This window comes from Rummeliibacillus sp. POC4 (genome assembly GCF_003576525.1).
In the GTDB taxonomy this organism is placed as follows: domain Bacteria; phylum Bacillota; class Bacilli; order Bacillales_A; family Planococcaceae; genus Rummeliibacillus.
Genome location: NZ_QWUA01000011.1, coordinates 1 through 57,671, shown reverse-complemented (window position 1 = coordinate 57,671; position 57,671 = coordinate 1). Strand labels below are relative to the sequence as shown.

Sequence of the window (57,671 nt, the reverse complement as noted above, 5' to 3'; positions counted from 1 at the left end):
TTGTTTGGAAGCTTTCGAAGCATCTTTTAAGACAATAAATGCTTTTACGATATTTCCTCGAACTTCATGTGGACTAGCAACAACTGCGCATTCTTGAACTTCTGGATGCTTAACTAATGCATCCTCTACTTCAAATGGTCCGATAGTATAACCTGAACTTATGATAATATCATCATTTCTCCCCTCGAAGAAGAAATAACCATCTTCATCTTTTTTTGCACGATCTCCAGTTATATAATAATCCCCTCTGAATTGTCTTGCTGTACGTTCAGGATCATTCAAATATTCTTTAAATAGTGCAGGGGTTGATCGATGTACTGCTATATCCCCAACTACTCCTGGAGGGCAAGGTTGTCCATCTTCGTCTACTACATCCACAACATTTCCTGGTGTTGGTTTCCCCATTGCTCCAAGTTTTGTTGGGGCTCCTTTTAAATTTCCAATTAATAACGTATTTTCCGTTTGACCATATCCATCACGAACATCTAGATTGAAATACTTTTTGAAAGTTTTTATTACCTCTTCATTTAATGGTTCACCTGCTGAAACCGCACTTTGTAAAGAAGATAAATTATAATCTGATAGATTATCAACTTTTGCCATTATACGATACTCAGTAGGTGTACAGCATAATACTTGAATTTGATATTCTTGAAGTAATGATAAATATTTGTCTGCATGGAATCTTCCATTGTAAACAAATCCAGTTGCTCCACTTCCCAATACCGATAAAAATGGACTCCAAATCCATTTTTGCCATCCCGGACTAGCAGTTGCCCATACTAAATCACCTTCATGGATATCTAGCCAATGAGCCGCAGCGGTTTTTAGATGAGCGTATGCCCATCCATGAGTATGGACAACTCCTTTTGGATTTCCTGTTGTTCCACTTGTATATGATAAAAAAGCCATATCTTCACTTTTGGTTTTAGCGTTTACAAACTGTTCTGACTCTTTTTCTGCTTCTTGAATCATTTCAATCCATGAGGCATGTCCCTGTCCAATAACGTACTGTTGAACATTTTGTAAATTTTTCACTTGATCAAATTGTTCTAAAAATGGTTCATAAGCAATTACTGCCTTTGCATTACTATGCACTAAACGATAATCTATTTCCTTTGCTCTTAACATTTCAGAACTTGGAATTACTACCAACCCCGCTTTTAATGCAGCCACATATGTAATATAGGCATCAATTAAGCGCGGCACCATAATTAGTACTACATCCCCTTTTTGCAAACCATGTTTTACAAAAACATTCGCCACTTGATTGGCTCTTCTTATTAAAGCGTCATAAGTAATGTAGTCTTTACTGCCAAGCTCATTTTCAAACTTAATAGCAATTTTCTCTGGATTTACTGCAAATTTTTCAATCTCTTCTACTAAATTGTACTCTTCAGGTGCAATTAAATCTTCTCGTTTCATAAAAAATCCCCCCTGAATAACGTTTGGCATTTCACATTAATTATATCCAAAGTGTTGAATCATTACAACCAATTACCAGTACTAAATATTAGTAGTTGGTCTTAACTAATAAATTGAACAATAGTAATTTTTTTATTTTCAAGATAAAAGGATTTCACTCAAATTTAATATATTCAGGGAACAGACAAAACATTAAAAGCCAAGGGAGAATTTTTTAATTTCTCCCTTGGCTTTCTATTTATAGGTGTTAGTTATTTAATTTTTAATTATTTTCCGCTCATTTGTTGTTGAGCCATTGCAACTAGACGCTTCGTAATTTCTCCGCCAACGGATCCGTTAGCACGCGCCGATGCATCTGCTCCAAGACTCACTCCAAATTCTTGTGCGATTTCGTACTTCATTTGATCAACAGCTTGTTGTGCACCACGAACTACTAATTGATTTGAGCTTCTTGAATTGTTTGACATGTGAATCACCTCCTTTGTAAATATAGAATGTGCGATTTAAAAAATATCATACACTGATGTTTTAAAAATTTGAGATATGGATATAAATGAAAGTTAAAAAGCATTTTTTGTTAGTTATAAGAAATAATAAGTGCGTACAATTAAAAAACCCTAATTCAGATTTAAAATAAAATTATCCTCTGCTAAAGTGAAAAGCCGAGGAAAAATTCTTTTGAATTCTTCCTCGGCTCTTTTTTTACTTTAGTTATTTAGAATAACCGTTCAGCTGTTGTTCAGCCATTGCAACTAAGCGCTTTGTGATTTCTCCGCCAACGGATCCGTTAGCACGCGCTGATGCATCTGCGCCTAGCTGTACACCAAATTCTTGTGCGATTTCGTACTTCATTTGGTCAATGGCTTGTTTTGCGCCACGAACTTCTAATTGATTTGAACTTGAGTTGTTTGACATGTGAATCACCTCCTTGTGCATATAGAATGTGCTGGAGGTAAAAAAACATACAACAAATATTTAGGAAATATATTCTTATTTAGAGTAGGTCTAGAAATTCATCTGTTTTCTTTTTAGGGAATGTATGAATTTCACGATTTTTAACTGCCTTTTCAATCATTTCATCGAAATTTGTGAAGCTCTCATAATAATTCATCTTTTCTACTCTAGGCTTTGTTTTTGGATTTGCTGGTGTAAATACTGTACAACAATCTTCAAATGGACGAATTGAAGTTTCATACGTACCAATTTTTTGGGCTACTTCAATTATTTCTAATTTATCAAATGTGATTAATGGACGTAAAATAGGTGTAGTAGTCACATCATTAATCGCAGCTAAGCTTTCTAATGTTTGGCTAGCCACTTGTCCAAGATTTTCTCCTGTAACAATTGCTTTCGCATCTATTTCTTTTCGAACGATATCCGCAACTTTCATCATCATTCTTCGAGTAGATGTCATTGTAACATTTTCAGGTACACTACTTTGAATGGTTTGTTGAATTTCAGTAAAAGGTATAACATGTAAGCGGATATTACCACCAAATCGACTGATTTTTTCACATAATTCTTTAACCTTGCCTAAAGATTGATCGCTTGTAAAAGGTGGGCTAAAGAAATGGATTGCTTCTACTCTTACTCCGCGTTTCATCATATAATAAGCTGCAACAGGACTATCAATGCCTCCGGAAAGTAATAATAATGCTTTACCATTTGAACCGATTGGCAAGCCACCTGCACCATGTATGACATCTACCATCATATATACAGCTTTTTCACGAACTTCTACACGAAGTTCAATATCAGGTTTTTTCATTTGAACTGTCATGCCAGGGAGCGTTCCTAATACGTGGCTACCAATAGCTTGTTGAAGTTCATATGTGTCCATAGGGAATTTTTTAAAAGATCTTTTTGCATTTACTTTAAATGTTTTTCCTTTATAATCCATTCCTTTTACAATTTCGACTGCTAATTCTTTCATTGCTTCAATTGTAGGTTCACATTGTGCAACTGGACTAAACGAGTGAATACCGAAAATATGGGGTAATCGTTCAATTAGTTCTTCCATTTCAGTATCTACATTACTGCTCAAATACATGCGGTCACGTTCTGAACGGATTCGCAAATTTGGAATATCAGCGAACGTATAGCGTAAATTTTCTTTTAATCGATTGATGAATAATTTACGGTTACGACCTTTTGTTGTTATTTCTCCGTAACGAATTAAAATTTCATGCCATTTCATTTGGTTAAAACTCCTTTACTTGGTGCATTACTTTAGAAAAAGCTGTTTTAAATGATGCAATATCTTCATCAGAAATTCCTTCACCTAGACTCATACGAATAACACCTTTTTCATAAGATGGTTCAACTTGAATTGCTTTTACTACATGACTAATAGTATGGTCTTTTGATGAACATGCACTTGATGTTGAGATAATAATCCCTTCATGTTGCATCGCATTAACTAGTATTTCCCCTTTTAATCCTTGTACTGCACAACTAATAATATGTGGAGCACCCTGACTACTAGAAAGGACTCTTACATATGGGAACTGTTTAAAGAATTCGTGCAACTCATCTCTCCATTTACTATATTGAGCTGCTTTTTGGGGTTGTTTTTCAGTTGCTAAGCGCACGGCTTTGGCTAATGCAACATCTTGTGGTACTGCTACAGTGCCACTACGAAATCCCATCTCTTGTCCACCACCATGAATAATAGGTTGGATTTTCACCTGTTTACGTAATGCTAAAAAGCCAGTTCCTTTTAAACAATTTATTTTATGACCTGATACAGTAATTGCATCTGGACCATCTTCTCCATTAAATTGTACAGGAATTTTGCCAAAACTTTGGACAGCATCCATATGATAAAATGCACGGCTATTTTGATGCACAATTTTGGCTATTTCTGATACTGGTTGAACAGCACCCATCTCATTATTTACATGCATAATACTAACAACAACCGTATCCTTTGTTAGCTTTTTCTTTAAATCATCTATTAAAATAACACCATTTTCATCTACATTAACATATTCAACGATAAATCCTTCATTTTCTAATGCTTTTGCACTTTCTAAAACAGAAGCATGCTCAATAGCTGACACAAGTATCTTTTTACCACGATGTTTGTTCGCTCTTGCTAATCCTTTAATCGCGAAATTATTGGACTCAGATCCTCCAGATGTGAAAATAATTTGTAGTGGTGATGTTTTTATAATATCTGCAATTTGTTCTCTTGAACGAGATAATAATGTATTTGCTTCAACCCCCATTTGATGAAGAGATGCTGGATTTGCATAAAAACGTTCATTTGCTTGGATAAATGTTTGCAAAACAGCTGGGTCTGGTTTGGTTGTAGCGCTATGATCTAGATAAATCATTGTATTCCCTTCCTTCCAAAAGAAAACCACCAGCACAGAACCGTGCGGTGGCTTAATGCTTTTCTTATTATGAACATCATACCTCGCTTTTGGCAAGTACCTGAATTTTTTTCATAGAACCTGGTTCAACAGCTTCTACTGCAGTTGCAGCATACTCTAAAGCTTTTGTATAACGCATTTCTCTAAATGCATCTTCTGCCTCTAAAAGTTGTTGGTGCATAGCAGGATTCGAATTTCTATAACGATTGCCATATTGTATAATTCGTTCAATCAATTGTACATTTTCAAGCATTTCAATTGCTGAACTATGTACATCAACAATGCATTTCTCTGCAATTTCAAGATTTTTGTTTACTGTTTCCATATTAAGTGGAATCTCTTGAAGATTATTGACAACAACAAAAATTCTTTCAGCTGCTTCTTCTAATCTTGCATCCATTTCTTCTGGTATTCCAGGTAAATTTGCTTTATGTAGCATACGTTCTGTTTCGTGCAGCAATTTTTTTTGATTATTTAATGTTGCTCTTGCTTTATTCTCATCTATTCGCAAGCTCTTCATACGGTCAGCAAATTGCTCTTGCTCTTCAAATAATTGCTCAATAGATGTTTTTAATTCTTTTAAAACTTCTTCCATGCTTGAATAAGCTGATTGTTCTTCTTGTACTTCTATAGACAATAATTCATAATTTTGTCGTAAAGATAGTAACTGTTGTTTACAATTGACAGGAACATCTGCTTCTTTTTGAGATATTCGATAACTTTTTTGAACAGTATCAGCTTCTTTTGCTGTTTTTTCTGTAGCTTCAATAGCTGATTCTAGCAACTCTCCAATTTCTGCAAAATTGTTTTCAACGAATCTTTTACCGATAACTTCTTTTTCAAGTGCATCATAAAAAGATTCAATTTCGTCTTTAATCTCAACAACTCTATGTTGAACAGATGCAATATCAAGTTCTGCAATTTTTTGTTTAAACTCAACTAGATTCTCTTCGATGCGATCTAATTTCTCCAAAATTTCTAGGTGCGCTAGGAAATAAGATTGTTCTTCCATCTCCCGGTGACCATTACGGATTTCATGAATATCAGATGGAATTTTATGTTGAATCTCCGTCAATAATGCAGGGATTTCGTTGATTAGTTTAAAGAGTACCTGTCCTTCCTCATTAAGTTTCACAACGATTTCACGTGCGTTTAAATAATTTCCAGAAGCTGTTAACTGATCATATTCTTCGAATTGAGGATTGAACTTCTCTAATCTTTTTTCAATTGGATTTGCTGCTGGTCCATAAGAATATTGATGCGCTAGTAATGTCTTACGTGCAGCTCGATATTGTTCTTTTATTTGCTCAATTTCGATTCTATTTCTTTCTTCACTACCGATTAACTCATCTAATTCTTTTAAAATTTTCACCATTTCTTGGTCATACTCTGTGATGCGAGATTCAATTTCTTTTTCAATCTCTGTAGCTTTACCAAAATGAAATTTATCTACTTGTTCTTCAGCATCAAATAAAAGGACATCAATTTTTGGCATTTCTACATCCATAAGCTCTGTCCATTTATTGCGCCAACGCTCGAACATTTCTTCAGTTTGCCCATTCATGTTCAACGCTTTAACTTTTGTTAGCTCTTCTAGCACTGGCTTATTTTGTATCTGTAGTTTCTTTTGGTCAAGTCTTTCAATTTCATTTCTATGTTTCCGACGAAAAATAAAGACAATTGCTAAAATTACACATAGTACGATGATGGTAGGAATGATATACTTCATCGTAAGCCCCCTTGTCCCAAAATCAATTTTTCAGCTTCTAATTATGCTTAATAGTACCATGTTTTTGGGTATTTTGTTTACCCTTTAAAGAGATTTCTTACAAATTTCTCAGTAATTCGACTATTTTTTTTTAATGGAGGGATTTTTTTTGAAAAGAGATGCACATATTCACACCCAATATTGTCCACACGGAACTAATGATACTATAGAAAATTATATCAAAAAAGCTATAAAATTGGGATTCAAAGATATAACTTTTACAGAACATGCACCGTTACCTACTAATTTTGTTGATCCTACACCTGAAAAAGATAGCGGTATGGACCCTCATAAACTAATTTCATATTTAGATGAACTTAATACATTAAAAGAACAATACAAAGAAAACATACATATCCGCATTGGTTTCGAGGTTGACTATATCGTAGGATATGAAACAGAGACGACTAGTTTTTTAAACATAGTAGGCCCTCAAATTGATGATGCAATATTATCAGTACATTTCCTAAAATATAATGATGAATATACATGTATTGATTATTCAGAAGATACTTTTTTAGAATTTGCAAACAAATTAGGTTCTGTTCAAGCAGTATATGATTTATACTATGAAACATTAAAACAATCAATCTCTGCGGATCTTGGAAAATATAAGCCAAAACGAATCGGACATCCTACTTTAATCCACAAATTCCAACTTGCGCACGGAGAATCTATTAATGATGATGAACATATTAAACAAGTTCTACAGCTTATGGCTGACAATCACTGTGAACTAGATGTAAATAGTGCTGGACTTGCAAAGGAATTTTGCAAAGAATCCTACCCTCCACTACCGTATATTCAATATGCAAAATCATTAAATATACCATTGGTTTTTGGTTCAGATGCTCACCAAGTTGCTGATTTGCATCAATTTTATGATGAAATATTTCCATTAAACAACTAATTTTAAAAGACTAATTCGGAGGAAAGATATTATGAACTATAGTAACGATTTAAAAGCAAAATACAATTTATTAGCCAAACAATTAGATGCCTTACTAGAAGGTGAATTTGATAACGTTGCTAATTTAAGTAATGCCTCTGCTCTTCTTAACCAATTCCTAGACAATATTAATTGGTGCGGATTTTATTTATCAAAAAATGATGAGTTACTTTTAGGGCCATTCCAAGGGCTTCCTGCTTGCGTTCACATTCCATTTGGAAAAGGGGTTTGTGGTACTGCTGCCGAATCACAAAAAACAATTGTTGTAGAGGATGTTCATGCATTTCCTGGACATATCGCCTGCGATAGTGCCTCTCAATCTGAAATTGTCGTTCCTATTGTTAAAGAGCAAACACTTTTCGGCGTACTTGATATTGATAGTCCTATTAAGAATCGATTTTCAACAGAAGATCAGGATGGTCTGGAACAATTTGTTACTATCTTGACAAAGCATCTCTATTTGTAAAAGAATTTTTTCTCAGTTGTGCACCATACTAAAAAGTAAAAACCATAGAATCCACATTATTTTGGGTTTCTATGGTTTTTTACTATATAACGCAAATCATCTATATTTGAATTTTGAGAAAATTAATCTTTATAATAATTTTAATAAGTCACGTAAATGATATTATTTTTCTTTTGAATATTCACTACTAAATAAGCAATATCTGTTTTTGCCTGAATTTTTTGCCTTATACAATGCGACATCTGCATTCTGAAATAACCTTTTATATGAAAGTTTGAAATCATTATGCCATTCTGAAATACCTGAGGATAACGTAACCGATGGTTCTGTTACACTTGGAATTAGATTAATAATGTGATTGACAATTTCAACCGTTTCATTTGCTTTCTTACTCGGTAGATAAATGGCCATTTCCTCTCCACCCCAACGAGCACAAATTCCTTCATCTTGTATACAAAGTTGTAATTGTTCTCCAATTGACTGTAAGATTAAATCACCCATTTGATGTCCAAATGTATCATTAACCATTTTAAAATTATCAATATCTAACAATACGAACGTCCCACAATTATCTTCGCTCATTGAACTTTCAATATAGCGTTCTAAATATTCTCGTGCATACAACTTCGTCAAATGATCGCGGTCTACCATTTCTTGTAATTGTTCACGTAAAAGAATATTTGAAATGGCTAAAGATGAGTGTCTGATGAGCGATTGCATTAATTTAAAACTATCAAATGAAAAATAGTAGGAATCTTGGTGTAAAATTGCACAATATCCCTGTACTTTTTCTCTAACAATAATTGGAACTACCATCATGGAATTATACGGTATTTTTTCTTCGACTAGACTATCAAATTCTGCGACAAACAAAGGATCTACTGAATTACTAAAATGATTTGAAATATAATCGCAGTAAATTTTTGACTCTTTTCGATAAAAGAACGCTGTAGTTCCATTAGCATTTTGAAATTCATCTTCATTTAGTAAAGCAAAACAAATTTCAGAAGGTTCAAATGACCTTTTCAATTGTTTAGTCAGAAAAGATAATATTTCTTCCTTGTTTAACTTCATATTCAATCGTTGGGATGTTTCATTAATCATTTGCAAATCAGAAACTAAACGATGAGATTGATGGTAAAGTTTGGCGTTTTCGAGTGCGTTTCCTGAAGTTTTAGTTAAATGTTGTATAAATCTTTTTTCTCTCGAACTATAACGATATTCAGTTGGAGCAAAAATTTGCAGAACACCATATATTCCCTGCTTTCCTTTAATAGGTGCATTTAAAAGACGATTATTAATATCGGTAGCATGTTCAATCGTCATTTCTCCTGATACAAACGCTTCTATTGTTGATGGACGTTCCAATAAATAATCAAAGACATATACATCTTCTATTTTAATGCGGTCTTGATCATTTGATAATATCAATTTCGAAGGGAATTTCGGGAAAATTCTTTTTACACCATGAATCATTGCTTCTAAAATATGATCAACATCCATTGTTGAATGGAATACTTCAGTCATTTCAAATAGTTCTTGACTTAACTTTTTCTCATAAATAATATTTTGTGTAATTTTTATCATTTTAACTGTATCGCGTAATAGGTTCTCTAGTTCATCAACGAAAGGAGTTTGTGCAAAAGAATTCCATAATGATGATTCTTCTAAAATAATCATCCCTATCTTGTCACAGTTTTCCTTATCACAGTTATCTTTTAATATAAGAACATCACCAGCATAATCAAAATAATGCTTTAATGTGTTAACTAGTCGATTAGGAAAATGATGTCTCTGATTTAAATAAGGTTCAACCAATAGAAATGGAATGCCATTGGAAATATAATAGCCATCACTAGAAGTGGATAGCGGATATAATACGTCATTTTCAATGCTTAAATATTCAACTTTATTAATATTAAACTCTTTACTCATGATTCCTTTAAACAATTCTAAATACTCAACTGCAGTAAGTGGTTTCTTAGCATTTTCTATCCACAAATCAAGCATCTGACTTTTAATACTTTGCATTATTTGTAGACTTCGCAACTTTCCATCACCTTTTTTCTTTGATACAGTATGTAAATATTTTTTACTATTCCAGTATACATCAAATGAGTCTTTCAAACTATAAACAATCTGTATTTTTTTACATAATAGCATAAATGCCATTATAAATGACTATTAGTTTTATATCTGTGATGTTTATCAACATCTATACCACGTGAAAATTTACTAGATATTTTATAGATTTATCCAAACTACCCGTTAAACATTTTGAATTCAACTTATGATTAGAAAAAATCAATCTATATTCCTGCTTTCAAAAAGTAGGAACTCTAGTTATTAATGAAAAAAGTAATTTTCCTTGACACTTGCATTCATAGAAGATAGAATGTAATTTGTGTAAAATAAACGCAGCGGTTGTATGGTTTTATTGCTTCATTTTATTCCTCTACTTATGTAGACGGTGTATTGCGTAACTCTTCGGCTGCAAGAGCGAAGATACATGAAAATAAAATGACAGTGGAGCTAAATACATCTGGTTTTTATTTTATGCCAAATAAAAAACCAATAGGAGGGACTCTAAATGTCTCGTTATACAGGTCCATCTTGGAAACTATCTCGTCGTTTAGGCATTTCTTTAAGCGGTACTGGTAAAGAAATCGAAAAACGTCCATACGCTCCAGGACAACACGGCCCAACTCAACGTAAAAAATTGTCTGAGTACGGCTTACAATTACAAGAAAAACAAAAACTTCGTCATATGTATGGTATGAACGAACGTCAATTCCACAACTTATTCGTTAAAGCTGGTAAAATGAATGGTGTTCATGGTGAAAACTTCATGATCCTTCTTGAAACTCGCTTAGACAACCTTGTTTACCGTCTTGGTTTAGCTCGCACTCGTCGTGCTGCTCGCCAATTAGTAAACCATGGTCACATCTTAGTTGATGGCAAACGCGTTGACATCCCTTCATACAGCGTAAAACCAGGTCAAGTTATTTCTCTTCGTGAAAAATCTCAAAACCTTGATGTTGTAACTGAAGCTATCGAAGTTAACAACTTTGTACCAGAATATCTTTCATTAGACGCTGACAAAAAAGAAGGTACTTTTGTACGTCTTCCAGAACGCAGCGAATTATCTGCTGAAATCAACGAATCATTCATCGTCGAATACTACTCTCGTTAGTCTTCGAGTATTTCAAAAGATATATTTCAAAACCTTGTTTCCGTTTTATACGGTTACAAGGTTTTTTTATGTTCTTAAAACGTATCAATCTAAAATTTTGTTTATTTATAATACAAGTAGGCATACAACTACTTCTATTATCAGGGCTTTCATATGTTATAAATGACAAATACCTTAAAACAAAGGAGGTCATAAAATGCACAACAGAAATTGCGGTCAATTTGGTGAAAGTTGTCATCAAGGAATGATGCCTAATTACTCTCCAAATCAAATGTTTCCAGCTCATATGGGACCAACGCAAACTTTACCAACACAGTATGATCCAGCACGAGTTTCGCCAACAAGAGAAATGGTAAGAACAAACGTTATGAACACAGTAGTTCCACATATTCATCCAAGTCATACTACAACAGTCAATAAGCACGTTATTCACAACCAACATTATTTCCCTCACACAGAGTCCGTAGTAAATGAATGTTATGAAACAAATACTATTTGTGGTATGCCTCAAAAAGGTTGCTGTCATCCACGTCATTGGGGAAGAAGATAATAACTCGGTGCTGATTTCTTTGTAATATTATATTCTTCAACAATGCATCGGCCAGGTTATTTATTGCCTGGCCTGTTAAGTGTATACTACATAAAATCTATATTACTACCTATACAAAAAAGAGCTGCAGACCAGTATTTAATCTGCAACTCACACTATTTTTAGGTATTTACCAATTATTCAATTGGTCCTTCCCAAGCTAACATTCCACCTTCCATGTTAGTAGCATTATATCCGTTTTCCTCTAAAAACGATGTTGCTTGTGCACTTCTGCGTCCAGAGCGGCAAACAATAATATATTCAAGATTCTTATCTAATTCTTCTAAATGGAATTCAAGTGTTCCCAATGGAATTGTTTGCGCAATATTAATTTTTCCTGTAGCTGTTTCTTCAGGTTCACGAACATCGATAATGTTAATTTCTTGTCCTTCGTCTATTTTTTTTAATACTTCATCTGGTGTAATAGTTTTCATTTTATCTTTTCCCCTTTTAAAAGTTTCTTATTTACTTTATCCAATTATAAAAGTACAATCACACGGTTATTGTAACTCCTGAATTGAAATTATATATATCATTTCGATTCTTCCTACTAATGATGTTTGGCTTACCCTTATGTTATCATCGACTTTTTACTAGTAAATCGACAGCTTCCTTAATCAGTACTTCTTTATCCTTTTCATGTAATCGTTCTTCATCTGACATGCAATGTACTAAATTGGTACTTACGATTAAGCCAATCGTACGATCAATTGCAGAACGTGAAGCAGATAATTGAGTAACTACATCTTTACAATCCTTTCCCTCATCAATCATTCGGATAACGCCTTTTAATTGACCTTCTAATCGTTTTAAACGATTTCGAATTTGATTGTTGTATTCCATATGTTCACCCCTTACAAACTTTATGTATAACTCGTACCGATATTATCCCCCTTATAGTATTATGTCAAGAATTGAGATAGGAAATAAATACTTTGCATTTCAATACCCCTAATAGTATATTGTTCTTAAAATGAAATGTATATGCATTATTTATTTCAAGGAAAGGGGAATATTTTTATGGAATTAAATGTAACAGTATATTCAACAACGAACTGTGGCTATTGCGAATTAATGAAAAATTTCTTAAAAGAACAAAATATAGACTTTAAAGTGGTCAATATTCACAACGATCCTAATATAGCTCAATTTTTGATGGAAAAGACAGGGCGCCTGGGTGCCCCACAAACATGCATTAATGATGCATGGGTACTTGGATATGACCCTAATAATGCAATGAAGATCATTGAAAGACTAAAAAGCTTATAATATCCGTTAACCTAGACAATATGCATACTTTCTTTATCTAATACTCCTCCACTGACATCCCACATTTTGTTTTGCTTGAATTTTGATCCTTCGTTTTAATTTTTAAATATAAAAAGTGACTTAAAGGTAATAAAAACTCCCTTTAAGCCACCTTAAAAAAAACGGACAACTATCTATAAGGCATAAATTCTATAACGACTTAGTTGAATTTAACCATATGATATTTCTTTTTACCGCGTCGGATAATCGCAAATGAATCTTCCATACGATCTTCCGCATCGATTACATAATCTAAATCTTTAACTTTTTCACCATTTACAGAAATAGCACCGTTTGTGACATCTTCACGAGCTTGGCGTTTAGAAGATGAAATTTTAGCTTCTACTAATAGTTCAACAATATTTTTATCTTCTTTCACAAGATCAACTGAAGGAACGCCAGAAAATGCAACTTTCATTTCTTCTACTGAAAGTGATTTTAAGTTTCCAGAGAATAATGCTGCTGTAATACGAAGAGCTTGTTCAAGTCCTTCTTCTCCGTGAATGAGTTTTGTCATTTCAGATGCAAGTGTTTTTTGAGCTTCACGTAAATGCGGTTCAGTTTCCACTTTTTGTGCTAGCCCTTCTATTTCTTCGCGAGTTAAGAAGGTGAAAATTTTCAAGTATTTCACGACATCAGCATCCGCTGTATTTAACCAGAATTGGTAGAATTCATATGGAGATGTTTTTTCAGGATCTAACCAGATGGCGCCACCAGCTGTTTTCCCGAATTTTGTACCATCAGATTTTGTTACTAACGGAATTGTAATTCCATATGCTTTTGCATCTTCATCATGTGTTTTTCGGATGACTTCAAGACCTGTTGTGATATTCCCCCATTGATCGGAGCCTCCAACTTGAATACGCACGCCATAATGATCGTATAAATGATTGAAATCAATACCTTGGATGATTGTGTAAGTAAATTCAGTAAAAGATAATCCTGTTTCTAAACGTGAAGAAATTGTATCTTTGTTTAACATGTAGTTAATATTAATCAATTTACCGTAGTCACGTAAAAATTCAATTGCACTTAACTTTCCTACCCAACCATAGTTATTCACTAATTGTGCACCATTTTTATCACCAGAAAAATCAAAAATGCGTTCAAGTTGTTTTTTAATACCTGCTACATTATGGTCAATTTGTTCTGTTGTAAGGAGATTACGTTCAGTTGAGCGACCAGATGGATCCCCAATCATACCTGTTGCACCACCTACTAGAAGAATAGGACGATGACCAGCTTTTTGGAAACGACGTAAAGTCAACATAGGGACAATATGACCAATATGCATAGAGTCTGCAGTCGGATCAACTCCCACATAAAGAGAAACCTTTTCCTCGTTTAATAATTTTTCCATTCCTTCAGCATCTGTTTGTTGGTACAACAAACCACGCCATTTTAAATCTTCAATTAGTGCGTTTGTCATTTAAATTTCCTCCTCAAATTTTTTTGATTTCTGCAGCTAGGTCTCCTAGAACTTATAAATGAAAATAAAAACGCCCCTACACAACTATGTGCAGGGACGTTAATGTCAAATTTAACGCGGTACCACCCAGCTTGAAGAAAATACTTTTCTTCCGCTTCAATCGCTTTATCGCAGCGGCTACGTTCTCGCTCCAGATGTGTAATTCGCGTCCATACTTTGACTAGCTTTCACCAACCGCTAGCTCTCTATACAGGGAATAGGATCACTACTGCGCATCGTTCAACGCAAGAAAACTATATTAATGACTATTGTACTTCATTTTAAGTAGTTGTCAATAAGTATTATTATTGTCATTTCGTATTATGGTATAATAGACAATATTTTAGAAGGTTATTCAAAAAAATTTTGAAAGTATAGTTATCTTCAGAAAAAAGTGCTTAAATAACGCTGTTGTAGAAAGGAATAATTGCAACAGAATATGTAAAATCTGAACATATAACAAATATATCAATATTGCTATATTTCTATTTTACATTCAATTAGCTTCATGATGATTAATGGCTTAGCTATTAATCATATGACAAAACATCATAGAATTAGCATTCTTCTAAAACAATAATAACTGTATAGAAAAATCATTGATGGATGCAACAATGGTTATTTCATTGAAAACATTTAAAGGAGGTAGGCTTCTGTCAAAAATGCATCATCAATCTTTATATATTTATATAGAGATTTAGAGTTTTGACATTGGTCGAGTGATCAAAAAGATGAAAGAATGGATAGCCAATATAAATCAAAAAATTGATGAATTATCAAAAACCACATGGATGAAATATTTCCGCATTACTTCGAGTGTCGCTTGGAATTTAGTTTTAATCTTTATACTATTTGTTTCAATGGGATTTGTTTTTGTTGGTTCAATCGGTGCTGGTTACTTCGCTTCGCTTGTAAAAGACGAACCATTACGTCCCAAGACTGAAATGCGTAACACAATTTTTAACTACGAAGAAACGAGTACCCTCTATTTCGCTAGTAATAAGTATCTAGGGAAAATGAGGACAGACTTAGAAAGACAGGAGACAACATTAAAAAAAGTATCACCTAATGTCATCAATGCAGTATTAGCCACTGAAGACGAGTACTTTTATCAACATAACGGAATTGTACCTAAAGCAGTCGTACGTGGGATTTTGCAAGATGTGAGTAACTCCAATACTCAAACTGGTGGTTCCACATTGACACAACAATTAATAAAAAACCAAGTTTTGACCAATGAAGTTTCTTATGAACGAAAAGCAAAAGAATTACTCTTAGCTATGCGTTTAGAACACTTTATGACCAAAGACGAGATTTTGGAAGCTTATTTAAACGTTATTCCTTATGGTAGAAATGCAAGTGGGCGTAATATTGCTGGTGTTGAGACAGCTGCTGAAGGACTTTTTAATAAAAGTGCGAAAGACCTAAATCTTGCACAATCTGCTTATATCGCGGGGATTCCACAATCTCCTTATGCCTATACACCTTTTACACAAAGCGGAAAACTGAAAGACGCAGATAATTTAAAACTTGGCATTAACAGAATGAAGACGGTTTTATATCGTATGCATGAAACAGGTTAAAAAAAAAAAAAACAATATAAGAAAGCTTTAAAATACAACATTAAAAAGGATTTCCGTAAACCAGAAGTTCGTCCTGAAGAAAAATATCCATATGTAACATATGAAATTGAAAATCGTGCAAAAGAGATTATGGCTAAGATTCTAGCTAAAAAAGATGGCATTGATGTTGATCGTTTATCCCATGAAGCTAAACTGAAAGAAAAATATAAAATCCTTGCAGATCGTGAATTACGTTCAAAAGGATATAAGATATACTCAACTATTGATAAAAAAATGTATGATACGATGCAAAAGGTAAAAGATAATTTCCCATATTATGGTGCAACTTTCACTAAACAAGTGACAGATTCTGAAACGGGTAAAGTAACGAATGTTCCTGATCCAGTTCAAGTCGGTAGTATCGTCATCGAAAATAAGACAGGTAAAATTTTAAGTTTTGTCGGTGGTAGAGACCATAAATTAGAGGCTACGAATCACGCTACACAAGCAAAACGCTCAAACGGCTCTACTATGAAACCTTTACTTGTCTATGCACCTGCCATTCAATATGGTGTCATCGGTGCGGGTAGCCCTGTAGCAGACGTTAAATTCAGCATAAATGGATGGTCACCTTCTAACTATACTGAAACAGATGAACGTGGCTTAATATCAGCTCGCGAGGCTTTAAAAGATTCTCAAAACTTACCAGCTATTCGGTTGTATGCACAAATCATTAACCACAGACCCGCTGGATTATTAAGAAGAAATGGCTTTACAAGTTTAGATGATAGTGATTACACAAACTATGCAACTTCTATCGGTGCTTTAAGAAATGGTGTCACAATTGAAGAAAACACAAATGCATATGCAACATTTGCAAATGGAGGCAAATTTGTTGATGCTTATATGATTTCTAAAATTGTAGATAGCAACGGTAAGACAGTCTATAAACATAAAGTGAAATCTAAAACTGTTTATAGTAAACAAACATCTTATATCACAACAGATATGCTACGTGATGTATTAAAACAAGGTACAGGTACAACCGCGAATAGCAATTTAAAATTCCGAGCAGATTTCGCCGCAAAAACCGGTACATCTCAAGAATATAAAGACGTATGGTTAGTCGGTTACAACCCAGATATTTCTTTAGGTGTTTGGATGGGGTATGACCAACCTAAAACGTTATACCAAGCTAATGGTGTTTACGGTCAACCAAGTACACGGATAAACCTTCTATGGGCAAGATTGATGAATGCAGTTTACGATACAAATCCAAAATTAGCTACTGCTAATGGTAAAACATTCACACAACCTGCTGGCGTTGTTAGCCAAACGTTCTGTGGCATAACAGGTAATGCTCTTACAAATGCATGCTCAGGAAATGCAAGAACAGATTTATTCAACGCGAATGTAATGCTACCTGGTGCTGAAACAGCATTTTCTGGAGGCGGTTTATCGAATGCCTTTAAACAAAAAATGTTAAGTCCATTTGGTGGAGACTATTCAAAACTATTTGGTGCAAAAGAAAAAGAGAAAAAAGAGAAAGAAAAAGAAAAAGAAAAAGAGAAGGAAAAACAAAATAATTCTAGATCTAATAACACTAACGCTAACAATAGTAGTAATTCTAACAGACCTGGAAATTCGAATAGCTCAAACAACTCGAATAACTCAAACCAATCCAATAACAATGCCGGTAATTCTAATAATAATTCCGGTAATAATAACTCAAACGGGTCAAATAATTCAAATGGATCCGGAAATTCAAACGGATCGGGCAATTCAGATGGAAATTCAAATGGATCCGGAAATTCAAATAACTCAGGTGGCACAGGAGCCAACGGTGGTAACAATAATGTAAATCCTAAACCTGAAGAAGACGGTCAATAATTGTTAAAAGAAAGCAATTAAATAAGCACAATCCGAAGGACATTACATATTTTAAACGACTAATATGTAATGTCCTTCTTTTCTTATGAATTGGCAGTGTGGATGAAAAGTCAAATAGGCATTCTACTCATTTACAACGATTAGCGAAGCAACACAAGTACACAAAATATTCTCATTTGTGAAGTTTTTTTCTACTTTACTCATGTATAATGAATTAAAACAGTAAAATAAGGATGTGGATATATGGAGCATCTGCGAAAATATAATTCAAAAAAAATTGAAATCCCCAACGGAACGATTTTAGTGGAAGGCCCAGTACCAACCAATGTGCTTCAAAGACTCAAATTCCATGAAGGTTTGACCGCTTTTAGAATACCTCAGCAACAATTTGCTGCCATTATAGAAATTTCGAAGCTTCCAGAGGGACGAATGATTATTGCAAGATTAAATGACACAATCATTGCATATGCAACTTTTCTTTATCCTGATCCTCTCGAGCGTTGGTCAGAAGGCAATATGGAGAATCTATTAGAATTAGGTGCTATAGAGGTTGCCCCCGAATTTCGTGGAACAGGTGTAGGAAAAAGCATTTTACAAGTAGCAATGATGGATGATGCTATGGAGGATTATATTGTCATTACAACAGAATATTATTGGCATTGGGACTTAAAAAGAACTGGATTGAATGTCTGGCAATACCGAAAAGTTATGGAAAAAATGATGCAGGCAGGAGGATTGGAAGTCGCGGCAACAGATGATCCTGAGATTTCCTCCCATCCCGCTAATTGCTTAATGGTTAGGATTGGGAAACGTGTTGATCAAAAGTCTATCAAAAAATTCGACCAATTACGTATTATGAATCGTTATATGAATTGATTGATCTTCAATGAAGGGGTGGATCTAATGTTAATCGAGGAAATAATGAAAACAAAGATTTTTACATTGAAATCAGATAATACGATTAAAGATGCACTAAGAATTATGAGAGCAAATAAAATTCGCCATTTACCAATTGTTAATGACGAAAATAATTTAGTTGGGTTATTAACTGAAAGAGATTTAAAAAATGCACTTCCCTCTCCCCTAGTAAAAAAAACTGTAGAAAATATATACGAACAAAATTTAGAAAAATTGATGATTACAAATCCTATAGTTTGTCATCCACTTGATTTTGTAGAAGAAACAGCATTAATTTTTTATGAAAATCGAATAGGATGCCTACCCGTTGTAAGCGGAGGAAAATTAGTAGGTATTGTAACTACTAATGACTTATTGTACACATATATCGAAATAACCGGCGCCACTAGGCCCAGCTCTCAAATTGAAATTCGCGTTAATGATCAAGCCGGTACACTACATGATGTTACAAAAGTTTTTACAAAACATCATGCAAGCATTTTGAGTGTACTCGTCTATCCTGACTCTCAACATGAAGAAAAAAGGATTCTCTCAATTCGAGTAAAAGTCATGAATCCACTTCCAATAATCGATGATTTACGCAAGGAAGGATTTGATGTGTTATGGCCAAATATGCCGGGTATCAATCGTCTATAAATAAAGCTGTTTTTATATATTCACCAGAACAACTAGACTATAAATTTTCAGATACACACCCATTTAATCAAAAACGTTTGGAACTAACGATTGACCTTCTGACTAGTATAAATGCGCTTAATCCATCAAATATTGTTAAACCGCGTAATACTACAGAAGAAGAGCTTCTTCTAGGACATGATATTCGGTATATAAATGCTGTTAAAATGGCTGGTCATGGAAAACTTACCGAAAAACAAGGAGAACCTTTTGGAATTGGAACAGAAGATACGCCCATTTTTCCGAATATGCATGAAGCAAGTGCAAAAATTGTAGGAGCCACACTTACTGCATGCGATTATGTCATGCAAGGACTATCAGAACATGCATTAAATCTTGGAGGTGGGCTCCATCACGGTTTTAAAGGACGAGCTTCAGGATTTTGTATATATAATGATAGTACGGTTGCTATCAAATACATGCAAAAAAAATACAATGCACGTGTCTTATATATTGATACAGATGCACATCACGGTGATGGGGTTCAATGGAGTTTTTACGATGAACCAAATGTTTGTACTGTATCTATTCATGAAACTGGTCGCTATCTATTTCCAGGGACCGGGACAATCACTGAAAGAGGCAGTGGAAAAGGATATGGGACATCCTTTAACTTCCCTATAGATGCCTTCACGGAAGATGAATCCTTCTTAGAAGTATATACAACAGCACTTCGGGAAATCACAGATCATTTTAAGCCTGATGTTATTCTTTCTCAAAATGGGGCAGATGCGCACTACTTAGATCCTTTAACACACTTATATGGGACTATGAATATCTATAAGGAGATTCCAAAACTTGCACATGAACTTGCTCACAAATATTGTGACGGTAAGTGGGTTGCTGTTGGCGGTGGTGGATATGATATATGGAGAGTGGTTCCACGCGCATGGTCATTCATCTGGATGGAAATGACCGATCAGGCTTTACCCACCGGAAATCTCCCAAAAGCTTGGCTTGATAAATGGCAAAAAGAATCACCAGTAACGTTAATACCAACTTGGACGGATCCTGAGAACCTATATGATCCCATTCCACGTAAAACAGAAATAACTGAAAAGAACCAACAAATATTAGAAAAAGCATTACTTCCTATTCGTTCAAAGAATAGTGAACTTATATAGATATCGCCCAAATAATACATTGATTATATTATAAAACTATAATGAGAATACTAGCGTTCACATAAAAAAAAACTGTTTCTTTCCCATTCTAAGATGGAAAACGAAACAGTTTTTCAGTTATTTTGTAGAACTTCGATCCTCAATACGATGCGGTAATATAAAGTTTTCTTCTTCTACTTGTTCTTTATTCATATATTTTGTTAGTAAACGCATTGATACTGCACCTATATCATAAAGCGGTAGAACAACACTTGTAAGTTGTGGACGAACCATCCGCGCAAGTTTTGAGTTTTCAAAACTGATCACTTCATAATCATCCGGAACTTTTTTCCCTGAATCTAATGCACCATGGATAATTCCAATTGCTAATTCATCACTTCCTGCAAAAAATGCAGTTGGTGGGTTTTGTAAACTATTTAATGTTTTGAAGTCCTCCAGACCACTATCATAGGAATCCTCAGCAGCTACTACTAGATTTTCATCAAGTTCAATACCAGCTTCATCTAAGGCCTTTTTATAACCTTCAAATTTGTATTTTTTGTTAATAGTAGATGTAAATGGACCAGAAACATATGCGATTCGTTTATGTCCATTATCGATAAAATGTTTAACTGCTTCATAAGCAGCTTGCAAATAATCAATATTAACAGATGGTGTTTGATGAGTTTCATCGATAGAACCTGCTAATACAATCGGAACTGGCGAATGACTCATTTTCTTTAATAATTCATCATTCACTTGATCGCTCATCATGACAATACCATCAACTTGTTTGCCGTACATATTATCTAATAATTGTAATTCTTTCTCTTCACGTTGGTCAGAGTTGGAAAGAATAATATTGTAGCGATACATTGTAGCGATATCTTCAATTCCGCGTGCTAATTCAGCATAAAAAATATTAGAAATATCTGGAATGATAACGCCTACTGTAGTAGTCTTCTTACTTGCCAAGCCACGAGCAACCGCATTTGGTCTATATTCTAATTTTGCAATAACATCGAGTACTTTTTTTCTTGTGGTCGGTTTAACATTTGGATTACCATTTACAACACGAGACACAGTTGCCATTGAAACATTTGCCTCTCTAGCAACATCATAAATTGTTACGGTCACTTGATGACACCTCTCTTTTCATATCTTATTTCAATGATACGATAAATTGGAAGCGATTTTCAACAAAATAAAAGTGACGAATCTAGTAACGATTCGCCACTTACTTTACATAGTAATTATTGAACTTGATAATTTTTCATAAAACTTTGGATTTTTTCATAGAAATCGTCAAATTGTGGAATACTCATTTGTTGTTGAGAATCAGACAATGCAACAGCTGGATCTGGGTGAACTTCCGCCATAACGCCATCTGCCCCAATTGCGATTGCAGCTTTTGCACATGGTAGGAGTAAATCACGACGACCAGTTGAGTGTGTTACATCGACAAAGACTGGTAAATGTGTTTCTTGTTTTAAAATTGGAACAGCTGAAATATCTAATGTATTTCGAGTTGCTCTTTCATAAGTACGGATACCACGTTCGCAAAGGATAATTTGATCATTACCTTTTGAAATAATGTATTCTGCTGCATTTATAAATTCGTCGATTGTTGCAGCTATACCACGTTTTAATAATACTGGCTTATTAACAGAGCCCGCAGCTTTTAATAATTCGAAGTTTTGCATATTTCTTGCACCGATTTGAATGACATCGATGTAGTCTAATGCTTCTTCTAAATGAGATGGTGTAACAATTTCAGTAACAATGCCTAAACCGAATTTTTGACCAACTTCTTTTAAAATCTTTAATCCTTCTACTCCTAAACCTTGGAAGTCATATGGTGAAGTACGAGGCTTATATGCTCCACCACGCATTAATTTTAGACCTTTAGATTGAATAGATTCAGCTACTGCTGCTGTTTGTTCATATGATTCAACAGCACATGGTCCAAATACAAATGTAGGTTTACCCTTTCCTATAGGTTCACCATTAACATTGACAATTGTATCTTCTGGTTTACGTTTTCGTGATACTAATAATTCTTTTTTCTGATTTGTTTCTTGTAATTTTAATGCTGATTTGAAAATCTCTTTAAAAATGTGTTCAACTGTACCCTGACTTAATGGACCTTGATGATGCTCTTTCAATAGATTCAACATATGTCTCTCACGAAGAGGATCATAACGGTTAACACCTTGTTTCTCTTTTACTTTACCGATTTCTTCTACCACTTCTGCACGTTCATTAATCAAACGTAAAATTTCAAGGTTTAATGCATCAACTCGATCGCGAAGTTGATCTAAATTTTGATGACTCATTGCCGTTTCTCCTCTCTTCCTTCGTATCAGGTACTTTCAGAAGTCTGAAAACTATGATACATTTTATGATATTAGGAACATTATAATCAATTCAAACAAGAATGTCACGCTTTTTCTTTAGCGCTTCAACGCGATAAAGCTAAAAGTTTTCTAATTTCTTAGAAAGGTTGGGTAAATGTGGCTTCAAAACTCTTTGCATTAGATATAGGAACTCGTTCTGTAGTCGGTATCATTTTAGAAGAACAAGATGAAAAATTTCACGTAGTTGATTTAATAGCAGAAGAACACAAAGAACGCGCAATGGTCGATGGTCAAATACATAATGTTATACATGTTGCGTCTGTAATTCAACATGTAAAAGAACAATTAGAAGAAAAACACGGTCCACTTCGTTCAGTAAGCGTTGCTGCAGCTGGACGTGCTTTAAAAACAGAACAAGGCTCTGCTTCATTGGATATAAAAAATCGTCCAGCAATAACAGAGGATGATATTAATCGATTGGAATTGGCGGCTGTTCAGAAGGCACAACAACAATTACTAGCGCATAATGAAAAGGGACATAGTAATCATTATTATTGTGTTGGCTATTCCGTTTTATACTATCGATTAGACAATCAAGAAATCGGTAGCTTAATGGATCAACAAGGTGAAGAAGCAGAAGTTGAAGTAATTGCTACATTTCTTCCGAGAGTCGTCGTAGAATCCCTGCTAGCTGCCTTAAAACGTGCAGGTTTAGAAATGGAAGGTTTGACATTAGAACCTATTGCAGCCATTAATGCTTTAATCCCAACAACTATGCGTCGTTTAAATGTTGCACTCGTTGATATTGGTGCTGGTACCTCTGATATTGCGATTACAAATAAAGGGACAGTTGTAGCATATGGGATGGTACCAACAGCTGGAGATGAAATTACAGAAGCTTTAAGTGATCATTACCTATTAGACTTCCCAGTTGCTGAAAAAGTAAAACGTGACATGTCAAAACATGATGAAATTTCCATCTCAGATATTTTAGGATTTGAACAAATCTATCAAAAAGAAGAAATAATGGATGTTCTAAGACCAGCCGTAGCATCCCTTGCATCATCAATAGGAAATGAGATTCTTCGACTTAATAGTCAAGTAGCACCGAAAGCCGTCTTGCTTGTCGGTGGTGGAAGTTTAACACCTGAAATTACTGATGAATTGTGTAAGTTTCTCGAAATCCCTAAAAATCGTGCAGCAGTACGAGGAATAGATGCTATTCAAAAACTTACTCATGAAGATCATGTACCAGTATCACCAGAACTTGTTACACCTATTGGAATTGCTATTGCGGCAAAAAACTCTCCAATTAAATACATGTCAGTAATAGTGAATCAGCAAGTTGTTCGATTATTCGAAGTTAAAGAGATGACAGTGGCTGATGCCCTTTTAGCTGCAAATGTTAGCATCAACCGTTTATATGGGAAACCTGGGCTAGCAATAGGCGTAACAGTGAATGGACAAGATATTTTTGTACCTGGTGGTCATGGTAGCCCTACAGAAATACTTGTAAATGGCGAAAAAGCATCTACAAAACATCCTATCCAAAATGGGGATGTCATTGAACTTATTGAAGGTGCTGATGGGGAACCAGCAAAAGCAACCATACAAGACATGATTGAATGTGAAGATGATTGGACAGTTTATATTAATGAGGAGCCGTTTGTAATTCAACCTAAAATTAGGTTAAACGATCAACCAGCAGAAATTACTACTCTTCTAAAAGATGGAGACATATTAACTATCGACAAAGCCCAAAATGTTCAACAAATATTATCATGGACAGGTAAAGAACATCTATTGAATGAGACTCAACCATTCTTTATTATAAAAGATCGTACAACTGTACAGTTTCCAGAATTTAATAACCAAATTTTTGTTAATAATCAACCCGCAAAACCATACTTTCAAGTAAAGAATGGCGACCATATTAATATACAGGCAGCAAAACGTCCAACTATTTATGATATTGCTAACCACTTCAATATAAATTTAGAAAATCGTATTTTAGTTTCTTTTCAAGATGAAAAGTTAGAGTTAAAAAAACCATCCTTTAGCATATTGGTCAATGGAGAAATAGCGAATAGCACAACTGAAATTAAAAGTGGGGATCAACTTCAATTTTCCGAATTAGAATCTTCTCGTTTTACATACCAAGATGTATTCCGATACTCTGATTGGCAATTACCTACTAATTTCAAAGGAACCTTTGAAATCTTAAGAAATGGCGAGCCATCACAGTTTGATGCTGAAATTTTCGGGGGCGATCAACTTTTGATTAATCTTATACCTACAACTGCTACTCATACTAATGAGGTTCTCACATCACAAGAGAATAACTAATTGACCTATTTTACATTGAAAGTGTCCGTTGTAAAAATATTTGACCACGAACTAAACCAAAACAAAGCCACGAAAAATTTACAGATTGTAAAATTTTCGTGGCTTTTTGTAAAAAGTTGTTTTTCGTTAACTTTTTTATCTTATTTAGTTTCTTTTTTTGCTGGTTCTGATATAGCTTCTTCAATTGCTTCAGTAACAGCTGTATGTTCATTGTTTTCAGCTTCAAATTCAGCAATAGTCTTTTCCATCGTTTCCATAATATCTAATGGTTCTTCTCCTTCATAGGAAACTGTTCCATCATCAAATGGAGGTGTAGAAGTAGATTTTAAATTTTTCACTTTTCCAACCAACTGACCAGACTGTTCTTGTACTTTTTTGGATAATTCTACTGTTTTTTCTTTTGCAGTAGATGTAAATCCAGCGCTTTTTTCTTTCAATTGGCTAGCTTGAATTGCCACATCACTGCGTAATTCTTTTCCAGCTTTAGGCGCTAAAAATAATGCTGTAGCTGCTCCAACTATACCTCCAACAAATGCACCTATGATAAAGTCTTTGAGATTGACTACTCCATCTTCGTTTGTATAAAGAGAATCAGGACGTCTTTCATAAGTTTGGGGTAAATACGTTTGTCCACTTTCTTCTAAACCAACGTTTCTTACTTCACTGTAATTAGGTTTCTTTTCCACCAATTAAATCCCCCCTATTATTTACGTTTGTGTTTCTTTGGAACTTCTTCATAAATTGTTTCTGTTTCTGTTGCCTTTTGCTTTTTCAGCTTATCACGGATTCCGATAAAGGCATTGCTCCATTGAATTACTTGAGCGATTTGATCACTATTTTTTGATACATTTGTATTAATGGATGTAGTTATATGCTTTACAGAATCACTTAAGCCACTAACAGACTCACCGAAGCCCTTAACCGCAGTTACTACTGAATTCAATTGTTGAGACTTTCCTTGAATGTCTTCAGCAAGCATATTCGTCTTTTCTAATAGACTTGTAGTTTCTCTCGTAATACCTTCCATTTGCCCTTCAATGCCTGCCATTATATTGGCAACATTATCCATTGTCTTTTTCAATGAACTCAATGTCATAGCTAAACCAATACATAATACTAAAAAGCCAATTGCGGCTACCAATGCAGCAATGTATAGAATAACAATCATTTTTGTACCTCCATTCTCTCTATATGGATATTTCCACAAAATAAGTGTATTTAAACATCACTTATCTAATTTATATTCTACAAATATTTTCTATATCCTGCCAGTGAAATGTTAGTCTATTGGCGACTATTTCAAATTTGTTTTTTATAAGATTTTTTGAATTGTAATATGTATGTTTTATTATCGAAAATATGCATATATTTAACATAAAACTTTTAGCGAGTTTCATTCTTCATCTTTTTCATTATGCAAAAAGCTGAAGTAAACAATAATGTTCCTTCAGCCTTCTACTTTACGTTGTTATTTAAATATTTTCTTTAATAGTATTTTCAAATGCATTTTGGAATTTATGGATATCTCCAGCACCCATGAATAAGAATACAGAATCTTCATGTGTTAGTAAATCTGGAATAACATCCATTGTTAGCACTTTGCTACCTTCAATTAAATTAGCTAAATCTTGAATTGATAAAGCACCAGATTTTTCACGTGCTGAACCAAAAATATCACATAAGTAAACACTATCAGCTTTACTTAAGCTATCTGCAAAGTTTTGTAGAAATGCTTTTGTACGTGTAAAAGTATGTGGTTGGAAAATCGCCACAAGTTCACGATTTGGATATTTTTGACGAGCAGATTGAATCGTTGCACTTATTTCAGTTGGATGATGTGCGTAATCATCGATTAATGTACGTTTACCGATGTTTGTTTCAGTAAAACGACGTTTAACACCTTGATACGTATGAAGGCGTTCTTGAATCAAATCTGCTGGAAGTTCTTCATAATGACAAAGTGATATAACAGCCAAAGTATTTAATACATTATGATCACCGAACATAGGGATAAAGAATTTATTATAAAACTCATTGCGTACATATACTTCAAAAGAAGTCCCTGTAGTTGTTTTTTCTACATTACGAGCTTCAAAATCATTTTCTGAACCAAAACCGTAATAAACAACTGGTACATTTGCTTTAATCTTTTGTAAGTGCTCGTCATCGCCGCAAGCTACAATTGCCTTTTTCACTTGAAGGGCCATAGTTTGAAATGCATCAAATACATCCTCAATATCTTTATAATAATCTGGATGGTCAAAATCGATGTTCGTCATAACCGCATAGTCTGGATGATATGCAAGGAAATGACGTCGATATTCACAAGCTTCCATTACTAGATTTTGAGCGTTTTTAGCCCCGCCTCCAGTACCATCACCGATTAAATAAGATGTTGGATTAGCACCTTCTAATACATGAGCCATTAACCCTGTAGTAGAAGTTTTACCATGTGCACCTGTTATAGCAACCGAAGTGAACTTTTCTAAGTAATTACCTAAGAACTTATGATAACGAATAACTTCAACACCTAATTCTTTGGCACGTACAATTTCTGGATGGCTGTCTGGAAAAGCATTACCTGCAATAACAGTCATCCCTTCTGTAATATTATTTGCATCAAATGGCAAAATTGTTATGTTACGTTTTCTAAGTGGTTCTTCAGTGAAAAAGTATGTTTCAATATCTGATCCTTGTACTTGTTCTCCTGAATCAAACAAAATTTGAGCAAGTGAACTCATTCCTGAACCCTTAATACCTGTAAAATGATAAACTGTCATGTTGAAACCTCCTGGGAAAGTTTCCTTACCCTTGAATAATCAAATCTATGAACTGCTCGCCGTAAAAAACGGTGGCTTCTTGATGGTAAAGTTATTTGCACAACCATTCAAGCAAACCCTCTTGTTCTTCAAGTTTTTGAGTTGTCGTTCGACTTTATCTTTGGACAATACGTCCATTAATAGGCTGAAACTCTAACCTTTTAAACTTCCATAGTAAGTTATTTTTTATCTGCTTAAATTAAAACATCTATCATTATAGCACGATTTAACGAAGTTCTAAACTAATCACTAATTCCTTATTATTTTCAGCTTAAAGTAGAAAAAATATGCTGAAACAGGTGTATTTTATACATCATAAGAACCGAATATTTCTTCTAAATCACTTTCGGTTAAAAAAACATCTCTTGGTTTTGTTCCTTTTGATTCTGAGATAAATCCTTGTGCCTCCATCATATCCACTAATCTTGCTGCTCGATTATAGCCAATACGATATTTACGTTGCAAGGAAGACGCTGATACAGAACCTTCGCTACAAATATAGCGACATGCTTCTTCGAACAGTTCGTCTTGTTCTTCAATTGAATCGACTTTCTTTAATAATTCTTCTTGTTCAAATAAGTAATCTGGTTCCCCAAGAGTGCGAACATAGTTTGTCACTGCTTCAATCTCTTCATCTGTGACATATGTACCTTGTACACGCACTGGTGCAGACATGCCATTGCCTAAGTAAAGCATATCTCCTCTACCTAATAGTCTTTCAGCACCTTGGCTATCTAAGATAGTACGAGAGTCCACATGTGATGAAACAGAAAACGCAATTCGCGTTGGAATATTGGATTTGATCAACCCCGTAATAACATCGACTGATGGTCTTTGTGTTGCCAAAACTAGATGAATCCCGCATGCACGTGCTTTTTGTGCAATGCGGCAAATAGACTCTTCTACTTCTTGTGGAGACATCATCATTAAATCCGCTAATTCATCAATCACTATTACAAGATAAGGCATCTTCAACGAGAATTTCCGTTCTTTTTCAACCATCTTGTTATATCTTGTAATGTCACGCGCCCCTAAATGAGCAAATAGTTGATAACGTCGGTCCATCTCTTCAACTGCCCATTTAAGAGCCGCAGTTGCTGCCTTAACATCTGTAATAACAGGACTTACAAGATGTGGAATATGATTGAATGGTGCAAGCTCTACCATCTTAGGGTCGATTAACATCAATTTTACATCTTGCGGACTAGCTTTCAATAGCAAACTGATTAAAAGTGAGTTTATACACACAGATTTCCCTGAACCAGTAGCTCCTGCAATCATTCCATGTGGCATTTTTCGTAAATCGATAGTAACAGGCTCCCCTGTTAAATCCAATCCTAATGCAGCTTCCAGTGGAGATTTTGAATCTACAAAAGATTCATGGGTAACAACTTCTGAAAGTCTGACAGGGCGAGATGTGCGATTTGGGATTTCAATACCAATTGAACTTTTCCCAGGAATAGGCGCTTGAATTCTTATGTCTTTTGCTGCTAATGCAAGTTTTAAATCGTCCGCTAAATTACGTATTTTACTTACTTTTACCCCATGACCAACAGTAATTTCAAACTGTGTTACAGCAGGTCCCTGAACAATTTGTACGATTTCCCCTTCAATTTGGAAATATGACAAAGCCTCGATTAATTTTGCACCTTGAGCATCCATCCATTCAAAGTCCTCAGTTTGTTCTTCTGGTGGTTCAAGATACGAAATTGCTTTTTCAAGATGATCATTCACTTGTGGAGGCTCTTGTTCTACTATAGTATTACTTTGTTGTTCGAAAGTAACTGGAATCGTTGCTGATTTTTCTTCTTGTTGGGCATCATCTAAGGTAATTGAATGATCAACTGTAGCTATAACTGGTTCATCTTCTATAACTTTCTCAGCTTCAATTACTTTTTCATTTTCAATTACTTCTTCATCTTCAATTACTTTTTCGTCTTCGATTACTACTTCATCTTCGATTACTTTTTCTTCTTCAATTACTTTTTCATCTTCGATTACTACTTCATCTTCAATTACTTTTTCTTCTTCAATTACTTTTTCATCTTCGATTACTACTTCATCTTCAATTACTTTTTCTTCTTCAATTACTTTTTCATCTTCGATTACTACTTCATCTTCAATTACTTTTTCTTCTTCAATTACTTTTTCTTCTTCAATTACTTTTTCTTCTAGAATTGCTGAAATTTCTTCTTGTAAATTTTTTTCTATAGAGATTTCTTCTTTTCTTTGAATAGGATTTGTTTTGAAATCGCCCCAAGACTTTTTACTTGGTAATGGTATGATCTGTTTATTTAATTTTTCTATTTTTTTCTTATCAGATTTAAGCATCACTACATTAAATGGTATGCGACTTCCAGTTTGAATCGGCTCTTGAACATTTTGCACATCATTGGATTCGTTATGCTTTAATTCTTCAGAAATATTGTCTATAGTATCCATTTGATCTGCGTCAACAGAGATAGTGGAATCTGTTCCTGGTATTTCTGTATCTACTTCTTTCTCAGCTTCTTGTTCTTGAGCTGAGCTTGTTTCTGTTTGTTCAACTAAACCTTGCGTATCTAACTCATCCATCATCATTTCTATTTCATCAGATTTTATATTAGTAGTTACTGATTCATCGCAACTAATTTCATTTTTGGTTTCCAATGAATTTGTTTCTACTACTGATTTATCTTGTACACTTATAGGACTTTGCATTGGTTCTTGAGATAAAACCTTTTCTACAACTATATGTTCATTTACAGTATTTTGAACCTGTCCTTCCTGTACTTTAAGTTCTATATCATCTTGTTTCTTTTCGAATACATTGCTGTTAGTTTTTTTTACAGGAGTTTCACTTAGATTCGCTTTTACGACAGAATTATCGGATGAATGCTCTGCAGCATCTTTTGAAATTGAAGAAACTGTCGATTCTGTTACTATTGTAGCTGCTACTTCATTTTGTGCTGCTAGATTTGAAGAGTTCTGTTCTTTTTTCTCTTTTTTATCTAACAAATCGTAAATGTCTCGACCTTGTTGTGGGCGTTTTTGGAACCCATATATTGGAGATGGGACATCCGTCGGTACAAATTTTTTCTTTTTTGGTACGTATGAAGGCGTTACAGACTCACTTTTAATCGTTTTTGTTTTTAAATCATTTGATTGTTTTTCAATTGGATTCTTTTGATTTAAGCTTTTAGTCCAATTTGGATTAAATGGATTATAATTTTCCCTATTTGTCTTTTCCACAACACCTCTTAATCCTCGTGGTTCACGTGCAAATGGTGTATATGCTTCTGGCCGTTGATTATTACCTTGTTTAGCTAGAAATGGGTTTTGGGTGTTAACTTGCTTATTTGTTCTTTTAGAAACAGGTCTTACCAATTCTTTCGATTGAAGCCAATCGGGCACATCTACATTTTGTGATTGTTGATGCTGAGTATGTAAAGTAGATGTGCTTGTCCTACTATTTTTATCATTTTCATCCGGAATTAAAGGGAATTTAAACGATTCTCTTTTACGGATGAAGTTAGGTTCACCATTTTGATTTTGTTGTTGTGTGTATGTGTCATCTAAATATTCTTCATCTATATTGTTTACTTCATAATCATTTTCAAATTGTTCAAAAGTTTTATATTGATCTTCATCATTGTAGTTTTTATTCGCATGATTCTCAGTTGATGTATCTTCCACTTCGTCACCTAGAATGCGAGAGACGATTTTTTTAAACCAGCTCATTTTTTGCACCACTCTTTTCTAAATCATTGCCTTCATTTTATCAATAAAAAACGCATTATTGCAACGTTTGAAATGATTCTATTATATATACTTATATTTCTTATAGATTTCTTTTTAAGAAATAATAAAAAGTACCTTGCCCAATATTTTGAGTAAGGTACTTTTCTGTAAGTATTTATTTTTAATCGATTCAATTTCAACGATGAACAAAACTAGTTCATTTGATTAAAACTTAAATGCTGAACCTACTTCTGTATCATCGTCTAATATCATTATGCCTCTTACTTGTGGTGCATTTGGAATACCTAATTCACGAGCAGAGCACATCATACCGTATGAATCAACACCTCGTAATGCAGATTCTTTAATGACCATTCCAGATGGCATTACAGCACCTACTTTGGCAACGACTACATGTTGTCCTTCTGCAACATTTGGAGCGCCACATACAATTTGTAATAGTTCATCTTCACCAACATCCACTTTACAGATATGTAGTTTGTCAGCGTTAGGATGTTCTGCTACTTCTTGCACAAAACCAACTACAAATTTTGGTGTTAAGTCTACATCAAGACTTACGTTCGCACCACTTTTGGCAATAATGTCTTCTAATTGAGCAACAAGTTCTTTTGTCACTTCCACATTTCCTACTTCTTCTATTGTGAGATAATGACTAGCATTAAAAAGGTTAAAACCTTTTACTTCACCTGTTGCTCCTTCTTTTAGTAAGACTAGGTCTCCATGTCTTTCTAATTCAGTTTTGACAATTGCTTCTGTAGCTAGTTGGACTAGTAATACGTCACCTACATGCACTTTGTTGTACGATACGATCATTTTTTTTCTTGCTCCTTTTTCACTCTGTTTTTCGCTAGGATGAAGATTGGCTCTAAGTGACCTTCTTCATAGACAAAGGACAATGATGTAATAGGCACTGTTCCAATTGTGAAGAAATGCATGGTCATTTGAGCTAAAACATCATACCCTGTATTATTGCGAATATCACCGATAATCAGTACATCTTGATGAGGTACTGAAATGGTCATATCTCCTTCAATTTTACCACGCATTTCTTTTAAGAACGCATCATTTAAAATACGACTTGCATCATATCCATCATTTTCGTTTAAAAAGTAAAAGATATTACCTGCAACTTCGTCCTTTTTAACTTTAGTTGGTAATTTACGTACTTGAAAGCGCGCAGATTCCTTTATTCGTTCTACAGGGACATCAAGCTTTTTCACCATATCTTCATCGATTAAGCGATACGTATTACCAAGGTCAAGTGCATAGTAAATTCTTGTTTCAGCAGTATGCTCTGTTGTGATAAATGCGTGACCTTCTTTTGTTTTTTTAGGAAAAGATCCAGAACGAATCACTGGGTAAATATTAGTTAAATCGTGAAAGCCTCGCTCCTTTTCCTTTTTCATCGCTGCAAAAGTTTGTTCAATCGTATAAACGACCTCATCAATTGCTTTTTCTTTTCGTTCGTCATATTTTGTTAGAATATCGCCTAAAAAAAGGTCCATCCCTTTTCCTAATTCAAGATCTTCTAATCGTAACTTATTTGTTTTTGAATCTAACTTCCATTCAAAGTGAGCTTCACCTAGACGCTCTTTTAAAAGATTCATTAACTCCTGTGCTGACATCTGGTTACTCACCTCATTAACAATAACTTATTGTTCTTGTATAAATTTTTCGATTTCTTCTTGAGTTTTACGGTCTTTAGAAACAAATCTACCTGTTTCTTTACCATTGTTATAAGCGATAAAACTTGGAATACCAAATACATTTTCTTCTCCACATAAATCGATAAATTCATCTCGGTCAACAGAGATGAAAGAAAAATCGCTGAATTTTTCTTCAACTGCAGGCATAAATGGCTCGATAAAACGACAGTCTTTACACCATCCAGCTTCAAATACGAAAACGTGTTTTCCTTGTTCTTTTAAAGAATTATATTGTTCGACTGATTGTAATTTTTCCATCTTTAAGACCTCACTTTTTTTTTAGTTGTACGGAGTTTGCAATAGTCATTAATTCAGGAATTATATTATTCATATCCTCTGTCTCTACATTTCCTGTAACTTTAACTCCACCTGTGCTTGCAATGACTTCGTAAGATTCTTTATCTTTTTTCAAAACAGTCGCAAAGCCAAAACGGCCATTTTTTTCATAAGTCTTTTCTTTAACAATTTCTTCTTTTTCGCTCGATTGCAATGCTTTATAGAAGTGTTGGCTTTTCTTTGATTCATCTGGATTATAAAAAATAGAATAAGTTCTTTTACCTTTCGATAAAATTACATTCGTTTCATCGGAAGAATTTTTAACTTTATAACCTTGTGGTAGATAAAATTGTAAATGTTCAGTTGATGCCGTACTACTTTTGGGTTTCGCATTGAAAATTGTGTCTGCATCTGAAAGTCCTTGCGATATTTGGGAATCCACTGAATTACCACATCCTGCAATATTCAATATAAAAAGCGTTGATACAAATAGTTTGGTACATTGACGGAACATATGTAATTCCTCCATTCGTACTTATACTATCTTTATTGTAAAATGGGAGATTTTCCTATGCAACTATCGCGCATTTCTTGCTATTTCGAGTATTTTTGATAAAAGAAATATTGGCCAACCAATTGTTGTAATATATGTTCAAACATTTCTTTTCTATCGATCATTCCATCAGTCAGAATACCAATAGCGCCACTATTTTGACGTGTATCTAGTTGATGAATAAAATCATCCATTACAGGACCTAACTCTCGACCTGCTAATATTTGATCTGCTATTTCTTTAGGTAATGGGATTTGAGCACCTGCAGCGGTAAAGACTTTTCCATTTTCTAAAGCTAAAGATCCCCAATTACATAAATACATGATATCGTCAATCATTGTGACACCGCCCTCTAAACCGAAAGCAAGGTTGGCATTTGTTTGTACCAATGCATTTCTCGAACGATTTATAGACCCTTTTCTAGTCTCTTCAGCTGACATAGGTTGCGCAGAAACGCCAGAATCTACCGAAATATGTTCAAATGTCAATATATCATGAAAATATTTTGTCATTACGGAAAGTACCGCACCAACTTTGGCTTTGTTTGTTGTACCAATTCCAACTTTCATCATGACACTTCCTAACTTCAAAAAATTAAAGGAGACTCCCAATCGGAAATCTCCTTTACTATAACAAATTATAGTTAGTTATATCCAGCTACTAAGCTTTTTTAGTGTAATCACCAATATCTAGCTATTGCGTATAGTTTCTAATGTTGAGTTGTCTGCATTTTTTACAAGTTTTACGATTAATTCTTTTGCTGCATCAATATCATCTGTATGAATAACAGAAGCATGTGAATGGATATAGCGAGAACAAATTCCGATTACTGTACTTGGAACACCTTCATTTGAAACGTGGACACTACCTGCATCTGTACCACCAGGTGAAACGAAGAATTGATATGGGATATTATTAGATTCAGCAGTATCTAATACATATTCACGCATTCCTTTATGAGTAACCATCGTACGGTCATAAATTCGAAGTAATGGCCCTTTACCTAGTTGACCAAATTGGTTCTTATCCCCTGACACATCATTTGCAGGACTTGCATCTAATGCAAAGAATAAGTCTGGTTTGATCAGATTAGCAGAAACCTTTGCTCCCCTTAAACCAACTTCTTCCATCACATTTGCACCTGAGTACAATGTATTTGGTAATTTTTCGTCTTTTAGTTCTTTTAATAATTCGATGGCTAAACCACAGCCATATCGGTTATCCCATGCTTTTGCCATAATCTTCTTAGGATTTGCCATTGGCGTAAACGGACATACAGGGATGATTGATTGACCTGGACGTACACCTAATTTAATTGCATCTTCCTTATCATCAGCACCAATATCAATCAACATATTACTAATTTCCATTGGTTTTGACTGCATTTCTGGTGTTAGCAAATGTTTGGGAACAGAAGAGATTACACCTGGAATTGGACCATTTGATGTATATACTTCCACTCTTTGTGCTAGCATTACTTGGTTCCACCAACCACCAAGAGTTTGGAAACGAATCATACCCTTATCTGTAATTTGAGTGACCATAAATGCTACTTCATCCATATGACCTGCAACTAAAATACGCGGACCATTTTCATCGCCTTTTTTAAGTCCAAAGATTCCCCCTAAATTGTCTTGGACAATTTCATCAGCATACTTTGATAATTCTTGGCGCATATAAGCTCGAACTGCATGCTCATTTCCTGGAGCACCTGGTAATTCTGTAAGTGTTTTAAACATTTCAAGCATATCTTGTTTCACTATAAAAGCCTCCCTTAGAGCATTCATTTCTATTGTAGACAAAATAAAAAGAAAATTCTACTCATTCTATTTCGAAATTCGAAGTTTTTTACAAAAATAAGGACTTTTCATTCATCTAATTTTCACACATTGAACAGTTATGTTAAACTAATGGCATATACAAAAGGAGGCGTATCAAATGAAATTACAGGATTTCTTGCTAGGAATTGCGACAGGAATTGCTACTGCATATGTTATTAAAGAAGCCAGTGAAAAAGTAAGTCCATACAAAAATGCTAATTCAGTTTTAGATGATATTAAAGATGCGTTTAAAACTCAGGGGCCAATAGATGGATCATGGATTTTCATGGAGCCTCAGTTATTCCACAAGGAAAGTATTGAAATTCCAGTATATAAAGGCGGAATCTCTCGAGTTGAAGATGGAGAAGCTGTCAATTTTGAATTTGCTGCAGATGCAAGAACAGGTTCTGTTGTTGATTTGGTAAGAGTATAAAAAAGTAATTATTATAAATAATGTAATGGGACTTTCCCAAAAGTAAAAAAGTACAATTCAAAACAAATTTGAATTGTACTTTTTGTTTTCATATAAAACTTACTTTTAGTATAGCTATTTCGCTGTATGCGATTCTCTTATTCGTGGTAGTTCATCAATTATATTCTTTCCAGCAGCATCCCATTTGATCAAGCGTTTGTAAGCATCATGATAGAAACTAACCCAATAACCGTTTTCTAAGATTTCTTTTACTAATTTTTCTTTTGCAAAGACAGAATTCATAGGATAGTCATCATAGGCCATTACCCATAAAGGATTTTGATGTGCGTGAGTTGGCATAATGTCCGCCATGTGTATGATTGTTTCACCTTTTTGCGCTAAACGGATAATACAATGCCCATCACTATGTCCACCTGTATGAACCATCAAAATACCTGGTAAAACTTCTAATTGCCCCTCGAATGGTACAACTTGATCAACGATTGGCTTCCAATTTTCAGCCCAATATGTGTTGGCTGAACGAATATTCGGTTCACGCATCTCATCCCACTCTATTTGAGAAACGAATATAGAAGCATTTGCAAATGTAGGGATTAACTTATTATCTTGCCATTTTGTTAATCCACATGCATGGTCGAAATGTAGATGTGTCATTAATACATAATCAATATCATCCGTTGATAACCCTAGTTCTTGTAAACTTATATCAATCTTTGATTGTTCTTTTACACCATAATTACGCAGTTGCTTTTCTGTAAATTTCCCATTTCCTACCCCAGAATCGATTAACAAATTTTTTCCCTGGTATTCTATTAATATTGGGTCTGTTCGCAATTCGATTTGGTTATTTTCATTTCCTGGATATTTCCGTGACCATAACGGCTTTGGCACAACTCCAAACATAGCCCCTCCATCTAAATAAGTAACTCCTCCATTTAACCAAGTTAACTTCATATCATGGAATTGAAATGTATCCATACTATGAATCCCCCTTTGTGTATTTTCACTCATCGCTAGTAATGCGAGATGCTTCATATAATTGTAACATGTTATAAAATACTTGTACTATTTACTTTAAAATTAGACAAAATTTTCTATAATATAATAAAATAGATAATTATATCTATTATTTCTGTAAAATATAGTTATAAAGGTTCAATACCAAAAGCTTTTTCATGAAAAAAGGGGGATGCTTTATGGAAATTCACACTGATTTTGAAATGATATGTGAGCACTACCTAGAATTATTGACAAAAATCGAAAAAATCAATACGGAAGACTTTTCATCAAAAGCCTTGCAAAAAGAACTGTGTATACAATTACACCAATTAGAAAAAGAAATAATACTTCAATCTCAAATACATATGAAGTAAAAAAGAGGTGTCTTAAATGTTTGTACAATTTAAGACACCTCTTAATGGTATTTACGCTATCAATCATAGTCGTTATTCAGAAACTTATTTTGTTTGAAATTGAGCTTCTAAACGATAGATTGGTTGCCCTTTAGAAGAAAATTTTTCTTCATATTCTGTCATCACGTTATCTTCTGGCATTTCTTGATGCAAATCAAGAGATACATAGTTAAGTTTCATACCATAGTGTGACATGCTCACTAGAGAGAATTCAAATAATCCGCGGTTATCTGTTTTGAAATGTACTTCTCCATTGTCTATTAACACTGATTCATATAATTTTAAAAAGTTCTTATGTGTTAATCGTCTTTTAGCATGTCGAGTTTTTGGCCAAGGATCAGAAAAGTTTAAATATAAACGATCTACATCATTTTTGGCAAAATACTTTAGTAAATCTGCACCATTCACCATAAGTAATCGAACATTTTTTGGTGTCCCAGCTGCTATCACTTTTTCTGCAGCTTTCACAATTACACTATCAAATAATTCTATGCCTAGATAATTGATCTCTGGATTTTGCAATGCCATACCAGTTATAAATTGTCCTTTTCCTGAACCTACCTCAATATGCAAAGGATTATCATTTCCAAATAGCTTCTGCCAATTTCCTTTATATTGCTCTGGATCAGGAATGATAATTTCAGAATGTTCTTTTATAAAATCTGCTGCCCATGGTTTGTGTCGAACTCTCAATGTATTTCCTCATTTCTATATTTTTCATACAACTCAACATTTAATTATTCAAGAAAATAATATCTTAGTCAAGGAGACTTTCTAGCTAGTTTCCAGGAATCTGATAATTTTACTTTGAATAATTTCATTAAATGTAAATTCTGCTTCAAGCATATTCACTATCAGTATGTGCAATGACATTGTCATCCATAATTTTTAAGATATAATTGGTTATCTGCAAATAATCTATAGAGGCTGTTATGAATGATTTTCAACAGTATGGTCAGGTGAAAGCAATGGTTCATCATCTGAATCTAATCTGTGGTAAGAAGTTGTTTGCACCTTATCTAGTAAGAATTGAACAGCTTTAAACTGCATAAGTTTCATCGGTGATGGATTTTTACTCAAATGACTAAACCAATCTGTGTATTTTCTTTTATCAACAAATTCGACACCAAAACTAGATCCAGGATAGTCAATGTAACCATTTCTAGAAAGTACAACTTTACGGATAGGTAAGTCAATTTCGTTCTTACGGAAAATCTGTTTTATAACGGATTCCATGCGATTTAGTCCAATAAGCGGACTGAGAACTTTTTTATCGATTTTCCCTACTTTTTTCTTCCAAAATCTATTACTGTCTCCAACAAACACCGCTTGCACTTCTTCTTCAAGTACTTGGATACAATAACAATCAGTTGGTGTTAGTAAAATGATTCCTAATTCAACAGGTGCCTTTTTCACTTGAAGAATTGGATAGTAAAATAGAAAATAACTATCTGGCAGACGTTGTGTAAATGCTCTTAGTAATGAATCACGATAATATTTTGGTTCTACATACGACTTTTCTCGAAGTGTTGAACTTGCCCATTTAAGCTGAAACTGAAATAGTTGATCTATATACATTTTTTTCAGTTCTTCAATTGTTTGTGGATAATAGATGATTGTAGGTTGAAACATAAAAGCAGTTTCCTCTTCAGGTATAACATCTTCATCTGGTTGTGTATGTAACTCTTCAGATAAGTCATTAAGAAAATCTCCCTTATCACCGATATCGTTACTTTCTTCCCAAGGATCTAATTTCTTTTTTCTTTTAAAAGATAATATTCGTTGAATAAAACGATTGTGTGGTTTTTCTTCAATTTCTTCATGCTCCCACTGTGGGATTTCCTCACCAGATTGCCACTCGCTTTTCATACGTTCCCATTGCATTCTTTTTAATCTAACAAATTGGGTTGGGTATCTTTTTAAATCACTTTGATAGCGTGAAACATAATCTTGTAGTTTAACTAATTGTGCCATATCATTTTCTCCCCAAAGTTTGAAATAAACAGAAAGTTATATAAATCTATTTTACCACGATAGCAGTAGAAAAAAAGGGATATATGAACCACTTGAGTCAATTCCATAAATTAGTTTCTAATTATAAAATCATAAAAATAATTAAACATCGAACATTCAAATATGATATGTTCGATGTTCAAAGGACCGAATTCACATAACTTGTTGTACTTTTTCTTCAAATGCTTGTTGTATTTTCCGTGTAAAATCACCAGGTTTACCTGAATTTATAATAGAATCATCTATTTTTATGATTGGTGTTATTTCAGAAGTGGTAGATGATAAGAAGACCTCATCCATTTGTAATAGTTCTTCTTTTGTCATAGGCTCCTCTACAACTTGTATGCCTAATTCTTGGCAACATTTCATCACAACCTGGCGTGTAATCCCATTTAAAATATATTGGTTTGTTGGATGTGTATATAATACACCGTTCTTAATACCGTAAATATTAGAAGAAGATCCCTCTGTAACTATCTCTCCGCGATGTTGAATGGCTTCATAACAGTTAGCCTCGTGCGCCTTTTGCTTAGCAAGAACATTGCCAAGTAAATTTAAACTTTTTATATCACATCGTAGCCAACGTATATCTTCAACAAGAATGGCACTAACGCCATTACGGTGATTATTGACAGGTCTTTCTGCCGTTTGCGTATAAGCGATCAAAACAGGTTCAGTAGGCTCAATAGGAAAAGCATGATTTCTTGGCGAAACTCCCCTTGTTATTTGTAGATAAATATGTCCATCGGTTAACTCATTTTCTTCTACAAGATCGTAAAGCATTTTATGTAAAACATCTTTTGTATATGGGATTACTAGACGAATTTCTTCTGCACTTCGGTATAACCTATCGATATGCTCTGTTGGGGTAAATAAATTCCCATTATAGACTTTAATGACTTCATATATCCCGTCACCAAATTGATATCCCCTATCATTAATAGACAGTTTCATCTGGTCATTGTCAATTAAATCATTATTTAATAACATTTTTTCCATTCATTTTGCACTCCTTATTTTTTTATTTCTTTTCATTATACACAAAGAAAAGATGTGGTGAGATACAAATTCACCACATCTTTTTATCTATTTTGAAGTCAAGCTTATCTTTTCTGGCTTGCTGTATTCTAGATAAACCGAAGAAATACGGATAAAGCTTTCTGTTGTATTGAAGATTTGATTTGTTTTCAATAAATCCTTTTCCTCATCTGATAATACATCCTTAATCTCATCATATTGTTCTCCTGGGCCTGTATTTTTCCAAGCAATAAATTGAATTGCTCGTCCAACGTTGGTAAAAGTGTTATCACGTATTTTAGGATTAATCGCCCCACTTGATAAAATCCCTCTTTTTTTAGGATTACCAACTGCGACGTTTCGAATATCATTCTTTTCAATAGTTGGGGTTTTCCAATTCATCACTCTTATTGCATCATTTCTCATCGTATCAATCGTATTTCCTCTAATAACTACATTCGTGTGAAGATGTCCTCCTGAATATTTGTGAGTTCCTATTGAGCGATCCAAATTTTTAAATACGTTATTAATGATGTTCACACGATTATTCGCTGTACAATCAAAATTACTCCATTTCGAACTCCAACCTAGTGTTGTTTTATCAGGAGTATCAATATTAATCGCTTCTTTAATATTTCGGTCTGATGGTTTAGAATCGATAAATTGGTTATTTTCAATTGTGACATCTTCAGAGGCATCCATTTCGATAAAATGACCAGCATTCATATTACGAAATTCAATATTAGAAATATGAACATTTTTGTTATGGCCCATAATAATTGCAAAGCTACTTAGCTTATAATTCAGATTAAAAACAACTTTTCCTTTTCCGATAAAGCTTATGTTTTTTTCACCATTATGTCCGCTTACAACTCGTTCTTTTTTAGATAAAGATGGACGAATCAGTTGGAAAATAGAGCTAGAAGGATTCATAACTGTTGTACCAGTTTCATCACCTTTTCTAATTTCCGTGCCATCTTCAAATTCTAATGTTACATTTGACGGAACATATAGCACATTTGAAATTGTATATAAGCCCTTTGAGAAAATAATTTTCCCTCCACCTTGTTTTTCAAGTTGCTCCATATAAGAACGTAGTGCATAGTATTGTTTCGTTTCTGGAGTGTAGGAAGCGCGCAAAAGAAATTCTTTGTTAAGAGTTGGTGATTCAGGGGTTACTCTATATTCTCTTTTTCCAATATCATTCATATTCGTTATTTCAATTTTTTCTACTGGCTCCGTCGAATTATTCTCAATCTGCATATTATATTCTTCTAAATCTCTTCCTTGATTTGATGCAAGAGCTTTTTTCGTTCCTAATGTGACCGTATTATTATTTGATGGTTCATTTAAATCATTTTGTGCAGCTAAAAATACGGCAATTTGCATATTTGTAAATTGATTGAGCTGTATGATTGGTTTATAAGTACCTTTCACAAAAATCCCATAATCCCCATTTACAGAATCAATCTTATTATTTTCAATAGTAGGCAACTTCCAATTTTTCATAACGATTGCGCTAGCAGTTGTATTTTTAATTGTATTATTTAAAATTTTCACTTTAGAGTGAAAAATATCTACAGTAAATTGGTTGGAACTTATTGCTTCATAAACTCCATCAAATTTATTTTTTTCGATTAATACTTGTGAATTTGGAGTTTCATCATACATACTCCATCCAACTTTATACGTTCCATAAGAAAAGTCAGCTGCTTCAATACTAATTGACGGCTTGGATTTAGATTTTCCCTTTGTGAAAGTATTATTAATGATTTTCGAATTCTTCGTTGCCACTAACTGAATAAAATATCCTTCGTTTGCATTTTGAAATTTGATATTGCTTATTGTAAGGTTTTGGTTATGCCCTGTAATAATACCATTCACCTTTTCTTCATCTTTCAAATCGATAGTTGCCTTACCATTACTTGTTATCGTAATATTTTTGGAACCCGTATACCCATCATGAAGATCTCCATTCTTTTGGATACTAGGGGCTACTAGCTGAAACATGGATTTTGAAGGTTTCAATGAATTGCCTGTTTCCATACTTTTTTCTAATACCACACCATTATTTAATCGTATAGTGACATTTGATGGTACAAATAATGTATTTGTTATTTTATATGTACCTTTTTTTAATATTAAGGTTCCTCCTCCATTAACTTCTAACATTTCAAGATAGGACCTCAGTGTATAATAATTTTTTGTTTTGGATGAATATGTTCTATATTTTTTCATCTTTTGATTTATAGGAGTCGTACTTGGAGAAATTGTGTAAGTTTTCTGGCTGGCTAATGCGATTAAATCGTTATTTTTAAGATATAAAATACTAAACAGAATGCATAAAGATGCTATGTATATACTAATTTTAATCATTTTCTTCATGGTAAAATCACTCCTTCTTTAAAATAAGTTTTGATTTACTATTTGATCGATTGATGCGACATTTAACTATCCTAATCACCTTCTATCAATAATTATTTGTACTTGTTTAACCTTATTATTTGCGATAAGAATATTGTTATTCTGCTGTTATCAAATTTACTAAAAAACGAATTTATCCATTCCCTATACTTGGATGAACTCTAAACTCATAACATATCCTAAAAATTAAAACAGCCCTCATTTAAAGAAAACATGAGGACTGTAATTATATTTTACCATTTATTTGGCATATATGGAAGACTACTAGTTATTTTTTGTGCCTAATTCGACAATAGCATCAGCATAAATCGCTGCTGCTTTAACAAGATTTTCGATTACTACATATTCGTCTGCTTGGTGAGCTAAATCAGGTTCTCCAGGGAATAACATACCGAATGCTACGCCAGTTTCTAATTCCCGTGCATAAGTACCACCACCGATAGATAGCAGTTCAGCTTTTTCTCCTGTATTTCGTTCATATACTTTTGAAAGTTTTTGAATTAGTTCTTCTTTTGGATCTACATAATGTGGTTTAGAATCATCAACTACATCAAGCGCAAAGCCAAGTTTTGCTACAGTAGAGCTTGCAGCTGTAATCTTTTCTTCATATGGATAAGATACAGAATAGCGCATACTTACATCAACTTGACCGCCTTTACCTTCTTCAAAAGTAACTACCCCAGCATTTAAAGTCGTATCCCCTGACATCTCATCTTTGAATGCAAGATCTAATGCACGACCACGAGATTCATTTGCAAAACCGGTTACTAAGAATTGAGTAAATTCTTTTGACTGTGGTGTTGTAAATACGGTGTTCAAATATTGAGCTAATTTTACAGCTGCATTAATACCAGCATTTGGTTCCATCGCATGTGCGGAACGACCTTTTATCGATAATTTAAACCCATCTGAAGTTTCTTCAATGTTTCCTTCTAATTCAGCAAAATTCAAATAAGCATTAAACGTCAATTCAAATTCTTCTGGTACATTTCGAACAATGGCTTCAGCAAAATCTGGTACCATATTAATACGGTGACCTGCATGGAATGATACTAGTTGTTCTTTTTCTTGTGATTTAGATTGTTGGCGGAATGAAATTTCAGCAATTCCTTTTTCAGCATTAATAATTGGGAAATCAGCATCCGGCGCAAATCCTAATGTTGGCATTTCTTCTTTTTCTATATAACGCTTAACACAGCGGAAACCAGTTTCTTCATCTGAGCCAACGATCATTCGAACTCTACGATCTAATTTAATGCCTGCGTCTTTGACCATTTTCATAGCTAACCATGCTGCCATCGTTGGTCCTTTATCATCAATAGACCCACGACCAAATAATTTACCATCTTCTACAACAGCACCAAATGGAGGATGTATCCAATCACTACCAGCAGGAACAACATCGACATGACAAAGGATACCGACTAATTCTTCACCTTCACCCATTTCGATATAACCAACCATATTATCGATCAATTTTGTTTTTAACCCTTGGCTTTTACCTTGTTCAAGCATCCAGTCCAATGCTTCTTTTGGTCCTTTACCAAATGGAGCATCAGCAGAAACTGTACTTTCATCTAACACACTGTTTATTTGTACTAATTCTTGTAAATTGCCAATTAACTCATCTTGGCGTTGTTGGGCATTTTTTAACCAATCCATTAAAATTTCCTCCTTTAAATAACTAATTACTATTTTACACCCTTTCATTCTTTCCACATAGGAATATCAAAAATCCGTATATTAAAGTAAATTTTTGATATTTCATTCGAGTTTAAAGACTTGTACTTTGTTACAAACATAAAAACTTAATCAAAAGTATGGAAAAGTCAAGTAACATTCGCTATAATGAAATTGTCAGACAATAAAGTCTGACCATTAAAATTGAAAAGGGGATGTCTAAGGCAAACTAAATTAGGAGCCTGAATACCTCACAATTATTTTCGTCCGCTAGTCTTGAGAAATAAGATGAAGGAGTGGTTCACCAATGAAACCAACCACTGATCGGATGCTTAATCGGATAAAAGATGTGTATATGTACATTCATAGTAAAGGTACTGTGACTACGCAAGATTTAGTCGATGAATTCGGCATCACTCCTCGCACCATTCAAAGAGATTTGAATGTGTTAGCCTTTAACGATTTGGTCGAAAGCCCAAGTCGTGGCAAATGGACAACGACGCGTAAGAAAGTGAAAATGACATCTTAGAAAGGTTCAACGAGTTGGATCTCACGCTTTTCGTTGAATGGACGGTCAACTCGCCATATGCTGGTGGCAAATTCGTCTAACATGTTAATACGCAAATTATGAACGTTTAAAAAAAGAATGACCTTGCTGCGTCGCTCGGTCATTCTTTTTATTTTTATTTTATTTTAAATGCTGAGGGCGCTCGATTAAGGAAGATAGCCTAAGTTCGCCACGTCCTGTGGCAACGGCTATCTGACCCACTTCCTGTGGTCCCGCGACAAGCACTGGAAGGCCCGAATCGAAAGCATCTTCTCAGCTTTCGAATGAGGGTCTGAAGTGTCTCGAGCAGCTAGCGCCCGAAGCTGGATATCTTTTTATGCTGAGGGAACTCATTCTGTTAACGAATACTCTCAATTTCTTCAGCAGTTAGCTCTCGGTATTCTCCTAATTTCAATCTATCGTCTAACAACAAATTCCCCATTGATAATCGTTTTAGATAAATCACCTTTTTACCTACTGCTTCGAACATTCTCTTCACCTGATGAAATTTCCCTTCTGAAATTTCCAACTCAATTTCAGAAATCTCACCAGAATTTATAATTGTTAGTTTACCAGGTTTCGTATGATATCCATCATCTAAAATTACGCCTTGGCGAAACTGTTCTATATCTTCATTTACTACTCTACCGTCCACTCTTGCATAATACACTTTTGGAACGTGCTTTTTCGGAGACAATAAGTTATGTGCTAAAACTCCATCATTCGTGATTAATAAGAATCCTTCTGTATCCTTATCCAATCTTCCTACTGGGAAAGGATTGAAATGTGCATGAACTGGATCAAGCAAATCAATTACAGTTTGATCATATAGATCTTCTGTAGCAGAAATCACACCTGCTGGCTTATTCATCATTAAGTAGATATATTCTTGATAGATGACTCTCTCACCAAGCACTGTGACACTTTGCTTGTCTGGATCAACGTGGAGTGATACATCTTTTGCTACCACCCCATCAATAGATACTGCCTTCATCTTTAGCAGTTTCTTCACTTCTTTACGTGAACCATAACCCATATTTGATAATAATTTATCTAAACGCATTGCTACCTCCTAAAGTCCAAATTTACGACCAATTTTAGTAATTTTTTCACCAAGTAGTTTTTGCGCTAGTCCAATTCGTAAAGATAAAAAGCCATAAACAACTACAGCGATAGTAATACATATAACCAAATATAAAAGCGCAAGTAATTTCGAATGCGCAACGCCGAACATCAATACTAATACTTTATGTGTCACAATGACAAATGCTGCCATAATAATCGTTAATGCAATAATGAGTATAGAACGTCTTATAACCATTTTAGATTTATAATTTAAGGCTTTTTTCAAAACAATGATATTGATCAAAATTGAGATTAAATAGCCAATCGCTGTTGCCATAATAGCACCTTTTGTTTCAAACGATTGGATTAAAGGAATGTTAATCGCTAATTTAACTAAAATTCCCGTTAATAAACTAAAGACAATCCATTTTTGATAATCAATTCCTTGTAATAATGCAGCAGTAACCTGGAACAAAGCAAAGAGAATGGCTACTGGTGCATAGAAAGCTAATATGCTAGAACCCATAGCACTTTCTGAATACAATAAATGATATATATCTGTAGATAACAACGAAATACCCACTACAGCAGGCAATGTGACAAATAATAAGACTTGATAGGTCTTGTCCATTGCATTGATCAATGCACCATTTTGTTTTCTTGTATAGTAGTTTGTAATTGCCGGTACTAATGCCATCGAAAAACCAGTTGCAAGCATTACCGGAATGATAACAATTTTCTGTGTTGTAAAGTTTAACATACCCAAATACTCATCCGAAACTTTTGCTAAACCAATATTAGACATTGCGGTATTAAATGTTAACATATCTACTAATTGAAAAAGCGGGTTCGCAATCCCCACAAATACATAAGGAATAGAATATGTGATAACTTCTTTATAAATACTTGTATATGATAATTGACCTGATGATACACTGCTTTTCAACTTTAGATCGAACTCTGGCTTTAACCTACGCCAATAATACCAAAGCGCAATTAAGCCTGCTAGTGCTCCGATAAATGCTGAAAATACAGCAAATGAAATAGCTGTTTGTGCTTTTCCATTAAAAACTCGCATTACAAGGAAAGCGCCTACTAATAGAACAATAATACGAATAATTTGTTCTACCAGTTGTGAAATTGCTGTAGGCTCCATATGATCATAGCCTTGGAAAAATCCGCGAACCAAACTCATAAATGGCACAACGATTAATGCAAAGCTGATCCATCGAATAACCCCTGCAATTTGTGATACTGTAAACACTTGCTCTTCATCTTTAATGACTAGATGCGCAATTGGATCTGCTAATAAAAACAAAGCCAAAAATGTTACAAAACCAGTAAGCGTCATAATCATCAAGCCTGATTTTACAAGCTTTCTACCGGACGCATAATCACCTAGACTGTTATATTTTGCTACAAACTTTGATACTGCAATCGGTGCACCTGATATTGCTACCGATAGCATAATTGTATAAGGAACATAGGCATACGAATACAATGCCACATTTTCTTGCCCAATAATGGCGTAAAACGGGAATATATAAACGAGGCCTAGTACCTTTGATAAAAACATGCCAATGGTTAATATGGCAGTGCCTTTCATTAAAGATGACATAATACCCTTCCAATCTATCCAATTCTAATAAACCTAAATTTTAGTTTACAACTCGTCATACAATTACTCAAATAGTTTCTTTACTTCGTGTATAATTAATTAAAAAAAGAGAAAGTGAGTTCGCCAAATGTATGACTATGATGTAATTGTAATCGGTGGTGGTCCATCCGGTCTAATGGCTGCTATTGCCGCTGGTACTGAAAAAAAGAAAGTCCTTCTACTAGAGAAGGGTAATAAGTTAGGACGTAAATTAGCGATCTCGGGAGGTGGGCGATGTAATGTTACCAATCGTCTACCAATTGATGAAATCGTCAAAAATATTCCAGGAAATGGACGTTTTTTATATAGTCCGTTCACTGTATATAACAATGAAGATATAATTGCCTTTTTTGAAAATCTCGGTGTTGCGTTAAAAGAAGAAGATCACGGTCGAATGTTTCCCGTCTCAAATCGTGCACAAGATGTTGTCGATGCTATGCTACACGAGTTAAGTCGACTAAAGGTAGAAATTCGCCAAAATACTCCTGTCGCTAAATTATTGATGGATGATGAGAAAATCCTTGGCGTTCGTTTAAGAGATGGTCAAGAGATTAAAGCTGGTGCAGTTGTTGTTGCTGTTGGTGGAAAAGCCGTTCCAAAAACAGGTTCCACAGGTGATGGCTATCCATGGGCTGAAAAAGCTGGTCATATTGTTACAGAACTTTTCCCAACAGAAGTTCCCTTACTTTCCAATGAGACGTTTATACGAAGCAAAGAGTTGCAAGGATTAGCACTGAGAGATGCAATAATTTCTGTTTTAAATAAAAAAGGAAAACCAATAATCTCACATCAAATGGACATGCTTTTTACACACTTTGGATTGAGTGGTCCTGCAATTTTACGTTGTAGTCAATTTGTGGTAAAAGAAATGAAGAAAAACGGAGGAAATCCTGTTACTATCCGAATACAAGCTTTAACTGAATATAATGCAGAATCAGCATTTCAACTGTTGCTTAAATTAGCAAAAGCTGAACCGAAAAAAGCTTTAAAAAATGTCTGGAAAGGGCTTACCCCAGAACGCTGGCTACTATTCTTAATGGCTAAAGCTAACATTGATGAATCATTAACTGGCGCAGACCTTTCAGCTGAGCAAGCTAGACATCTTGCTAAAAATCTTGTTGGTTTTGAAATGACTGTCAATGGCACACAACCATTAGAAAAAGCTTTTGTCACTGGAGGTGGGGTATCTACGAAAGAAATTGAACCTAAAACAATGGCTTCCAAAAAGAAAAATGGGCTCTATTTTTGTGGTGAAATATTAGATATCCACGGCTATACTGGAGGCTATAATATCACCTCTGCATTAGTTACAGGGAGAATTGCTGGGATGAATGCTGCTCAATATACTAGTGAATAATATAATAAGAGTAGATAAAAAGCATGAAAATAATATGGAGATTGCCAAAAAGTTTTTGTGCAATCCCCTTATTATTTTTATCAATCAATATAAATTATTTCTAGTTAAAGATATGAACACTTAGAAAAATTATATGTGGAGTATTCATATTATTAAGTTTCGCGTACGGATTTCCATGAACTTGACTTAAATCTTCGCGTGGAAACACATAACTTTGCCACGAAGTCATTGCCACTGAATATGTTTTTTTAGCTTTGACTTAAAACATTCCTGCTGCTTTTCCGTAGAACATTGAATTAATTTCCTCAATCTTCCTCGCTAAGTAAAAAGTGCTGCACGTATTTTAAAGAACTCTATTCTGCAGCAAAGTAAATAAACAAAAATAATTTGAACTTAGTTATCACTATTAAAATTATAGTATACTAATTTTGCTTAATTATTTTTTCATATTCTTCAAATTCTTCATATAGTTTTAAAGCTCTTCTTAGTTGAGATTTTACAAAAGGACTCATTCCTTGGAACATTTGGTTTTCTTGCAACTGTCTATTCAGATTATATATATCACTAATTACTATTTTTTCTATGCCTAATAAACGTTTAATTCTTTTAAGTCTATTTAATACATCTCTAGCTGATCGTTCTTTAAAATTTTTTTCTATAATTAAAAAGCCAAGAAAATTCTCCATTTTATCCCCCCCTTTTTATAGAAAACATTTTGAATGTGCTATCTGAAATAACCTCACTTATATCTTCGCCTAAATGCTTTTCTATTAATTCATTTATCATTTCATAACTTAAATCACGAACATTATAATTAATACAATTATAAAGTAATTCCGCAAAAGTATTTGCTTTAATTATTACTATTTCAGAATCTCTTATATCTTCTAATACTGCAGGTACATATCTCGAAGTAACAATAACGGTGTATTGAGCACCAATTTTCATTCGATGACTTCGTAACCGTCCAGCATTTAAATTAGTAAGCTTATTTTTTGTAGATTTTGCATCAACTGCAAACTTAATATTTTTTGTAATGTACATACACTCGATATCGGTATTACCAGCGCCTCCAATAAGTTCCGCATCTACATCATAAAACATATTAAATCCCTCAGTTAAAGCTTTTTCAAATAAATAAGCATCTCCTTTATTAGAGTTTTGTGAGTAGTAATCAATTTTCTTAGGTAAACTCGCCAAACTTAATATAGCTTGACTGCTAATACTATCAGTATCTTTATCATTTATTTCATCAAGTAATTCCTTTGGAAAAAAATTAAATATTTCCTTTTTAATGTCCTTGATCATTCTATTAGAATCATTCAGATATACTATATCATCAAAAACAGAATAATTAGTTTCAAGGATATCTACAAATTTAATTACATCACTATTTATTGACACATTATTCTTAGTGATTTTTCTAAAAGTTGTACTTTTCCCATGTTGCAACTTAGTAATAACTTCACCATTAGTAAAATTTAATATTCCTATATCAGAAATTAATTGAGAAGCATAATAATCCCACTCATGAGCAGCATTTACATATGCATGTTGAAGTTCATTATTTCTTTTAAAAAGCTTTGTAATTTCTTCGTTATTCAATTTTCGTAATTTCAAAATACTATTTATAATATCTTCATATACTAACTTATCCACCTTTTTAATAAAAAACAAAACATACTCAACTTCAAAAGCCTGAAGATAATTCTCCAACCTATTATCCCGTAATAACTTGAAGATTAAACGGTATGGATACACTTCAAATGATCGATCTGTACCACCATATGGATGAGGAAATTGAATTGCCCAAAGCATGGTTAAAAAAATCTTTTTTACTTTTTTTGGGTCATCTAAGTGTTTTAATAACAAATTGCCTAATGGGCTAAATAAAAACCTATTAACTCCATCAACTTTTTCTTTATATCCAAACATGTAATATTCTAATGTGTTAATTCTATGGTTCATCGCATCCAATGGTATCTCATTTATTTGTGAATTGGTATTACGTCCTCGATACGAACCTAACTGTCTTAATTTTACCAATAATTCTCTTTTTATCGTTAGACCACTAAATTGCCTTATATAGTGTCTATATAGTGTCATTCAAAGAATTACTATGTATAAATTTGTATATATGAGGATCTTGTAATATCAATACGAATCAATGGAGCATAATGGTTTGGATACCAGTCGAAGTTATTAAATCTAAAGCATTGTCCTTTTAAAAACCAAGATCCTAAAAATAAAAATAAAATCAAAGCTATCAACCTCTGATTTTACCTTCTTTATAATTTGAACAATTCAAGTAAATACCTCAAGAACATAATTTTCAATTTCTCTTTTAATATATTGATCGAAGGTATTTAATCTTACGCCATTTTGGATTTTATCTCTTAAAGTAGATATAAATTGCCGGTTAGCATGATCCTGAAAATCACCTTGAACCAATCCATTCAAAAGCTCTACAAATCGTTTTTTAGATTTCCCTTCCAATTCCATTTTCAAAGGAATACCATGACCTTTTTCACCTTGAAGGAGGTTTTTTTCATATGGAACGGCTACTATATTGCTTACACCATTTACTAAGCTTGGATCTCCTGTTAATAATATTCCCGCTTTACCAACATGAATATTAAATAAGCCTGTTATTCTTTGGTTTTCCTCGGAGATTAAGGTAACCTTCTCTTTTCTATAATCTACTATTGAATCAATAAATTTCGCAACAGTCGGATGGACATTTAACTCAACCTCTATTGTTCGTTCATCATCATCCACTGACAATTCATCTTCATATTCAACTAATCTTACTGTTCCTTTTTGAACAGGAATTTCTGAATCTCTTAAAATTACTTTTGCAATTTCCATATAAAATCAGCTCCTAAACCCGAGCAATCTGTAATTGTATAGACGGTACTTTTTTTGTATTGGTATACGTTTTATCTTCGTGTCTAAAATCCAGTTCATAACATCCATTATTTGTTCAGGCATATCCATTTCTATTTCTTGTTGAAAAATGTCAATCGAATGCTCCCATTGATTCATTTTTTCAGTGTTTTTTAAAAATGTATTTAATTGAGATGCTAGTGATTCGTTTGGATTCATCTCAAATACTAATTGATGTTTTTTTAAATAGGTTAGATTAATCTTTTCTTGTCCAGGAAGATAAGAATGGACAAAAATCGGAAGTCTTTTTCTTAAAGCTTCGCTTATTGTTACGCCACCTGGTTTTGTTATAATGGCATCAACCTTATCATAGAGTTCGTTCATTTTTTCTCGTGAGGAGATATATGGTAAAGGTTGAATGTTATCATTATCCCAAGAGTTTATCTCATCATAGAGTTCTTCATTGTTACCACAAAGGACGATAAAATGATATTGATTTACGTTTTTCAGCTCAGTAGACAACTTTAATATTCCACCTAATCCGCTGTTTCCCCCTGCTATCAATATTAATGGCTTCACACTATGAAAATCCCTATGCGTAGTTTTCTTAATCTCTTCATGAACAGGAATGCCTGTCACGATAATTCGCTCATTTGGAATACGATACATATCTATTAAATTTTCTTTTACCTCTTTACTAGGTACAAAATGAAGATCTATGCCATCTTTAGCCCAAAAATTATTAATGAAAAAATCTGTATATGCATTAATAACAGGAATATTGCATCTTCCTATCCTTTTTAGTTTACTTACAAGATACGAAGGAAAACCATGCGTACATACGATTAAATCTGGCTTTTCCACTGTGATTAAATCATACATTTTCCTTAAGAAAAATCGTTCGTAAAATTTAGTAGGATTTTTCGAATCGTTAGAAGGCGAAAAGCGTTTTTTGTATACATAATCATAGGACTTTGGCGCAATATTAATCCATTTTATATAATTCTTTGAGATTACTTTTTCTAATGTTTTACTTGAATAGCTCATTATATCTATTTTCTTTAATATAATATTTTCGTCTCTTATTTTAATCATATCCATTATTGTGTCTGCAACTTGATGATGACCAGATTGCATTCGTAAGAGTGGTAAGAACAGAATTTTCTTCATTTTTTGCTGCTCCTTTTTACGACCTAATTTTCGCTCATTGTGAATTAGAAAACTACTTCTAAATTAGAAAATGCATAGTTTTTATTTAACAATTTGACAATATCACGTTTTTTCTAAAATCTTGCAGTTTTAATGTATTTTTAATTTTACTTTTATGCTTTAAGTCAACTTTCAGCAACTAATCCGCCATACTATATTAACAAATAATTCCGGAATTTCTGATTAAATTAAGCTATTATTTAAAATAAGCTAAATAAAAACGTAAGAAGATTGATATAAATTCATTCTTACGTTTTTTTATTTCTGTTTCCTCTTATTTTTGTAGATTATTTTTTTCCATAATAGATGAACTAAATATAGCACAAAAAGGAAAACACCTAAATAAGGAACATACTTTGGATTGATATAAATCACTCTAGCAGTATAGTAACCAGCTAAAATAATGGGTATAGTCCAAATCACGCTACCAATTAAGGAGAATAGAAAAAATTGGCGAAATGGAAAATGTGCAATTCCCGCAAAGTAAGGACTAATTTGGCGAACACCTGGTAAGTAAAAGCCAAACGTTATTGCTTTACGGGCATTCGCTTTATATCTATTCTCTATTACACTCCATTTTTCCTTTGTTAGCCCAATATGTCTTCCAAACCTATCTATAAATGGTTTGCCTAAGTACTTGCCAAAATAATAAGCAGTAAGCATCCCGATAAATGCACCCAGTTCTGAGTAAACTAAAGCAGAACCCATTGCAAGATGATGATGACTGATTAAAATGCCCGTTAAAAACAATAATGATTCTTCAGGTGCAGGAATCCCAACAATTCCAAAAAACAAACAGATAAATAGAATGATATAGCCGTACGAATTGATATATTCTGTAATGACATCTATACTCATAAATCCCTCTCTAACTCTTTTAATGTAATAAATTGAATGCCCTTTTGTTTAGATTCTTCTAAGAATATGTCTAAGTTTTGAATCATATATCCAGGTGCATCTTCCTCAGCACCTAATGTATCACCATTATCATGAAGAACAAATATGACTCCTTCGTTTGCTGAAGCACGTAATTCTTCTAAGAGACCATTTTGGGCTTTCTCCACTTTCCAATCCCCAAAAATGTATGACCACATTATTTTAGTGTATTTTTTACTAACAATTAATGTGAATACATTAAAATGCCCCCATGGTGGTCTATAAAACGAAACCTTTTGACCAGTGCATTCTGTTATCGCTTTTTCTGTCATTTCAAGTTGTTTTTTTAGTTTAAACGGTGACAAGATCCAGCTTGAAATGTGTTCGTAGCTATGAATACCAATTGTGTGACCTTCATCAGCCATACGTTTAATAATTTCAGGATACTTTTTTACATTGCTCCCGATGACAAAAAATGTAACTTTTACATCATATTTTTTCAATACGTCTAATAATTGTGGAGTGAATTTTGGATTTGGACCATCATCAAAAGTAATGGCCATTTCTTTTCTATGAATTCGTTTTACTATTCCCCATTCAAATACACGAATGAGGACAGTTGGAATTGCTCCATAGCAAAAGAACAATAATATTACAATACCAATCCCTATCAGTACATAAGACACTTATCTAACAGCTCTTTTCAATTTTTTAGTTTTTATGTGGGAGGAAGAGTTCTATTTCCGTTCCTACGCCTTCTTTACTCTTTACTTTAATCTCACCATCATGTTGTTTCATAATATTTTTTGCAATTGCTAGACCAAGCCCTGTGCCACCAGTTTCTCTACTCCTTGCTTTATCTACCCGATAGAATCTCTCGAATATATTGTCTATCTCACTTTCTGAAATACCAATACCATAGTCTTTTACTCGGATAATCGTATCATTTTCCCGACTCTCTAGATATATATCGATTCGATCTTTACTGTATTTAATCGCATTATCAAGAAGTATGATGATTACCTGCTTAAGTTTCAATTCATCGGCAATAACTGTGATCAGTTCTTCATCGTGATGAAGTATTATTTCTCTTTTATATGTTCTTTGTAATTGTTTTACAATGTCTTTACTAAGTGTGATCAAATCAATTGTTGTTTTTTCTAAACTATTTTCTGATTCCGTATTTGCTAAATCTAAAAATTTTTCTGCCATTGTCTGAATTCTAGTCGCCTCAGAATGGATAACGCCCACCGCATCAAGCGCTACTTCTTCATTTTGTATACCATGTCTTCTTAAAAAATCAGCGTAACTTTTGATAACAGTAATAGGTGTCTTTAGTTCATGTGAAGCATCAGAAATGAATTGCTGTTGTTTATCAATATTATCATCTAATCGATCCATCATTCTATTGAAAGTTACGGCCATTTTCTGCAATTCATCTTTTGGCTGTCCTTCAATAGTCATTCGTTTTGTAATACCACTTTTCTCTATTTCTTCCATCGTATCGATCATATTTGATACAGGTCGAATAAGAATATTCGCTAACCATTTGCCCCCTATAAGAGATATTAAAGCTCCTAATATTGTACAAGCAACTAAAATTGATAGCAATACGTCTTTCCCTAACTCTAATCCAACTAACCTTTCGCCAATTTCAAGGGTCTCAATAACTTGCCCGTTAAATTCTATCGGAATACTCACAACAAGCATTTGTTCTTCCCCTTGCGCCATTCTTACTAAATATCGATTTGAAGTTGTTTTTGTGACGAACTTTCCTTTTATCTTATTGGCGAATTGTTTATTGTTTGTTACTTGGTTGATAATTTTGGATTGACGATCAATAATTCGAATAAAAGATCCATTCGTTAAATACTTCGACAATTTCTCTTTGATCACTTCATTTGAATCTCCATTATTAATATCCTCTAAAATTGCATCTGCATTTTGAAGAACTACTTTTTCTTCCACATTTACTGTCACTTTCAAAAAGGAGTAAAAGACTGCGATATTAACAACAACCAATACAAAAATAATCCATGCTGTAGTAATTAGATTAATCTTATTGGTAATTTTCATATTCTACTCCTCCTTTACTATATACCCCACGCCCCTTACTGTTTGAATAATAGGGGTACTGGTAAACCCTTCATCTACTTTCTTTCTTAAATGCCATATATAGACGTCAATGACATTGGTATCCCCTTCATACTCATAATCCCACACATCTTTTATAATATTTTCCCTTGTTACGATTGTATTTTTATGAGAAATTAGATAAACTAGTAAGTCAAATTCCTTTGGAGTTAAAGAAATCGCTGTATTCTCTCGAATCACTTCTCGTGTTTCTGTGTTAATCGATAAATCATTAAAGGTTAATATTTTATCCTTATCATTTGTTGCATTGGAAAGCATTTCAGTTTGTCGTAAACATGAACGAACTCTTGCCAGTAATTCTTCCATCTCAAATGGCTTCGTAATGTAATCATTAGCTCCTAAATCTAACCCTGTCACTTTATCCATAGTCAAATTGCGTGCTGTCAATAAGATAATCGCCAACGTATTATTTACTTTGCGAACTTTTCTTAACACTTCAATGCCATTCATCTCAGGCAACATAATATCTAATAGCATCAAATCGATTTTTCCTTGTAATGCTACTTCTAATCCAAATTTACCGTTATTTGCAACGACTACTTCATAGCCTTCGTATTCCAATTCTAGTTTTAATATTTTAGCGATTTGAACTTCGTCTTCCACGATCAAAATCCGCTTAACCATATTAGACT

General features: G+C 33.8%; 51 protein-coding genes, 1 pseudogene and 1 other annotated feature (1 of these 53 running past the window's edge). Of the genes and pseudogenes, 14 read left to right on the top strand and 38 right to left on the bottom strand.

Going from position 1 to position 57,671, the window contains the following annotated elements; translation table 11 throughout:
* From mbcS to ezrA, 6 genes are all read right to left on the bottom strand, one after another.
* On the bottom strand, nt 1-1,425 hold the 5' portion of the coding sequence (gene mbcS / locus D1606_RS05875) for an acyl-CoA synthetase MbcS (RefSeq protein WP_119415090.1). 156 nt of this gene lie to the left of the window's left edge; only the first 1,425 of its 1,581 coding nucleotides appear in the window; its start codon is at nt 1,423-1,425; its stop codon lies beyond the left edge, outside the window.
* A 266-nt stretch (nt 1,426-1,691) separates the two neighbouring features.
* Nucleotides 1,692-1,892 (bottom strand): alpha/beta-type small acid-soluble spore protein, encoded by a 201-nt coding sequence (locus D1606_RS05870; RefSeq protein WP_119415089.1) that lies wholly within the window; start codon nt 1,890-1,892, stop codon nt 1,692-1,694.
* Nucleotides 1,893-2,136: 244 nt separating this feature from the next.
* Nucleotides 2,137-2,340, bottom strand: coding sequence for an alpha/beta-type small acid-soluble spore protein (locus D1606_RS05865; RefSeq protein WP_119415088.1), 204 nt, complete (start codon nt 2,338-2,340; stop codon nt 2,137-2,139).
* Between the two features lie 79 nt (nt 2,341-2,419).
* Nucleotides 2,420-3,622, bottom strand: coding sequence for a tRNA uracil 4-sulfurtransferase ThiI (gene thiI, locus D1606_RS05860; RefSeq protein ID WP_119415087.1), 1,203 nt, complete (start codon nt 3,620-3,622; stop codon nt 2,420-2,422).
* 4 nt (nt 3,623-3,626) lie between these two features.
* Nucleotides 3,627-4,763, bottom strand: a complete 1,137-nt coding sequence (locus tag D1606_RS05855; protein ID WP_119415086.1) for a cysteine desulfurase family protein — start codon at nt 4,761-4,763, stop codon at nt 3,627-3,629.
* A gap of 76 nt (nt 4,764-4,839) precedes the next feature.
* The gene (ezrA, locus tag D1606_RS05850) at nt 4,840-6,531 is read right to left on the bottom strand and encodes a septation ring formation regulator EzrA (RefSeq protein WP_119415085.1); all 1,692 of its coding nucleotides are present in this window, start codon (nt 6,529-6,531) and stop codon (nt 4,840-4,842) included.
* Between the two features lie 148 nt (nt 6,532-6,679).
* Here ezrA and hisJ point away from each other — a divergent pair, with 148 nt between their 5' ends.
* A complete protein-coding gene (gene hisJ / locus D1606_RS05845) occupies nt 6,680-7,480 on the top strand; it encodes a histidinol-phosphatase HisJ (protein WP_119415084.1) in 801 nt (266 codons plus the stop codon).
* Nucleotides 7,481-7,511: 31 nt separating this feature from the next.
* Nucleotides 7,512-7,985: a GAF domain-containing protein gene (locus D1606_RS05840; RefSeq protein WP_119415083.1), complete on the top strand. Its 474-nt coding sequence runs from the start codon at nt 7,512-7,514 to the stop codon at nt 7,983-7,985.
* 162 nt (nt 7,986-8,147) lie between these two features.
* On the opposite strand, the gene D1606_RS05835 is transcribed toward D1606_RS05840, so the two are convergent.
* Entirely contained in the window at nt 8,148-10,112 is a 1,965-nt protein-coding gene (locus D1606_RS05835; RefSeq protein ID WP_158582321.1) for a sensor domain-containing diguanylate cyclase, read from the bottom strand.
* 463 nt (nt 10,113-10,575) lie between these two features.
* Here D1606_RS05835 and rpsD point away from each other — a divergent pair, with 463 nt between their 5' ends.
* Both rpsD and D1606_RS05825 read left to right on the top strand, forming a co-directional pair.
* Nucleotides 10,576-11,178 carry a 30S ribosomal protein S4 gene (rpsD, locus tag D1606_RS05830; protein WP_119415081.1) on the top strand — a complete coding sequence of 201 codons (603 nt, stop codon included), beginning with the start codon at nt 10,576-10,578 and terminating at the stop codon, nt 11,176-11,178.
* Nucleotides 11,179-11,374: 196 nt separating this feature from the next.
* Nucleotides 11,375-11,728: a CotD family spore coat protein gene (locus tag D1606_RS05825; protein ID WP_369973753.1), complete on the top strand. Its 354-nt coding sequence runs from the start codon at nt 11,375-11,377 to the stop codon at nt 11,726-11,728.
* 176 nt (nt 11,729-11,904) lie between these two features.
* On the opposite strand, the gene D1606_RS05820 is transcribed toward D1606_RS05825, so the two are convergent.
* Nucleotides 11,905-12,201, bottom strand: coding sequence for a rhodanese-like domain-containing protein (locus D1606_RS05820; protein ID WP_119415080.1), 297 nt, complete (start codon nt 12,199-12,201; stop codon nt 11,905-11,907).
* Nucleotides 12,202-12,346: 145 nt separating this feature from the next.
* Nucleotides 12,347-12,610 (bottom strand): metal-sensitive transcriptional regulator, encoded by a 264-nt coding sequence (locus D1606_RS05815; RefSeq protein ID WP_119415079.1) that lies wholly within the window; start codon nt 12,608-12,610, stop codon nt 12,347-12,349.
* Between the two features lie 177 nt (nt 12,611-12,787).
* Between D1606_RS05815 and D1606_RS05810 the strand changes: the two genes are divergently transcribed.
* Complete coding sequence (locus tag D1606_RS05810; protein ID WP_119415078.1) at nt 12,788-13,036, top strand: glutaredoxin family protein; 249 nt, start codon at nt 12,788-12,790, stop codon at nt 13,034-13,036.
* Nucleotides 13,037-13,235: 199 nt separating this feature from the next.
* On the opposite strand, the gene tyrS is transcribed toward D1606_RS05810, so the two are convergent.
* On the bottom strand, nt 13,236-14,504 hold the full coding sequence (gene tyrS, locus D1606_RS05805; protein WP_119415077.1) for a tyrosine--tRNA ligase: 1,269 nt from the start codon (nt 14,502-14,504) through the stop codon (nt 13,236-13,238).
* 89 nt (nt 14,505-14,593) lie between these two features.
* Nucleotides 14,594-14,796 (bottom strand) — a binding site (T-box leader).
* A 478-nt stretch (nt 14,797-15,274) separates the two neighbouring features.
* On the opposite strand from tyrS, the pseudogene D1606_RS05800 reads away from it, so the two are divergent.
* The 4 genes and pseudogenes from D1606_RS05800 to D1606_RS05785 all read left to right on the top strand — a co-directional run bounded on the left by D1606_RS05800 (nt 15,275) and on the right by D1606_RS05785 (nt 20,712).
* A pseudogene (locus D1606_RS05800) lies at nt 15,275-17,995 on the top strand (transglycosylase domain-containing protein).
* Nucleotides 17,996-18,238: 243 nt separating this feature from the next.
* Entirely contained in the window at nt 18,239-18,871 is a 633-nt protein-coding gene (locus D1606_RS05795) for a GNAT family N-acetyltransferase (RefSeq protein ID WP_119415076.1), read from the top strand.
* Between the two features lie 27 nt (nt 18,872-18,898).
* Nucleotides 18,899-19,549: an acetoin utilization AcuB family protein gene (locus tag D1606_RS05790; RefSeq protein WP_119415075.1), complete on the top strand. Its 651-nt coding sequence runs from the start codon at nt 18,899-18,901 to the stop codon at nt 19,547-19,549.
* Nucleotides 19,516-20,712 (top strand): acetoin utilization protein AcuC, encoded by a 1,197-nt coding sequence (locus D1606_RS05785; protein ID WP_199670674.1) that lies wholly within the window; start codon nt 19,516-19,518, stop codon nt 20,710-20,712. The genes D1606_RS05790 and D1606_RS05785 overlap by 34 nt, the downstream gene beginning before the upstream one ends.
* A gap of 117 nt (nt 20,713-20,829) precedes the next feature.
* Here the strand turns inward: D1606_RS05785 and ccpA are convergent, their stop codons facing one another.
* Together ccpA and D1606_RS05775 are read right to left on the bottom strand one after the other, a co-directional pair.
* On the bottom strand, nt 20,830-21,828 hold the full coding sequence (ccpA, locus tag D1606_RS05780) for a catabolite control protein A (protein WP_119415074.1): 999 nt from the start codon (nt 21,826-21,828) through the stop codon (nt 20,830-20,832).
* Nucleotides 21,829-21,944: 116 nt separating this feature from the next.
* Nucleotides 21,945-23,027: a bifunctional 3-deoxy-7-phosphoheptulonate synthase/chorismate mutase gene (locus D1606_RS05775; RefSeq protein ID WP_119415073.1), complete on the bottom strand. Its 1,083-nt coding sequence runs from the start codon at nt 23,025-23,027 to the stop codon at nt 21,945-21,947.
* Nucleotides 23,028-23,204: 177 nt separating this feature from the next.
* Between D1606_RS05775 and D1606_RS05770 the strand changes: the two genes are divergently transcribed.
* Entirely contained in the window at nt 23,205-25,394 is a 2,190-nt protein-coding gene (locus D1606_RS05770; protein WP_119415072.1) for a cell division protein FtsA, read from the top strand.
* A 140-nt stretch (nt 25,395-25,534) separates the two neighbouring features.
* On the opposite strand, the gene D1606_RS05765 is transcribed toward D1606_RS05770, so the two are convergent.
* From D1606_RS05765 to D1606_RS05720, 10 genes are all read right to left on the bottom strand, one after another.
* A complete protein-coding gene (locus tag D1606_RS05765; RefSeq protein WP_233548030.1) occupies nt 25,535-26,080 on the bottom strand; it encodes a YtxH domain-containing protein in 546 nt (181 codons plus the stop codon).
* A gap of 17 nt (nt 26,081-26,097) precedes the next feature.
* On the bottom strand, nt 26,098-26,562 hold the full coding sequence (locus D1606_RS05760; protein WP_119415070.1) for a DUF948 domain-containing protein: 465 nt from the start codon (nt 26,560-26,562) through the stop codon (nt 26,098-26,100).
* Nucleotides 26,563-26,866: 304 nt separating this feature from the next.
* Nucleotides 26,867-28,174: a UDP-N-acetylmuramate--L-alanine ligase gene (gene murC, locus D1606_RS05755; RefSeq protein WP_119415069.1), complete on the bottom strand. Its 1,308-nt coding sequence runs from the start codon at nt 28,172-28,174 to the stop codon at nt 26,867-26,869.
* Between the two features lie 345 nt (nt 28,175-28,519).
* A complete protein-coding gene (locus tag D1606_RS05750) occupies nt 28,520-31,933 on the bottom strand; it encodes a DNA translocase FtsK (protein ID WP_119415068.1) in 3,414 nt (1,137 codons plus the stop codon).
* Between the two features lie 225 nt (nt 31,934-32,158).
* On the bottom strand, nt 32,159-32,767 hold the full coding sequence (ytpR, locus tag D1606_RS05745; protein WP_119415067.1) for a YtpR family tRNA-binding protein: 609 nt from the start codon (nt 32,765-32,767) through the stop codon (nt 32,159-32,161).
* On the bottom strand, nt 32,764-33,579 hold the full coding sequence (locus tag D1606_RS05740) for a DUF1444 domain-containing protein (RefSeq protein ID WP_119415066.1): 816 nt from the start codon (nt 33,577-33,579) through the stop codon (nt 32,764-32,766). The genes ytpR and D1606_RS05740 overlap by 4 nt, the downstream gene beginning before the upstream one ends.
* Nucleotides 33,580-33,606: 27 nt before the next feature.
* Entirely contained in the window at nt 33,607-33,918 is a 312-nt protein-coding gene (locus D1606_RS05735) for a thioredoxin family protein (RefSeq protein ID WP_119415065.1), read from the bottom strand.
* 10 nt (nt 33,919-33,928) lie between these two features.
* Entirely contained in the window at nt 33,929-34,450 is a 522-nt protein-coding gene (locus D1606_RS05730) for a hypothetical protein (protein WP_119415064.1), read from the bottom strand.
* 80 nt (nt 34,451-34,530) lie between these two features.
* Nucleotides 34,531-35,058 (bottom strand): DUF84 family protein, encoded by a 528-nt coding sequence (locus D1606_RS05725; protein WP_119415063.1) that lies wholly within the window; start codon nt 35,056-35,058, stop codon nt 34,531-34,533.
* 120 nt (nt 35,059-35,178) lie between these two features.
* A complete protein-coding gene (locus tag D1606_RS05720; RefSeq protein ID WP_369973754.1) occupies nt 35,179-36,237 on the bottom strand; it encodes a M42 family metallopeptidase in 1,059 nt (352 codons plus the stop codon).
* A gap of 190 nt (nt 36,238-36,427) precedes the next feature.
* Here D1606_RS05720 and D1606_RS05715 point away from each other — a divergent pair, with 190 nt between their 5' ends.
* Nucleotides 36,428-36,742 carry a hypothetical protein gene (locus D1606_RS05715; protein ID WP_119415061.1) on the top strand — a complete coding sequence of 105 codons (315 nt, stop codon included), beginning with the start codon at nt 36,428-36,430 and terminating at the stop codon, nt 36,740-36,742.
* A 114-nt stretch (nt 36,743-36,856) separates the two neighbouring features.
* Here D1606_RS05715 and D1606_RS05710 read toward each other — a convergent pair whose 3' ends face one another.
* The gene (locus tag D1606_RS05710; RefSeq protein WP_119415060.1) at nt 36,857-37,720 is read right to left on the bottom strand and encodes a YtnP family quorum-quenching lactonase; all 864 of its coding nucleotides are present in this window, start codon (nt 37,718-37,720) and stop codon (nt 36,857-36,859) included.
* Between the two features lie 218 nt (nt 37,721-37,938).
* Here D1606_RS05710 and D1606_RS18675 point away from each other — a divergent pair, with 218 nt between their 5' ends.
* Nucleotides 37,939-38,115 (top strand): hypothetical protein, encoded by a 177-nt coding sequence (locus D1606_RS18675; RefSeq protein WP_158582320.1) that lies wholly within the window; start codon nt 37,939-37,941, stop codon nt 38,113-38,115.
* Nucleotides 38,116-38,199: 84 nt separating this feature from the next.
* Here D1606_RS18675 and trmB read toward each other — a convergent pair whose 3' ends face one another.
* The 5 genes from trmB to pepV form a co-directional block, all read right to left on the bottom strand.
* Entirely contained in the window at nt 38,200-38,847 is a 648-nt protein-coding gene (gene trmB / locus D1606_RS05705) for a tRNA (guanosine(46)-N7)-methyltransferase TrmB (protein WP_119415059.1), read from the bottom strand.
* Between the two features lie 237 nt (nt 38,848-39,084).
* The gene (locus D1606_RS05700; RefSeq protein ID WP_119415058.1) at nt 39,085-40,128 is read right to left on the bottom strand and encodes an NERD domain-containing protein; all 1,044 of its coding nucleotides are present in this window, start codon (nt 40,126-40,128) and stop codon (nt 39,085-39,087) included.
* 192 nt (nt 40,129-40,320) lie between these two features.
* Nucleotides 40,321-41,166: a D-amino-acid transaminase gene (dat, locus tag D1606_RS05695; RefSeq protein ID WP_119415057.1), complete on the bottom strand. Its 846-nt coding sequence runs from the start codon at nt 41,164-41,166 to the stop codon at nt 40,321-40,323.
* A gap of 87 nt (nt 41,167-41,253) precedes the next feature.
* Nucleotides 41,254-43,569: a right-handed parallel beta-helix repeat-containing protein gene (locus D1606_RS05690; protein WP_119415056.1), complete on the bottom strand. Its 2,316-nt coding sequence runs from the start codon at nt 43,567-43,569 to the stop codon at nt 41,254-41,256.
* Nucleotides 43,570-43,872: 303 nt separating this feature from the next.
* Complete coding sequence (pepV, locus tag D1606_RS05685) at nt 43,873-45,270, bottom strand: dipeptidase PepV (protein ID WP_119415055.1); 1,398 nt, start codon at nt 45,268-45,270, stop codon at nt 43,873-43,875.
* Nucleotides 45,271-45,595: 325 nt separating this feature from the next.
* On the opposite strand from pepV, the gene D1606_RS05680 reads away from it, so the two are divergent.
* Nucleotides 45,596-45,817 carry a DeoR family transcriptional regulator gene (locus D1606_RS05680; RefSeq protein WP_119415054.1) on the top strand — a complete coding sequence of 74 codons (222 nt, stop codon included), beginning with the start codon at nt 45,596-45,598 and terminating at the stop codon, nt 45,815-45,817.
* Nucleotides 45,818-46,193: 376 nt separating this feature from the next.
* Here D1606_RS05680 and D1606_RS05675 read toward each other — a convergent pair whose 3' ends face one another.
* Both D1606_RS05675 and D1606_RS05670 read right to left on the bottom strand, forming a co-directional pair.
* Entirely contained in the window at nt 46,194-46,898 is a 705-nt protein-coding gene (locus D1606_RS05675; protein ID WP_119415053.1) for a pseudouridine synthase, read from the bottom strand.
* A gap of 9 nt (nt 46,899-46,907) precedes the next feature.
* Nucleotides 46,908-48,518 carry a putative polysaccharide biosynthesis protein gene (locus D1606_RS05670; RefSeq protein WP_119415052.1) on the bottom strand — a complete coding sequence of 537 codons (1,611 nt, stop codon included), beginning with the start codon at nt 48,516-48,518 and terminating at the stop codon, nt 46,908-46,910.
* A 127-nt stretch (nt 48,519-48,645) separates the two neighbouring features.
* Between D1606_RS05670 and D1606_RS05665 the strand changes: the two genes are divergently transcribed.
* Entirely contained in the window at nt 48,646-49,914 is a 1,269-nt protein-coding gene (locus D1606_RS05665; RefSeq protein ID WP_119415051.1) for a BaiN/RdsA family NAD(P)/FAD-dependent oxidoreductase, read from the top strand.
* 422 nt (nt 49,915-50,336) lie between these two features.
* Here D1606_RS05665 and D1606_RS05660 read toward each other — a convergent pair whose 3' ends face one another.
* From D1606_RS05660 to D1606_RS05625, 8 genes are all read right to left on the bottom strand, one after another.
* Nucleotides 50,337-50,600: a hypothetical protein gene (locus D1606_RS05660; protein WP_119415050.1), complete on the bottom strand. Its 264-nt coding sequence runs from the start codon at nt 50,598-50,600 to the stop codon at nt 50,337-50,339.
* Nucleotide 50,601: 1 nt separating this feature from the next.
* Nucleotides 50,602-51,891 carry a restriction endonuclease gene (locus tag D1606_RS05655; protein ID WP_147414457.1) on the bottom strand — a complete coding sequence of 430 codons (1,290 nt, stop codon included), beginning with the start codon at nt 51,889-51,891 and terminating at the stop codon, nt 50,602-50,604.
* 327 nt (nt 51,892-52,218) lie between these two features.
* Nucleotides 52,219-52,782: a hypothetical protein gene (locus D1606_RS05650; protein WP_119415048.1), complete on the bottom strand. Its 564-nt coding sequence runs from the start codon at nt 52,780-52,782 to the stop codon at nt 52,219-52,221.
* A 6-nt stretch (nt 52,783-52,788) separates the two neighbouring features.
* A complete protein-coding gene (locus D1606_RS05645; protein WP_119415047.1) occupies nt 52,789-53,970 on the bottom strand; it encodes an MGDG synthase family glycosyltransferase in 1,182 nt (393 codons plus the stop codon).
* 297 nt (nt 53,971-54,267) lie between these two features.
* Nucleotides 54,268-54,867 carry a DedA family protein gene (locus D1606_RS05640; RefSeq protein ID WP_119415046.1) on the bottom strand — a complete coding sequence of 200 codons (600 nt, stop codon included), beginning with the start codon at nt 54,865-54,867 and terminating at the stop codon, nt 54,268-54,270.
* Entirely contained in the window at nt 54,864-55,571 is a 708-nt protein-coding gene (locus D1606_RS05635; protein ID WP_233548028.1) for a polysaccharide deacetylase family protein, read from the bottom strand. The genes D1606_RS05640 and D1606_RS05635 overlap by 4 nt, the downstream gene beginning before the upstream one ends.
* Before the next feature lie 25 nt (nt 55,572-55,596).
* Entirely contained in the window at nt 55,597-56,961 is a 1,365-nt protein-coding gene (locus D1606_RS05630) for a sensor histidine kinase (RefSeq protein WP_119415045.1), read from the bottom strand.
* A gap of 3 nt (nt 56,962-56,964) precedes the next feature.
* Entirely contained in the window at nt 56,965-57,663 is a 699-nt protein-coding gene (locus D1606_RS05625) for a response regulator transcription factor (protein ID WP_119415112.1), read from the bottom strand.
* Nucleotides 57,664-57,671 lie beyond the last annotated feature (8 nt).

Bases quoted from the DNA above. Each gene is read 5' to 3' on its own strand.
- D1606_RS05680 (WP_119415054.1), top strand. From the start codon at position 45,596: ATGAAACCAACCACTGATCGGATGCTTAATCGGATAAAAGATGTGTAT.
- ezrA (WP_119415085.1), bottom strand. From the start codon at position 6,531: ATGAAGTATATCATTCCTACCATCATCGTACTATGTGTAATTTTAGCA.
- D1606_RS05815 (WP_119415079.1), bottom strand. From the start codon at position 12,610: ATGGAATACAACAATCAAATTCGAAATCGTTTAAAACGATTAGAAGGT.
- D1606_RS05760 (WP_119415070.1), bottom strand. From the start codon at position 26,562: ATGATTGTTATTCTATACATTGCTGCATTGGTAGCCGCAATTGGCTTT.
- D1606_RS05810 (WP_119415078.1), top strand. From the start codon at position 12,788: ATGGAATTAAATGTAACAGTATATTCAACAACGAACTGTGGCTATTGC.
- D1606_RS05865 (WP_119415088.1), bottom strand. From the start codon at position 2,340: ATGTCAAACAACTCAAGTTCAAATCAATTAGAAGTTCGTGGCGCAAAA.
- pepV (WP_119415055.1), bottom strand. From the start codon at position 45,270: ATGGATTGGTTAAAAAATGCCCAACAACGCCAAGATGAGTTAATTGGC.
- D1606_RS05735 (WP_119415065.1), bottom strand. From the start codon at position 33,918: ATGGAAAAATTACAATCAGTCGAACAATATAATTCTTTAAAAGAACAA.
- D1606_RS05715 (WP_119415061.1), top strand. From the start codon at position 36,428: ATGAAATTACAGGATTTCTTGCTAGGAATTGCGACAGGAATTGCTACT.
- D1606_RS05710 (WP_119415060.1), bottom strand. From the start codon at position 37,720: ATGGATACATTTCAATTCCATGATATGAAGTTAACTTGGTTAAATGGA.
- murC (WP_119415069.1), bottom strand. From the start codon at position 28,174: ATGACAGTTTATCATTTTACAGGTATTAAGGGTTCAGGAATGAGTTCA.
- D1606_RS05870 (WP_119415089.1), bottom strand. From the start codon at position 1,892: ATGTCAAACAATTCAAGAAGCTCAAATCAATTAGTAGTTCGTGGTGCA.
- D1606_RS05700 (WP_119415058.1), bottom strand. From the start codon at position 40,128: ATGGCACAATTAGTTAAACTACAAGATTATGTTTCACGCTATCAAAGT.
- D1606_RS05720 (WP_369973754.1), bottom strand. From the start codon at position 36,237: ATGCTTGAAATGTTTAAAACACTTACAGAATTACCAGGTGCTCCAGGA.
- D1606_RS05750 (WP_119415068.1), bottom strand. From the start codon at position 31,933: ATGAGCTGGTTTAAAAAAATCGTCTCTCGCATTCTAGGTGACGAAGTG.
- D1606_RS05740 (WP_119415066.1), bottom strand. From the start codon at position 33,579: ATGTCAGCACAGGAGTTAATGAATCTTTTAAAAGAGCGTCTAGGTGAA.
- D1606_RS05650 (WP_119415048.1), bottom strand. From the start codon at position 52,782: ATGGAAATTGCAAAAGTAATTTTAAGAGATTCAGAAATTCCTGTTCAA.
- D1606_RS05820 (WP_119415080.1), bottom strand. From the start codon at position 12,201: ATGAAAACTATTACACCAGATGAAGTATTAAAAAAAATAGACGAAGGA.
- ytpR (WP_119415067.1), bottom strand. From the start codon at position 32,767: ATGATCGTATCGTACAACAAAGTGCATGTAGGTGACGTATTACTAGTC.
- D1606_RS05670 (WP_119415052.1), bottom strand. From the start codon at position 48,518: ATGTCATCTTTAATGAAAGGCACTGCCATATTAACCATTGGCATGTTT.
- D1606_RS05645 (WP_119415047.1), bottom strand. From the start codon at position 53,970: ATGAAGAAAATTCTGTTCTTACCACTCTTACGAATGCAATCTGGTCAT.
- D1606_RS05795 (WP_119415076.1), top strand. From the start codon at position 18,239: ATGGAGCATCTGCGAAAATATAATTCAAAAAAAATTGAAATCCCCAAC.
- dat (WP_119415057.1), bottom strand. From the start codon at position 41,166: ATGGAAAAAATGTTATTAAATAATGATTTAATTGACAATGACCAGATG.
- D1606_RS05690 (WP_119415056.1), bottom strand. From the start codon at position 43,569: ATGAAGAAAATGATTAAAATTAGTATATACATAGCATCTTTATGCATT.
- D1606_RS05790 (WP_119415075.1), top strand. From the start codon at position 18,899: ATGTTAATCGAGGAAATAATGAAAACAAAGATTTTTACATTGAAATCA.
- tyrS (WP_119415077.1), bottom strand. From the start codon at position 14,504: ATGACAAACGCACTAATTGAAGATTTAAAATGGCGTGGTTTGTTGTAC.
- D1606_RS05665 (WP_119415051.1), top strand. From the start codon at position 48,646: ATGTATGACTATGATGTAATTGTAATCGGTGGTGGTCCATCCGGTCTA.
- D1606_RS05785 (WP_199670674.1), top strand. From the start codon at position 19,516: ATGGCCAAATATGCCGGGTATCAATCGTCTATAAATAAAGCTGTTTTT.
- D1606_RS05855 (WP_119415086.1), bottom strand. From the start codon at position 4,763: ATGATTTATCTAGATCATAGCGCTACAACCAAACCAGACCCAGCTGTT.
- D1606_RS05660 (WP_119415050.1), bottom strand. From the start codon at position 50,600: ATGGAGAATTTTCTTGGCTTTTTAATTATAGAAAAAAATTTTAAAGAA.
- thiI (WP_119415087.1), bottom strand. From the start codon at position 3,622: ATGAAATGGCATGAAATTTTAATTCGTTACGGAGAAATAACAACAAAA.
- D1606_RS18675 (WP_158582320.1), top strand. From the start codon at position 37,939: ATGGAAATTCACACTGATTTTGAAATGATATGTGAGCACTACCTAGAA.
- D1606_RS05725 (WP_119415063.1), bottom strand. From the start codon at position 35,058: ATGAAAGTTGGAATTGGTACAACAAACAAAGCCAAAGTTGGTGCGGTA.
- D1606_RS05825 (WP_369973753.1), top strand. From the start codon at position 11,375: ATGCACAACAGAAATTGCGGTCAATTTGGTGAAAGTTGTCATCAAGGA.
- D1606_RS05640 (WP_119415046.1), bottom strand. From the start codon at position 54,867: ATGAGTATAGATGTCATTACAGAATATATCAATTCGTACGGCTATATC.
- D1606_RS05630 (WP_119415045.1), bottom strand. From the start codon at position 56,961: ATGAAAATTACCAATAAGATTAATCTAATTACTACAGCATGGATTATT.
- rpsD (WP_119415081.1), top strand. From the start codon at position 10,576: ATGTCTCGTTATACAGGTCCATCTTGGAAACTATCTCGTCGTTTAGGC.
- D1606_RS05730 (WP_119415064.1), bottom strand. From the start codon at position 34,450: ATGTTCCGTCAATGTACCAAACTATTTGTATCAACGCTTTTTATATTG.
- D1606_RS05840 (WP_119415083.1), top strand. From the start codon at position 7,512: ATGAACTATAGTAACGATTTAAAAGCAAAATACAATTTATTAGCCAAA.
- D1606_RS05775 (WP_119415073.1), bottom strand. From the start codon at position 23,027: ATGAGTCATCAAAATTTAGATCAACTTCGCGATCGAGTTGATGCATTA.
- D1606_RS05625 (WP_119415112.1), bottom strand. From the start codon at position 57,663: ATGGTTAAGCGGATTTTGATCGTGGAAGACGAAGTTCAAATCGCTAAA.
- D1606_RS05675 (WP_119415053.1), bottom strand. From the start codon at position 46,898: ATGCGTTTAGATAAATTATTATCAAATATGGGTTATGGTTCACGTAAA.